Origin of the sequence: Pseudoalteromonas sp. MEBiC 03607, assembly GCF_004792295.1 — a bacterium.
Taxonomy (GTDB): Bacteria; Pseudomonadota; Gammaproteobacteria; order Enterobacterales; family Alteromonadaceae; genus Pseudoalteromonas; species Pseudoalteromonas lipolytica_C.
Genome location: NZ_SRRY01000001.1, coordinates 532,501 through 590,171, shown reverse-complemented (window position 1 = coordinate 590,171; position 57,671 = coordinate 532,501). Strand labels below are relative to the sequence as shown.

57 protein-coding genes (2 of these 57 only partly in view) are annotated in these 57,671 nt (G+C 41.4%); 33 read left to right on the top strand and 24 right to left on the bottom strand.

Annotated features, from left to right (window positions below):
- From E5N72_RS02600 to E5N72_RS20580, 3 genes are all read left to right on the top strand, one after another.
- Positions 1 to 150 carry the final stretch of a group II truncated hemoglobin gene (locus E5N72_RS02600; protein ID WP_054554758.1) on the top strand. It extends 282 nt beyond the left edge of the window, so the window shows 150 of its 432 coding nt (coding positions 283–432); the start codon falls outside the window, past its left edge; it ends in the stop codon at positions 148 to 150.
- 81 nt (positions 151 to 231) lie between these two features.
- Positions 232 to 1,827 (top strand): methyl-accepting chemotaxis protein, encoded by a 1,596-nt coding sequence (locus tag E5N72_RS02595; protein ID WP_135923109.1) that lies wholly within the window; start codon positions 232 to 234, stop codon positions 1,825 to 1,827.
- Between the two features lie 66 nt (positions 1,828 to 1,893).
- Positions 1,894 to 2,040, top strand: a complete 147-nt coding sequence (locus tag E5N72_RS20580) for a hypothetical protein (protein WP_168246702.1) — start codon at positions 1,894 to 1,896, stop codon at positions 2,038 to 2,040.
- 302 nt (positions 2,041 to 2,342) lie between these two features.
- Here E5N72_RS20580 and hemF read toward each other — a convergent pair whose 3' ends face one another.
- The 6 genes from hemF to E5N72_RS02565 all read right to left on the bottom strand — a co-directional run bounded on the left by hemF (position 2,343) and on the right by E5N72_RS02565 (position 7,250).
- Positions 2,343 to 3,293, bottom strand: a complete 951-nt coding sequence (hemF, locus tag E5N72_RS02590; protein WP_135923108.1) for an oxygen-dependent coproporphyrinogen oxidase — start codon at positions 3,291 to 3,293, stop codon at positions 2,343 to 2,345.
- Positions 3,294 to 3,295: 2 nt separating this feature from the next.
- Positions 3,296 to 3,862 (bottom strand): L-threonylcarbamoyladenylate synthase, encoded by a 567-nt coding sequence (locus E5N72_RS02585; RefSeq protein WP_135923107.1) that lies wholly within the window; start codon positions 3,860 to 3,862, stop codon positions 3,296 to 3,298.
- A gap of 34 nt (positions 3,863 to 3,896) precedes the next feature.
- Complete coding sequence (locus tag E5N72_RS02580) at positions 3,897 to 4,466, bottom strand: type I DNA topoisomerase (RefSeq protein ID WP_135923106.1); 570 nt, start codon at positions 4,464 to 4,466, stop codon at positions 3,897 to 3,899.
- Positions 4,467 to 4,537: 71 nt separating this feature from the next.
- Complete coding sequence (locus E5N72_RS02575; protein WP_130050108.1) at positions 4,538 to 5,011, bottom strand: DUF494 family protein; 474 nt, start codon at positions 5,009 to 5,011, stop codon at positions 4,538 to 4,540.
- A complete protein-coding gene (gene dprA / locus E5N72_RS02570) occupies positions 5,004 to 6,101 on the bottom strand; it encodes a DNA-processing protein DprA (protein ID WP_135923105.1) in 1,098 nt (365 codons plus the stop codon). The genes E5N72_RS02575 and dprA overlap by 8 nt, the downstream gene beginning before the upstream one ends.
- A 30-nt stretch (positions 6,102 to 6,131) precedes the next feature.
- Entirely contained in the window at positions 6,132 to 7,250 is a 1,119-nt protein-coding gene (locus E5N72_RS02565) for a LysM peptidoglycan-binding domain-containing protein (protein WP_135923104.1), read from the bottom strand.
- Between the two features lie 118 nt (positions 7,251 to 7,368).
- Here E5N72_RS02565 and def point away from each other — a divergent pair, with 118 nt between their 5' ends.
- Genes def through trkA form a run of 4 tightly spaced genes read left to right on the top strand, consistent with a single transcriptional unit; the run spans position 7,369 to position 11,521 of the window.
- Entirely contained in the window at positions 7,369 to 7,878 is a 510-nt protein-coding gene (def, locus tag E5N72_RS02560) for a peptide deformylase (RefSeq protein ID WP_135923103.1), read from the top strand.
- A 20-nt stretch (positions 7,879 to 7,898) separates the two neighbouring features.
- On the top strand, positions 7,899 to 8,852 hold the full coding sequence (gene fmt / locus E5N72_RS02555; protein WP_135923102.1) for a methionyl-tRNA formyltransferase: 954 nt from the start codon (positions 7,899 to 7,901) through the stop codon (positions 8,850 to 8,852).
- Positions 8,845 to 10,131, top strand: a complete 1,287-nt coding sequence (rsmB, locus tag E5N72_RS02550) for a 16S rRNA (cytosine(967)-C(5))-methyltransferase RsmB (RefSeq protein WP_135923101.1) — start codon at positions 8,845 to 8,847, stop codon at positions 10,129 to 10,131. The genes fmt and rsmB overlap by 8 nt, the downstream gene beginning before the upstream one ends.
- Before the next feature lie 13 nt (positions 10,132 to 10,144).
- Positions 10,145 to 11,521, top strand: coding sequence for a Trk system potassium transporter TrkA (gene trkA / locus E5N72_RS02545; protein ID WP_054563775.1), 1,377 nt, complete (start codon positions 10,145 to 10,147; stop codon positions 11,519 to 11,521).
- A gap of 84 nt (positions 11,522 to 11,605) precedes the next feature.
- Here trkA and E5N72_RS02540 read toward each other — a convergent pair whose 3' ends face one another.
- The 9 genes from E5N72_RS02540 to E5N72_RS02500 all read right to left on the bottom strand — a co-directional run bounded on the left by E5N72_RS02540 (position 11,606) and on the right by E5N72_RS02500 (position 19,438).
- Positions 11,606 to 11,824, bottom strand: a complete 219-nt coding sequence (locus tag E5N72_RS02540) for an EF-hand domain-containing protein (protein WP_135923100.1) — start codon at positions 11,822 to 11,824, stop codon at positions 11,606 to 11,608.
- Between the two features lie 87 nt (positions 11,825 to 11,911).
- Positions 11,912 to 12,127, bottom strand: coding sequence for a calmodulin (locus E5N72_RS02535; protein ID WP_135923099.1), 216 nt, complete (start codon positions 12,125 to 12,127; stop codon positions 11,912 to 11,914).
- A gap of 135 nt (positions 12,128 to 12,262) precedes the next feature.
- Positions 12,263 to 12,475 (bottom strand): calmodulin, encoded by a 213-nt coding sequence (locus E5N72_RS02530; RefSeq protein WP_135923098.1) that lies wholly within the window; start codon positions 12,473 to 12,475, stop codon positions 12,263 to 12,265.
- A gap of 67 nt (positions 12,476 to 12,542) precedes the next feature.
- Positions 12,543 to 12,752, bottom strand: coding sequence for a calmodulin (locus E5N72_RS02525; RefSeq protein WP_135923097.1), 210 nt, complete (start codon positions 12,750 to 12,752; stop codon positions 12,543 to 12,545).
- Positions 12,753 to 13,219: 467 nt separating this feature from the next.
- Entirely contained in the window at positions 13,220 to 13,876 is a 657-nt protein-coding gene (locus E5N72_RS02520; protein WP_135923096.1) for a flagellar brake protein, read from the bottom strand.
- 37 nt (positions 13,877 to 13,913) lie between these two features.
- The gene (locus E5N72_RS02515) at positions 13,914 to 15,365 is read right to left on the bottom strand and encodes a TrkH family potassium uptake protein (protein ID WP_135923095.1); all 1,452 of its coding nucleotides are present in this window, start codon (positions 15,363 to 15,365) and stop codon (positions 13,914 to 13,916) included.
- A gap of 97 nt (positions 15,366 to 15,462) precedes the next feature.
- Positions 15,463 to 16,080 carry a YigZ family protein gene (locus tag E5N72_RS02510; protein WP_135923094.1) on the bottom strand — a complete coding sequence of 206 codons (618 nt, stop codon included), beginning with the start codon at positions 16,078 to 16,080 and terminating at the stop codon, positions 15,463 to 15,465.
- A 58-nt stretch (positions 16,081 to 16,138) separates the two neighbouring features.
- The gene (pepQ, locus tag E5N72_RS02505; RefSeq protein WP_135923093.1) at positions 16,139 to 17,461 is read right to left on the bottom strand and encodes a Xaa-Pro dipeptidase; all 1,323 of its coding nucleotides are present in this window, start codon (positions 17,459 to 17,461) and stop codon (positions 16,139 to 16,141) included.
- A 90-nt stretch (positions 17,462 to 17,551) separates the two neighbouring features.
- Entirely contained in the window at positions 17,552 to 19,438 is a 1,887-nt protein-coding gene (locus tag E5N72_RS02500) for a transglycosylase SLT domain-containing protein (protein ID WP_135923092.1), read from the bottom strand.
- 195 nt (positions 19,439 to 19,633) lie between these two features.
- Here E5N72_RS02500 and fadB point away from each other — a divergent pair, with 195 nt between their 5' ends.
- The 3 genes from fadB (at position 19,634) to tusA (ending at position 23,358) form a co-directional block, all read left to right on the top strand.
- Positions 19,634 to 21,793, top strand: a complete 2,160-nt coding sequence (gene fadB / locus E5N72_RS02495) for a fatty acid oxidation complex subunit alpha FadB (RefSeq protein ID WP_135923091.1) — start codon at positions 19,634 to 19,636, stop codon at positions 21,791 to 21,793.
- A 5-nt stretch (positions 21,794 to 21,798) separates the two neighbouring features.
- Complete coding sequence (gene fadA, locus E5N72_RS02490; RefSeq protein ID WP_054554784.1) at positions 21,799 to 22,965, top strand: acetyl-CoA C-acyltransferase FadA; 1,167 nt, start codon at positions 21,799 to 21,801, stop codon at positions 22,963 to 22,965.
- 153 nt (positions 22,966 to 23,118) lie between these two features.
- Positions 23,119 to 23,358, top strand: a complete 240-nt coding sequence (gene tusA / locus E5N72_RS02485) for a sulfurtransferase TusA (RefSeq protein WP_054554785.1) — start codon at positions 23,119 to 23,121, stop codon at positions 23,356 to 23,358.
- Positions 23,359 to 23,459: 101 nt separating this feature from the next.
- On the opposite strand, the gene E5N72_RS02480 is transcribed toward tusA, so the two are convergent.
- The 7 genes from E5N72_RS02480 to dnaA all read right to left on the bottom strand — a co-directional run bounded on the left by E5N72_RS02480 (position 23,460) and on the right by dnaA (position 33,148).
- Positions 23,460 to 23,909, bottom strand: coding sequence for a hypothetical protein (locus tag E5N72_RS02480; protein WP_135923090.1), 450 nt, complete (start codon positions 23,907 to 23,909; stop codon positions 23,460 to 23,462).
- 61 nt (positions 23,910 to 23,970) lie between these two features.
- Positions 23,971 to 26,040 carry a glycine--tRNA ligase subunit beta gene (glyS, locus tag E5N72_RS02475; protein WP_135923089.1) on the bottom strand — a complete coding sequence of 690 codons (2,070 nt, stop codon included), beginning with the start codon at positions 26,038 to 26,040 and terminating at the stop codon, positions 23,971 to 23,973.
- An 8-nt stretch (positions 26,041 to 26,048) separates the two neighbouring features.
- Entirely contained in the window at positions 26,049 to 26,948 is a 900-nt protein-coding gene (gene glyQ, locus E5N72_RS02470; RefSeq protein WP_054554789.1) for a glycine--tRNA ligase subunit alpha, read from the bottom strand.
- 143 nt (positions 26,949 to 27,091) lie between these two features.
- Positions 27,092 to 29,518 carry a DNA topoisomerase (ATP-hydrolyzing) subunit B gene (gene gyrB, locus E5N72_RS02465; RefSeq protein WP_135923088.1) on the bottom strand — a complete coding sequence of 809 codons (2,427 nt, stop codon included), beginning with the start codon at positions 29,516 to 29,518 and terminating at the stop codon, positions 27,092 to 27,094.
- A gap of 12 nt (positions 29,519 to 29,530) precedes the next feature.
- Complete coding sequence (recF, locus tag E5N72_RS02460) at positions 29,531 to 30,625, bottom strand: DNA replication/repair protein RecF (protein ID WP_135923087.1); 1,095 nt, start codon at positions 30,623 to 30,625, stop codon at positions 29,531 to 29,533.
- 5 nt (positions 30,626 to 30,630) lie between these two features.
- The gene (gene dnaN / locus E5N72_RS02455; RefSeq protein ID WP_135923086.1) at positions 30,631 to 31,734 is read right to left on the bottom strand and encodes a DNA polymerase III subunit beta; all 1,104 of its coding nucleotides are present in this window, start codon (positions 31,732 to 31,734) and stop codon (positions 30,631 to 30,633) included.
- Between the two features lie 13 nt (positions 31,735 to 31,747).
- Positions 31,748 to 33,148 (bottom strand): chromosomal replication initiator protein DnaA, encoded by a 1,401-nt coding sequence (dnaA, locus tag E5N72_RS02450; protein WP_135923085.1) that lies wholly within the window; start codon positions 33,146 to 33,148, stop codon positions 31,748 to 31,750.
- Positions 33,149 to 33,654: 506 nt separating this feature from the next.
- On the opposite strand from dnaA, the gene rpmH reads away from it, so the two are divergent.
- The 4 genes from rpmH (at position 33,655) to yidC (ending at position 36,260) form a co-directional block, all read left to right on the top strand.
- Positions 33,655 to 33,789, top strand: a complete 135-nt coding sequence (gene rpmH / locus E5N72_RS02445) for a 50S ribosomal protein L34 (protein WP_008488847.1) — start codon at positions 33,655 to 33,657, stop codon at positions 33,787 to 33,789.
- Positions 33,790 to 33,796: 7 nt separating this feature from the next.
- A complete protein-coding gene (rnpA, locus tag E5N72_RS02440; protein ID WP_135923084.1) occupies positions 33,797 to 34,219 on the top strand; it encodes a ribonuclease P protein component in 423 nt (140 codons plus the stop codon).
- A 128-nt stretch (positions 34,220 to 34,347) separates the two neighbouring features.
- Complete coding sequence (gene yidD, locus E5N72_RS02435) at positions 34,348 to 34,620, top strand: membrane protein insertion efficiency factor YidD (protein WP_054563758.1); 273 nt, start codon at positions 34,348 to 34,350, stop codon at positions 34,618 to 34,620.
- A gap of 8 nt (positions 34,621 to 34,628) precedes the next feature.
- Positions 34,629 to 36,260 (top strand): membrane protein insertase YidC, encoded by a 1,632-nt coding sequence (yidC, locus tag E5N72_RS02430; protein ID WP_135923083.1) that lies wholly within the window; start codon positions 34,629 to 34,631, stop codon positions 36,258 to 36,260.
- 57 nt (positions 36,261 to 36,317) lie between these two features.
- Here yidC and E5N72_RS02425 read toward each other — a convergent pair whose 3' ends face one another.
- Together E5N72_RS02425 and E5N72_RS02420 are read right to left on the bottom strand one after the other, a co-directional pair.
- Positions 36,318 to 37,523 (bottom strand): PepSY-associated TM helix domain-containing protein, encoded by a 1,206-nt coding sequence (locus tag E5N72_RS02425; RefSeq protein ID WP_135923082.1) that lies wholly within the window; start codon positions 37,521 to 37,523, stop codon positions 36,318 to 36,320.
- A 9-nt stretch (positions 37,524 to 37,532) separates the two neighbouring features.
- On the bottom strand, positions 37,533 to 39,680 hold the full coding sequence (locus E5N72_RS02420) for a TonB-dependent siderophore receptor (RefSeq protein ID WP_135923081.1): 2,148 nt from the start codon (positions 39,678 to 39,680) through the stop codon (positions 37,533 to 37,535).
- 209 nt (positions 39,681 to 39,889) lie between these two features.
- Between E5N72_RS02420 and mnmE the strand changes: the two genes are divergently transcribed.
- The 19 genes from mnmE to E5N72_RS02330 form a co-directional block, all read left to right on the top strand.
- Positions 39,890 to 41,254: a tRNA uridine-5-carboxymethylaminomethyl(34) synthesis GTPase MnmE gene (gene mnmE / locus E5N72_RS02415; RefSeq protein ID WP_135926208.1), complete on the top strand. Its 1,365-nt coding sequence runs from the start codon at positions 39,890 to 39,892 to the stop codon at positions 41,252 to 41,254.
- A 144-nt stretch (positions 41,255 to 41,398) separates the two neighbouring features.
- Positions 41,399 to 41,509 (top strand): isocitrate lyase/phosphoenolpyruvate mutase family protein, encoded by a 111-nt coding sequence (locus E5N72_RS20685; protein WP_240704485.1) that lies wholly within the window; start codon positions 41,399 to 41,401, stop codon positions 41,507 to 41,509.
- On the top strand, positions 41,460 to 42,140 hold the full coding sequence (locus E5N72_RS02410; protein WP_135923080.1) for an isocitrate lyase/phosphoenolpyruvate mutase family protein: 681 nt from the start codon (positions 41,460 to 41,462) through the stop codon (positions 42,138 to 42,140). The genes E5N72_RS20685 and E5N72_RS02410 overlap by 50 nt, the downstream gene beginning before the upstream one ends.
- 586 nt (positions 42,141 to 42,726) lie before the next feature.
- Positions 42,727 to 43,176, top strand: coding sequence for an FMN-binding protein MioC (gene mioC / locus E5N72_RS02405; protein ID WP_135923079.1), 450 nt, complete (start codon positions 42,727 to 42,729; stop codon positions 43,174 to 43,176).
- Positions 43,177 to 43,604: 428 nt separating this feature from the next.
- The gene (gene mnmG / locus E5N72_RS02400) at positions 43,605 to 45,494 is read left to right on the top strand and encodes a tRNA uridine-5-carboxymethylaminomethyl(34) synthesis enzyme MnmG (protein ID WP_135923078.1); all 1,890 of its coding nucleotides are present in this window, start codon (positions 43,605 to 43,607) and stop codon (positions 45,492 to 45,494) included.
- Between the two features lie 15 nt (positions 45,495 to 45,509).
- Positions 45,510 to 46,130 carry a 16S rRNA (guanine(527)-N(7))-methyltransferase RsmG gene (gene rsmG / locus E5N72_RS02395; RefSeq protein WP_135923077.1) on the top strand — a complete coding sequence of 207 codons (621 nt, stop codon included), beginning with the start codon at positions 45,510 to 45,512 and terminating at the stop codon, positions 46,128 to 46,130.
- A 13-nt stretch (positions 46,131 to 46,143) separates the two neighbouring features.
- Positions 46,144 to 46,929: a ParA family protein gene (locus tag E5N72_RS02390; protein WP_063701404.1), complete on the top strand. Its 786-nt coding sequence runs from the start codon at positions 46,144 to 46,146 to the stop codon at positions 46,927 to 46,929.
- 20 nt (positions 46,930 to 46,949) lie between these two features.
- A complete protein-coding gene (locus tag E5N72_RS02385) occupies positions 46,950 to 47,861 on the top strand; it encodes a ParB/RepB/Spo0J family partition protein (protein WP_135923076.1) in 912 nt (303 codons plus the stop codon).
- A gap of 160 nt (positions 47,862 to 48,021) precedes the next feature.
- Entirely contained in the window at positions 48,022 to 48,402 is a 381-nt protein-coding gene (locus tag E5N72_RS02380) for an ATP synthase subunit I (protein ID WP_135923075.1), read from the top strand.
- A gap of 15 nt (positions 48,403 to 48,417) precedes the next feature.
- Positions 48,418 to 49,275 carry a F0F1 ATP synthase subunit A gene (gene atpB, locus E5N72_RS02375; RefSeq protein WP_054554806.1) on the top strand — a complete coding sequence of 286 codons (858 nt, stop codon included), beginning with the start codon at positions 48,418 to 48,420 and terminating at the stop codon, positions 49,273 to 49,275.
- Between the two features lie 56 nt (positions 49,276 to 49,331).
- The gene (atpE, locus tag E5N72_RS02370; RefSeq protein ID WP_004335261.1) at positions 49,332 to 49,565 is read left to right on the top strand and encodes a F0F1 ATP synthase subunit C; all 234 of its coding nucleotides are present in this window, start codon (positions 49,332 to 49,334) and stop codon (positions 49,563 to 49,565) included.
- A gap of 42 nt (positions 49,566 to 49,607) precedes the next feature.
- A complete protein-coding gene (gene atpF, locus E5N72_RS02365; protein WP_054554807.1) occupies positions 49,608 to 50,078 on the top strand; it encodes a F0F1 ATP synthase subunit B in 471 nt (156 codons plus the stop codon).
- Between the two features lie 16 nt (positions 50,079 to 50,094).
- Positions 50,095 to 50,628 carry a F0F1 ATP synthase subunit delta gene (gene atpH / locus E5N72_RS02360; RefSeq protein WP_135923074.1) on the top strand — a complete coding sequence of 178 codons (534 nt, stop codon included), beginning with the start codon at positions 50,095 to 50,097 and terminating at the stop codon, positions 50,626 to 50,628.
- Positions 50,629 to 50,642: 14 nt separating this feature from the next.
- On the top strand, positions 50,643 to 52,184 hold the full coding sequence (gene atpA / locus E5N72_RS02355; protein WP_054554809.1) for a F0F1 ATP synthase subunit alpha: 1,542 nt from the start codon (positions 50,643 to 50,645) through the stop codon (positions 52,182 to 52,184).
- 59 nt (positions 52,185 to 52,243) lie between these two features.
- Entirely contained in the window at positions 52,244 to 53,104 is an 861-nt protein-coding gene (atpG, locus tag E5N72_RS02350) for a F0F1 ATP synthase subunit gamma (protein ID WP_062568484.1), read from the top strand.
- 32 nt (positions 53,105 to 53,136) lie between these two features.
- Entirely contained in the window at positions 53,137 to 54,522 is a 1,386-nt protein-coding gene (gene atpD, locus E5N72_RS02345; protein ID WP_036973717.1) for a F0F1 ATP synthase subunit beta, read from the top strand.
- Between the two features lie 13 nt (positions 54,523 to 54,535).
- Positions 54,536 to 54,958 (top strand): F0F1 ATP synthase subunit epsilon, encoded by a 423-nt coding sequence (locus E5N72_RS02340; RefSeq protein ID WP_135923073.1) that lies wholly within the window; start codon positions 54,536 to 54,538, stop codon positions 54,956 to 54,958.
- 273 nt (positions 54,959 to 55,231) lie between these two features.
- On the top strand, positions 55,232 to 56,590 hold the full coding sequence (gene glmU, locus E5N72_RS02335; RefSeq protein WP_135923072.1) for a bifunctional UDP-N-acetylglucosamine diphosphorylase/glucosamine-1-phosphate N-acetyltransferase GlmU: 1,359 nt from the start codon (positions 55,232 to 55,234) through the stop codon (positions 56,588 to 56,590).
- Between the two features lie 141 nt (positions 56,591 to 56,731).
- A protein-coding gene (locus E5N72_RS02330) for a choice-of-anchor I family protein (protein WP_135923071.1) crosses the window boundary here: on the top strand, positions 56,732 to 57,671 show its 5' portion. It continues 845 nt past the right edge of the window; 940 of the gene's 1,785 nt are visible here — the first part of the coding sequence; the start codon lies at positions 56,732 to 56,734; the stop codon falls past the right edge of the window.

Below are 57,671 nucleotides of genomic sequence, written 5' to 3'. Positions count from 1 at the left end.
ATGCCTTTCCCTATTGATCAAGACTTACGTGATCAATGGATGCATTGCATGAATAAAACGCTCGATATCGAAATTGATAACCCACTACTTCGCGAAGGGTTAAGACAATCGTTATCGCAACTCGCCAGCCATATGATTAATCAAAATTAACTAAGCTTTGCGCTATATCAATGTACGCTTTTTCTAAATAAAGATAATAAAATTTCCTTAATTTAGAAAAAGCGTCGTTGAATGAAGTCTATCCAATTTAAAATTTATGCCTTGCTGGCTGTAACCGGGCTATTGGTTTTATTTGCCAGTATATTTAGTAGCGCCCAGCAACAACATGAATTAGCACAAGATACTGTTGAAAATAACATAAAGCTGCTTGCCGATAATTACTTTGACTCCATTAATACCATGATGCTGACTGGCACTATGGCTAACCGCGAAATTCTGAGTACTAAATTAAGAAGCCACCCTAATATTGAAGATGCCCATATCATACGTAGTCCGATCGTTAATAAAATTTATGGCCCCGGTAATGCAAACCAAGTAGCTGTGAATGATGCTGAGCGTCAAGCATTAACAGGCAATGAAGCACTTTTTATTGACCAAGATACAAGCACGATGACTTACCTTAAACCGATGTTTGCCAGAAGTGACTATAAAGGTACTAACTGTTTGGGGTGTCACCAAGCACAAGAAGGTGATGTATTAGGTGTAGTAAAAATTAGTTATTCGTTGGCTGATATTGAACAAGAAGTTTCAAAAAACACGTTAATGAACACGCTGCTATTAACGGCGATTTTCATTACTGCATTTACACTGCTGGCGGTGATGTTTAGAAAAATATTTATCAAACGCTTAAAAGTCATTAGCCATACCATGCATTTGGCAACGACCAATAAAGATCTAAGCCTAAAAATTGATGACAACAATAACGACGAGCTTAGTTCACTTGCCACCAGCTTTAATCACATGATTGGTGCATTTAAAGATAATATTGCCCAAGTTTCCCACTCTTCTAAGGTGTTGATCCACTCTGCCGAAAGCATTTATGCCTCCGCGGATGCAACAGAGCAGGCGATTTTAAAGCAAAAGCAAGGTACAGACTCAGTAGCAGCTGCCATTAATGAGCTCGAAAGCTCATCAAGCGAAGTTAAAAATACGACACATTTTGCGTCTGAGAAGTCTGAGCACAGTAATCAGCTTGCACAGCAAAGCTTACACGTTGCTGAGCATACAGAGCAAAGTATTAATCAACTTGCGGCTGATGTGAGAGCGGCAGCTGATCAAGTAACTCAACTACAAACCCAAACGCTAGACGTTGGCAAAGTACTTGAGGTGATCAGTAGTATTGCCGAACAAACTAACTTACTTGCACTTAATGCTGCGATTGAGGCGGCTCGTGCTGGTGAAGCTGGCCGTGGCTTTGCTGTGGTAGCTGACGAAGTGCGCACTCTTGCAACTCGCACTCATGACTCTACGGATGAAATTCGCCGCACTATCGACAAACTGCAAAGTGAAGCTGCGCAAACCGTTAATACGATGAATAACTCTTGTGAAGAAGCTGACGAGAGAGCAGTTCAAGTTAAGCAGGTTGCAAAAGCATTACGTGATATTTCTTCACAAATGAGCGAGATAAACCAACTTAACGTACAAATTGCTGATGCCACTGAACAGCAAAACCTTGCAGCTGAAGAAATTAACCAAAGCGTTATTGCAATCAGTGATAATGCCGAGCATTCATTGGTTGATGCGCATGAAAACCAAAAGGTCAGTGAAGAGCTGTTGTCGTTAGCACGCTCACTGGATGAACAAGTGAGACGCTTTAAATTAAGCTAAATTGCGAGTTTTTCATGCAACTGCTAGAGTTGTTATGAATATTTCATAGTAAATAAGGATGTTTAAATGAAATTTATAACAACTCTTTTAGTCTGCATTGGGGTTATTGCGGCACTACTGTTTACCTATCAGCACAGCGTAAACGATTCCTCAGTTCAAATAAGCACTATTGATGAATATATTTATCATGATGATATTCAACAGATTGCTTAATCACTGCTTAGCCAGGGTAAAACATCACTAAGTGATAAACATGAACAAAGCATTGTTGATGGTTTTGAAAAGCTTATTCAGCATCCTGAGTATTATGAAGTAAAACTCGACTTTTATGCCTGTGATATAAACCAATGTCTAACGCAAATCAGTGCTCCCATCAATACTCCTAAAGAAGAGTTAGAGATTTTAAAAGCTGAGGTGTTATTTAGCGTATTACCAGAGCTGCCGAGTAGCGAACGGGTCGTCACCCTCGTCGAAGGTGACAACACAATGTTGATTAGAGTGGTTTCAATATTTGATTAAAGCTGCCACTGACGTGCAACTAGGTCTGACTCTTGCGTATTTAACCAATCTTGTGGGCGTAAATAGTACTGATACAGCTTAGCCTCAGGGCTGTCTGCAGCTGGCACATAGTTATATTCCCAACGTGCCAATGGTGGCATCGACATTAAGATAGACTCAGTACGTCCACCTGTTTGTAAGCCAAATAATGTTCCGCGGTCCCAAACAAGGTTAAACTCAACATAACGACCACGACGATACAGTTGGAAGTCGCGTTGTTGCTCAGTTGTTGGTGTGTCTTTGCGGCGTTCAATAATGGGTAGGTAAGCATCTAAATAACCATTTCCTACCGCTTGCATAAAGGCAAAGCTTTGCTCAAAGCCAAGCTCATTTAAATCATCAAAGAATAAGCCACCAACACCACGAGTTTCACCACGGTGTTTTAAATAAAAGTAATCATCACACCACGTTTTATATTTGTCGTAAACCTCTGTACCAAATGGCTGACATAAATCGCTTGCCACCTGATGCCAGTGTTGTACATCTTCAAATACAGGGTAATAAGGGGTTAAATCAAAACCGCCACCAAACCACCAAATTGGCTCTTCGCCTTCTTTTTCGGCAATGAAGAATCGTACGTTAGCATGGCTAGTCGGAATATGAGGGTTATTAGGGTGGATCACTAATGACACACCACACGCATGAAAACTACGACCAGCGAGCTCAGGACGATGTGCTGTTGCAGAGGCTGGCATTGAAGCACCAAACACATGCGAATAGTTTACCCCGCCCTGTTCAATGACATTGCCACCTTGGATAACACGAGTACGGCCACCACCGCCTTCTGCACGTTGCCAATTATCTTCAACAAACTTTGCTTTGCCATCGGCACTTTCAAGGCCCTGACAAATTGTGTCTTGTAAGGCCATTAAATAGGTTTTAACTTGTTCGAGTAGCTCGCTTTGCATGTTTATCCTCTAAATACTTTGCCGGTCGCTGCGTCTTTGATCACGCTTGGTTGAGTGTTACCGCCGAGGGGCTCATCTACGTAGAAGTCAACCATATCAGTAAACTCTGCTTTTGCCTGTTCAATACTCATAACTGTAGGCTGGCCAGTTAAATTTGCACTTGTAGAAACAAGCGGTTTACCAAATTGTTGGCACAGGGCTTTTACTGTTGGATGATCAGTTACACGTACCGCAATAGTATCAAACTGACCTGTTAACCACTTTGGCGTTTCTTTTGCTGCTGGCATCACCCAGGTAATCGCACCTGGCCATTGCGAGAATATATCTGCACGCTTATCCATTGGGATTTTGGCATCATCAACATACTTTAATAACTGACCATAGTTATCAGCAATTAAAATTAAGCCTTTTTCAACTGGGCGCTGTTTAATAGCTAATAGCTTTTCAACCGCAGCTTGATCATCAGGATCGCAACCAAGACCAAATACAGCTTCGGTTGGATATACAATTACACCGCCTTGTTGTAAAGCATCAATAGCACTGGCAGGTTGTGCAACAGGTTCAGACAACGGAACTCTCCTCAATATGCGAATAACAAGTGTATTAAGATTCAACTAACTTATGCATACACGACTTCTGCGGGCATTGTAGCACAACACCTGAGGCAGTTTTCTTTTCAGTCATAATTGGCCATTGGCAAGCTGGGCAAGGCTTTGCAACGGGTTTATGATTTAATGTGTATTTACAGCGTGGATAGCAATCACAAGAATAAAAGGTTTTGCCAAACTTATTACTACGCGCAACGAGTTGGCCTTTTTTACACTTTGGGCATGCTGGCAATACTGGTGCATCATCGGGCTCTTCATCATGAGCAATATAATGACAATCTGGATAGCCTGTGCAGCCTATAAACATGCCATAGCGACCATTTTTAATTACCAATGGCTTACCACACTCAGGACAGGCACTGTCTTCAAGGACTTTTATCTGTTGGCTATCATGATGTGCTAATGGGCGAATGTAGTCACACTTTGGGTAACTGGCACAGCCTAAAAACGGTCCTGACTTTGAGTTGCGCATAACCAACTCAGAACCGCATTTAGGGCAAACCTCATACTCTTTTTCTAATGCATGTTTATCTGCAGAAAAAAGAGAATGGTCGATTTTACTCATAAGATTCCTGTGGGGTTGGCTAATTTTCGCCTAATATACCCAAACTCAACAAAGATACAAGCAAAGTCTACTCAGTGTAAGACGTCTGCTGGTTCGTCAAATATTAAGTCTTCCATTTGCGCATAAGCTTGCTCTGAACCTGGCACATTAAATAGCACCATTAACACTACCCACTTTAGATCTTCCAAAGAGATGTATGGCTTATCTAGAGCGCAAAGTCTATCAATGACCATTTCTCGAGTAACGGTGTTGATCACACCAATTTGCTCTATAAACATTAAAAATCCACGACACTCAACGCTCAGCATTTGACACTCACTATCAGTGTAAATACGCATTGCATGCTGCGGCTGTGCATTTAGATACGGATATATATCACTTTGTTGCAGATCAGCTAGCTGCTCTAACCAATCAAGTGCTTTGTAAATTTCGGGCTTATTAAAACCTGCACGAACTAACTCATCAGTAAGCTCGTTCTCTTCTGTAAAGATTTCAGCTTCGCTATGAATGTAGTTTTCAAAAAGATACATGAGGATGTCAAACATATTTATGTCCTCCAAGTCTTATATAACCGTCTAGCACTCGCTCAACTTTATCGGCAAGTTCTAGGTCAAGCAACCGAGCTTGTACTTCATCGACTGGTAATTGGCTACGCTGCGTTATTTGATCAACGCTTGTGACCTCATACCCGATACTGTTGAAGACAGGACAGTTAGGCTCATTTGCACTAGGCTGTTCTATACTATATAGACTGTTTTCACAGAAAAAGCTCACTTCATCAAGAATATCACTTATATTTTCTGTGAGTTTAGCTCCTTGCTTAATCAAAAAGTGGCTCGCTTCAGACAAAGGACTTTTAATTGATCCCGGTACTGCAAAGACTTCTTTATTTTGCTCTAACGCATAGCGTACGGTAACAAGTGAACCACTTTTTATCTGCGCCTCTACTATAAGTACACCTAAAGAAAGGCCGGAGATAATACGGTTTCGACGTGGAAAATTAGTAGCACTAGCTGCCGTGCCAGGTAAGAACTCCGACACTAATAAACCACGTTCAGCCACCTGTTTAATCAACAATTTATTTCGTTTGGGGTAGGCAATATCAATTCCTGTTCCAAGCACAGCAATTGTGTTGCCGGTACCAGCTAATGCACCTTTATGCGCCGCACTATCAATACCCATAGCCATTCCAGAGGTAATTGTCATGCCAGCCAGTGAAAGTTGATGAGCAAACTCTGCGGCTATTTCAAGGCCTATTGGTGTAGCATTACGGCTACCAACAATAGCTATTTGCGGTGACAGCAGTAGATCCGTGTTACCTAAGCAAAACAGTAATAAAGGTGCACTCGCTATTTGTTTAAGTAACGGCGGATAATCGTCATCAAAGTAACTCACAACCTTAATTTGCAACTGCTCAATTTGTGTTTCATGGTGAGCCACTAACTGCCAGTCAGTATTTACTAAATTATCAGCTTGCGCCTGCGATAAACCAAGCTGCTGTAACTGTAGGCTAGTGAGTGAAAATAACTCACCAAGCGGATGCTTTTGACTTAATGCTATAAGGCTTTTGATCCCTAGGCCTTTACATAAATAAAAGGCAAGCCAATGGGATAGCTTGCCTGAAACCTGTACCATGCTCCCTCCTTAGAGCCTCCAGATTGTGAGTTAGTTTAGAACTGCATAATCCCCAACTCGAATTGGATGCTGGTTTTTTACTATTAATGCGTAGCTAACGTTGTCATATACTTTAAACACCATTAACTCACCCACTTTTTCCTTTGGCATATGCCATACATTACTGTCTTCATCGCTTTCAATACCAAAAAACTCATTTGTATCTGAAATTAGTTTTTCAAGACTACTAGAGTCTTCGCGATAACGTGGCCCCTCTCGACCATCAAAAACTTCTGGTGATTGGCGCTGAATATCTAGCACAAAACCCGGTTCAACTTTATCGGCGCCCAAGTTTAGAACCACAATATCCATGGTACTAAATTCACGCAACTCATTGGCTGACGCGATAATCGTGCCATTCATTGTGGTATCTGGGCGTTTCATAGTGAAGTATGCAGGTAACATTTGCCCTTCCATTGCGGGCATCAAGAAATCGTGTGGTTTTATTTCTTGTTTAACTAACTCAACTTTAACTGAGGCAGGCACCCCATTAGCAACATCTCCACTTCTGAATGCGCGTACAATAGCAACTAACTCAGCTTTGTGTGCCAAAACGTCTTTAGATTCAGGATCAACCAACTTATCACCTTGGCGGTACACACCATATGCCTCGTTAAGATGCAGATCGCCTTTAACATATAAAACATGCCCCATGGTGTTCATTTTTGTATTGACGCTAGCACCAAGCACATATGGCTGTTCGGCGATACCATCTGTACTAATAGCTTGCTGATAAGTGAGGTATGGACGCAACAACTCAAGCGGTAATGTAGGGACGGCTTGCTTACCTTTCGGCGTAATTCGCCCTTCAGGAGACAGCTTTTTATAGCGTGCATTTTTAACCAAACGAGGATTACCATCTTTATCGTAAATTAAAGAAAGCGCATCTCCCGGATAAATAAGGTGAGGATTCGCGATTTGCGGATTCATTTGCCACAAATCAGGCCATTGCCATGGCTGGTCAAGATACACACCTGAAATATCCCAAAGTGTATCACCTTTCTTTACAATATATTGTTTTGGAGCGTCTTTTTTGATCGTTAACACATCAGCAGCTGCTGGAAAAGCACAGCTAATGGCTAGCAAAGCCGCAACTAGTGAGTATCTCATTTGGCTTCCTTGAGTTGTTTTTTGATTATTATCAACCAAAACCTGTTAAAGGTGAACACGAATGGCTAAAATAAGAGCATACAATACCCTAAATGAATCACAAGTGTAAAAGGTAACTATGGCTAGGTTAGAAGTTTTGAGATTTCCGGATGAGCGTTTACGTACAATCGCGAAAGAAGTACCAGAAGTAAACGATGAAGTTCGTCAAATTGTCAAAGACATGCTTGAAACAATGTATGACGAAAACGGTATCGGCTTAGCTGCAACGCAAGTAGATATCCACCAGCGAATTGTGGTGATCGATGTATCAGAAGAGCGCGACCAACCGTTAGTATTAATTAACCCAGAAATCACCAAGAAAGATGGCTCAACGGTAAGTGAAGAAGGCTGTTTGTCAGTGCCTTATTCATATGCAAAAGTTGACCGCGCAGAAACAGTAACTGTAAAAGCGCTAAATGAAAATGGTGAAGAGTTCAGCCTAGATGCTGACGAGCTATTAGCTATTTGTATTCAGCACGAGCTTGATCACCTTAAAGGCACCCTATTTATTGATTATCTATCGCCTTTAAAGCGCCAACGTATCCGTAAAAAGCTTGAAAAAGAAGCAAAGCTGGCTGCAAAACAATAAGTTAATCAATAGGAATTTCTGTGACACAACCATTACGCATTATTTTTGCTGGTACGCCAGATTTTGCTGCGCGCCATTTACAAGCATTGATCGACTCAGAGCACGACGTTGTTGGTGTTTATAGCCAACCTGATCGCCCTGCAGGCCGCGGTAAAAAGCTTAAAGCCAGTGAAGTTAAAGAGCTAGCACTTGCTCATAACTTACCTGTATTTCAACCGCAATCGTTAAAATCAGCTGAAGCGCTTGCAGAGCTTACAAGCCTAAACGCAGACATCATGATTGTGGTGGCATACGGCTTATTATTACCAAAAGCAATTTTAGACGCGCCACGCTTAGGCTGTTTAAATGTGCATGGTTCTATTTTACCGCGCTGGCGTGGTGCAGCACCGATTCAACGTGCTATTTGGGCTGGCGATAATGAAACCGGTGTAACAATAATGCAAATGGATGAAGGCTTAGATACCGGTGACATGCTGCACATCAGCCGCTGCCCGATTGATAGCACAGAAACCAGTAGCTCTTTATACGATAAGCTGGCTGCGCTTGGTCCAGATGCACTGATCAGCACGATTAATCGTCTTGCTGCGGGTGAAATCACAGCAGAAAAGCAAGATGACGCACAGGCAAATTACGCCAAGAAGCTTTCAAAAGACGAAGCTAATATTGATTGGTCAATGGATGCTGCGCAAATTGAGCGTAATATCCGTGCCTTTAACCCTTGGCCAGTTTGCTTTACCGAAATGGCAGGGCAAACAGTTAAGATTTGGCAAGCTGAAGTGGTAACACAAACTGCACAGGCAGGTAAAATCATTGCTGCTGATAAGCAAGGTATTACCGTTGGCTGTGGGCAAGATGCACTTAAAATCACCCTCCTTCAACCGCAAGGTAAAAAGCCAATGGCAGTGAGCGATTTCTTAAATGGCCGCAGTGATTGGGTTGAACCGGGTACAACATTAGGCCAAAACAATGAGTAATGTAAGAGCACTCGCTGCTGAGACTCTCTATAACGTAGTTGATAAAGGTGCATCATTAAATCAAGAGCTACCTTTTGCCAGCCAAGGTTTATCGCCTAAAGACAAGGCCCTTTTACAACAAATTTGCTACGGAGTGCTGCGCTATTTACCTAGTTTAGAGAATTATTGCCAGCAACTTTTAGATCAACCCTTAAAAGGTAAACGCCGTATTTTCCAGTTCTTGTTGTATGTGGGTATTTACCAACTTCAACATATGCGTGTGCCGCCTCATGCGGCTATTAGCGAAACAGTAAATGCACTTCAGCAAATGCGCGCACTGGGTTTAAAAGGCCTGATCAACGCGATTTTACGTAGTTTCCAACGTGAACAAGCAGAGCTTGAAGAAAAAGCGCAGCAAATTCCTGTTTGCAAATTTAACCACCCAGGTTGGTTTATCAAACAACTAACTGCGGCTTACCCTGACAACTGGCAAGAGATCCTTGAAGCCAACCAACAACAAGCACCTATGTGGTTACGTGTAAACCAAGCGCAATACAGCACTCAAGAATACAGCGAGATGCTTAAAGCCAATGATATTGAGCACACCTTAAATCCTGACTTTCCTGATGGAATTAAACTCGCAAAACCGTGTGATGTATACGCACTGCCAGAATTTGATACCGGTGCCTGCTCAGTGCAAGATGCGGCAGCTCAGTTAGCGGCACGTTTTCTTGAGCCACAAAATGATGATGTTATTTTAGATGCGTGCGCGGCCCCTGGTGGCAAAACCTGCCATATTCTAGAGCTTGCCGATGCCGACGTATTAGCACTTGATAGCGATAGCGAACGTCTTGAACGCGTTAAACAAAATCTAGTACGCATTGGTTTAACTGCCGATCTACAATGTGCTGATGCTTCACAACCACATATTTGGTGGGATGAGCAGCAATTCGATCGTATATTACTTGATGTGCCTTGCTCAGCAACAGGTGTTATTCGTCGTCATCCTGATATTAAGTGGTTACGACGCGCATCTGATATTGAAGATCTGGCAAATTTACAAGGCGATATCCTCAATAGCATCTGGCCACTACTTAAGCCTGGTGGTACGTTAGTTTACGCGACCTGCTCTGTATTACCGCAAGAGAACCAGCAACAAGTTGCTAAGTTCCTTGCTAATAATCAAAGTGCTGAACATGTACCTCTGCATGAAAACGACACCCCTACTTTACCTGGTCTGCAATTATTGCCTGGTGAAAGTGACGGTTTCTACTATGCAAAGCTAGTTAAAAAACACTAATTAAGAACACGCTATGAAAATAATCATACTCGGTGCCGGACAAGTTGGTGGCACATTGGCAGAAAACCTCGTTGGTGAGCAAAATGAGATCACCGTTGTCGATATCGACGGTAACCGTTTGCGAGAGTTACAAGATAAGTACGACTTACAAGGTGTTACTGGCCACAGTGCGCATCCCGATGTATTGCGCCGTGCAGGTGCAGAAGACGCCGATATGATTATTGCCGTAACCAGTTCTGACGAAGTGAACATGGTCGCTTGCCAAGTCGCTTATAGTATTTTTAACACCCCAACCAAAATAGCCCGAATTCGCTCAGAGCAATACTTAAAGTATCGCGAAAAGCTATTCCATAACGATGACTTACCTGTTGATCACTATATTGCGCCTGAAGCGTTGGTTACTAAGTATATTCGTCGCTTAATCGATTATCCGGGCGCTTTACAGGTATTACAATTTGCCGATGGCATGTTATCGCTAGTTGCGGTGAAAGCGTATTACGGCGGTTTACTGGTTGGTTATGCTCTTTCAGCCTTGAAAGAACACATTCCGAATGTCGAAACTCGCGTAGCGGCTATTTATCGTCAAGGTAAAGCAATTAAACCGCTTGGCACAACCGTTATCGAAGCGGACGATGAAGTGTTCTTTATCGCTGCAACCAAGCATATTCGAGCGGTAATGAATGAGCTGCAAAAGCTCGAACGTTCATACAAAAAGATCATGATTGCCGGTGGTGGTAACATCGGTGCAGGACTTGCTCGTTCACTCGAGAAAAATCACAGTGTTAAATTACTTGAGCGCAATAAAGAGCGAGCTGCGCAGTTATCCGAAATGCTTGATAACACCGTGGTGTTTTGTGGCGATGCCTCTGATCAAGAGCTGTTATCAGAAGAACATATCGAGCAGGTTGATGTGTTCATTGCGGTAACTAACGACGATGAAGCAAATATTATGTCTGCGATGCTGGCAAAGCGTATGGGCGCACAAAAGACCATGGTGCTTATTCAGCGTGGTGCTTATGTCGACTTAGTACAAGGTGGTGAAATTGATATTGCTATTTCGCCTCAGCAAGCAACCATCTCGGCGCTGCTAACACACGTTCGTCGTGGTGACATCGTTAATGTTTATTCGTTACGTAAAGGCGCAGCAGAAGCCATTGAAGCGGTTGCTCATGGTGATGAGCATACTTCTAAAGTTGTTGGCCGAGCAATTGCTGATATCAAACTACCCGCAGGTACGACTATTGGCGCAATAGTACGTAACGACGACGTACTGATTGCTCATGACGATACGGTTATTCAGTCTGGTGACCACGTAATCATGTTCTTGATTGATAAAAAGCACATTACGGTTGTTGAAAAGCTGTTCCAAGTAAGTGCTATCTTCTTGTAAGTAAAAGCTTATAAACGAAAAAAGCAGCCATCACAGCTGCTTTACGACTCTTGAAGTGAAAGTACCTAACTTTTCTAAAAGATTCTATTGGATTTGAGCGAACTCTTCTTTTGATAGTTCGCCATTACCATCGCTGTCTAGCTCTGGGAATAACTTTTCAAGCTGTGTATTTGCAGATGCTTCTTCTTTACTGATCACACCATCGCCGTCAGTATCAAATGTTGCAAAGCTTACGCCCTGTGCAAAAGCTGCTGATGATGTTGCTAATGCTAAAATTGCGATTGTTGTGCTTAACTGTTTCATAATAACTACCTCAAAATTTGAAAAGAGTGAAATCCGTTTCTGAGATCCCTGTTTAGTGGAAACTGGTATAACTGCGTATTAGTTCAGTTATTCGGCTTTAGAAAACTCTGCTTCAGTAAGAACGCCGTCGCCATCAACATCTAATGTTTTGAACTGCGACATGATGTTTGCATCAACGGCCGCTTCGCTTTTGCTGATCACGCCGTTACCGTCTACATCTAAGGTATCAAAGTCTGTTGCTGCAAATGCTGCCGATGAAGATACAAGTGCAATAAGTGCTAAGGTTTTATTAACTGTTTTCATAATCATATTCCTTCAATATTAAGTGTTAGCTGATCGCACTTCCGGTATTGTCCTTTTTCATGGATTCCCTTATCCATTTAGGCTGTCTTTGGCAGCACAGAACTGATCAGCTAAGTAAACTGTTATTTAATTGCATTAAGCTTTTGAGAACTCTTGTTTCGATAACTCGCCGTTACCGTCAGTGTCTAGTTCACTGAATTTGCTCATTAACTCTGCATCAACAGACGCTTCGCTTTGGCTGATTACACCATCGCCATCAACGTCTAGGGTATCGAAATCACTCATCGCAAATGCTGCTGATGAAGATACTAGTGCCATAAGTGCAAGTGTTTTATTTACTGTGTTCATAATGTCATTCCTTCAAAGTGTGTTGTCTGAGTTAGAAAGTCCTTTTCAGTGTGTCCTTACAATGAAATTAAGCTTTTGAATACTCTTCTTTAGAAAGCTCACCGTTACCATCTGTATCTAGCTCTTTAAATTGACTCATTAGTGCTTCGCTTACAGATGCTTCACTTTTGCTAATAGCGCCATCACCATTAACATCTAATGTGTCAAAATCTGCAGCAAACGCTGCTGAAGATGTTGCTAGAGCTACCAGTGCTAAAGTTTTATGTAATGTTTTCATAATCACTATTCCTTCAATGTTGTCTCAACTTTGATAAAGGATATATTCCTGAATCAGTTTTTCTCTGTGTTCGCTAGGACTATTTCAACTTCGATGCCAATGTTTAAAAAGCCATAAAAATCAACAACTTTCACGTTAAAGCATGGTTTTTAATAAAAATTAGTCGATTTTTTTGTTGCTATTTTGCAACAGAGTGAATTGTAGTTTTTTTACATCATTTAAAATCAATAACTTACAAGATTTAAAATGGAGACAGTGGGTGTAATACAGGATCAGAAAAGCAAATTTTTCTGAGTTTGAATATAAACTCAATCTGAACGAAGAAATTAAAATAAAAAAACGAAAATAAAAACCACATTCAAAATATTGATTTTTAATGTAAATTTAAATTTATTATGAATTAATTTAGGTGTTGGCAGGATAAAAACATGAAAAGTCGCCACTTTGTTGCAAAATGGCGACTTCTGCTATTTTTCAAGTACAGACAAGTCGATTAAATGTTCTTTCATAAAGCCTTTCATTTCATCTTTACTCGAATCTAACTGAATACCTAAAATAAAACCTGCCGCTCTTTTACGTACTCGACATACAGTGCCATTAAACTCCCGTTTACTTAGCACAACCTTACACTCTTGCCCTTTGAGCTGGCTCAAGTCTTCTTTACTGTCGATATCAAACTGCACGCCAGTGAGAGAAATATCTTTAATGAGGCCTTCGAGTGTTTGCTCTTTGATCAGTAAGTTTGCAGAAAATAGTGTGGGAATTCGCGTTTCACTTCTTAAACTATAAAGCTGCACTTGCTGTGGAAAGTTTAGAAAAATTAAGCGATGAGGATGCGATGAAATTGCACTAACCTGCTGACGAAACGCAATGACTTGACCACCACCCGTCTCAAGTACAGCACGTATTATAATCATTACAGCATCTTTAATGTATTCATGTGCATTCGCTATCCGCTTTATAGATGGGTAATTTAAGATTATATATTGATCATTTAACAAACCAATAAACTCTGTTTTTACGCGTTTACTATCAGTTGGTGTGGTGATTTCAATATCAACCAAACTACCAGCAGGAATGCAGCCCAGTTTTTCAAGATTAATTTGTTTTTGTGTCTTCGGCATTGTTTCGCCTCCACTAACAGAAAATCACATACTCGTTTTATCCACGCCAGAAGGTTGGAGTAAATAACACTAACAAGGTAAATATTTCTAGACGACCAAACACCATAGCTATCGTTAATAGCCATTTGGCTGAATCTGAAATGGCACCATAATGCGCAGCAACTTCACCTAACCCAGGGCCTAAGTTATTTAGACACGCGGCCGTTGCAGAGAATGCACTTATGTTGTCCATCCCCGTCCCCATCAATGCCAGCATGATGATCACAAACACCAAAGCATAGGCAGAAAAGAACCCCCAAACGGCTTCGACTACTTTATCGGGCAACGCTTTTCGGCCCAGTTTAATAGAGTAAATAGCCCTAGGATGCACAAGTCGATTTAGCTCGCGAATACCTTGTAAATAAAGTAAGAACACACGTACTACTTTCATGCCGCCGCCAGTAGAACCTGCACAGCCACCAATAAAGCTTGAAAAGATAAGTAGAATAGGTAAAAACAAAGGCCATGCCGAAAAATTATCGGTAGCAAAGCCCGCGGTGGTACTCATTGATACCGCTTGGAACATAGCTTGGTCGAGAGTCTCATCACCATCGGCATAAATGTTATTCGATGACAATACCGTAAAACAGACAATCACCAACGCTAATTGAATGAGTAAGAACACTTTAAATTCAGGGTCACGTAAATAAACACGAATACTGCGTGATGATACCGCCGCATAGTGAAGTGAGAAGTTAATTGCTGCAATAAGCAAAAACACCACACAAATAAAATTAATGACAGGGCTATCAAACTGCCCCATTGACGCGTCATAAGTAGAAAAGCCACCAATCGCAATAGTAGAGAACGCATGACAAATCGCATCAAACCAATCCATACCCGCAGCCCAGTACGCTAAAGTACAGGCAATTGTTAGCGATACATAAATATACCAAAGATGCTTTGCTGTATCGGCAATACGCGGCGTCATTTTAGAGTCTTTAACAGGTCCTGGGGTTTCTGCACGATATAACTGCATACCACCGACCCCTAGCATAGGCAGTACCGCGACCGCGAGTACGATGATCCCCATACCACCTAACCACTGCAATTGTTGGCGATAAAAGAGTACAGACTTAGGCAGGTATTCAATTCCGGTTAGTACCGTAGCACCTGTGGTTGTTAGCCCTGAAAAGGCTTCAAATACGGAATCAGCCAAGGAGAGGTTGGGCTCTTGTAAGAACACTAAAGGCACTGCTGCGAAGGTACCTAGTACCAGCCAGAACAAAACCACAATCAAGAAGCCTTCTCGGGCTTTTAGATCACCATGCTCATGACGGTTCGGATAGTAAGCCGCTAAACCAATCACAACACTAAAGATGAAAGCAAGAACGAATGGCACACCACCACCGTCTTTATAAATTAAAGACACCAGTGCCGGAGGCACCATGGTGATACTAAATAGTGCCACAAGTTGGCCGAGAATTTTAATTATGGTACGAAATTGCATCGAGGCGTATCGCTTTCTTATTTAATTGATTTAGCTAATACAGTTTATTGTCTTATAGGCTTAATTGTAAGTAAACGGAATGTATTATTTTTACATTTCAAACTTTTCTGAGTTTTAGCACCACTGCTCCATGAGTAAGCTCATGCACATCATTAATGGCTTGCTCAGCTTGCCGACTATCAATCTCTATTTGCCAAGTAATGTTTTCAGCAAATTGCTTATCAATATTAAGCACTTGATATTTACTTTTTAGTAACTGCTCTATTGCCCCTTGTGCGCTGTAGTCGCTGTGGCCAATTAACTCAATACTCGGAACTTTCGTGATGGTTTTAAGCTCACGCATAGCATTATTTAAACTACCGCCATAAGCACGTACTAGACCGCCTGTACCAAGCTTAATACCACCAAAATAACGTGTTACTACCGCCGTTATTTCACCGATACCCGATCCAGTTAACACATTAAGCATGGGCTTACCGGCAGTGCCATTTGGCTCTCCATCATCCGAAAAACCATAAACGTGACTACCACCTGGGTTGCCTGCAACATGCGCCCAACAATTATGTCGTGCATCACTGTATTTATCTTGGATTTCTTTAATAAAGGCTTTTGCAGCCGCTAGATCTGGGGTGTGAGCAATATGCACAATAAAGGTGCTTTTTTTAATTTCTTCTTGGTAAAAAACCGGCTCAGCCGGATATTGATATTCAGACATAATTGTTTATCTAAAAAAATGGGGCCAAGCGGCCCCGACATTCACTAACATGTAACGATTAATCTAAGTGTAGATCACGGGTCATGTTTTCTAAGCTATCTTCATGAACGATAATGTTATCTTCAATACGGATACCGCCAAATGGCTTGAACTCTTCAACTTTTTCCCAGTTAATAAATTGCTTGTTATCAGTTTGCGCAAGGTCACCAAGTAATGATTCGATGAAGTATAAACCTGGTTCAATTGTAAACACTTGGTTCTTCTCGATTAAACGAGTACAACGAAGGAAAGGATGGCCCTCTGGCGGTGCCTGATGCGTCCCCTTATCATCGGCCATAAAGCCGCCCATATCATGAACTTGCAAGCCTAAATGATGACCAAGACCATGTGGGAAGAAGGTTGAAGTAATACCACGCTCAACAATCTCAGCAGCTGGTAACTTCACAATATTAAAGTCGCTCAGTACTTGTGCTACACGTTGATGACAATCTAAATGCAGTTCGCCATATAACAAACCTGGCTTTAAAGACTTACCTAAAGCAATTTGATGTTCAGTCATTACCTTGATTAAGTCACTAAATTCGCCTGACTTTTTAAAATCATAGGTACGCGTGATGTCTGCCGCATAACCATTAAAGTTAGCACCCGCATCAATTAAGAAAGAACGATGGCTTTGCGGTGCTTGAGGCTCAAAATGGGTGTAATGCAAAATCGCACAGTTTTCATTAAGCGCAACAATATTGCCGTATGGCATTTCGTTTTCACTCTGACGCGTTGCCATGAGATAAGCTTGCTGAATATCAAACTCTGAACCACCAGCAAAGAAAGTATCGCGTGCTGCTTTGTGACCCTCTACTGCGATACGGTTGGCTTGACGCAAACACTCAAGTTCGTATTGCGTTTTATAAGCACGATTGTAATGCAAGTAGTTCATTACTGGCTCAGGGTTCATAATACTAAAGCCCAGCGCCTGAGCAACCTCTAAATATTCACCGATATAGGCAAATTTAGCCTTGTCGTAAGGAAGCAGTTTCTCTACCTGATCTGGCTGAACTAACAATTCAATATCAAAATACTCAGCCCAAAAATCACGAGGCTCATCGGGTACCTTGTGCCAAAAATCAACAGGACGATAAAAGATTAATTTAGGTTTTGCTGTACCATCCACCACAATCCAGCAGTGTGGATTATCAATCACCGGTAACCAGGCTTTAAATTGTGGATTCACTTTAAACGGATAATACATGTCATCTAAAAACTGGCGCTTAGCTTGACCTGAGTGAATCACCAACCCTTCTAAACCTTCACGCTCTGTAATAGTTCGAGTACGCTGTTGTAAGGTTGCAATGTGTTCGGCGTATAACACCGCTAATTTATCCATAGTAAACCCATTTTAGTAAATTTAACTTGTTGTCAGTCTATCATAGTCGGCTATATCCCCCAACAGAGGCAATTTAGCAACATATATAAACTAACCACCCATAGTCATATCAAGAATTGGCGCCAATACATTACCATCTCGACCAAGACGCGTATGGTATACCTGCCTATACGCAAAAACATTTTTTACATAGTTGCGCGTTTCTGTGTAAGGAATTAACTCTATCCATAACTCTGCTGGCATTGCTTGCTCAGGTATCCAGCGCTTAATTCTATGATAACCCGCATTATAAGAAGCCGTAGCTAAGATCTCATTGCCATGATTTTTCTTTTTCAAATACTGTAGATATTGACTGCCTAAACGAATATTTGTTCGCGGTTGATATAACTGTTTTCGAGATACAGCGCTTTTATTCATATATTTCGCTGTACTTGGTAACAATTGCATCAAACCGTAAGCATTGGCATGAGAGCGAGCATCAGGAGCAAACGAACTTTCACGTCGTGAAATTGCAATACTCCACGCAACATCTATATGACTGCGATTACTGTAGTTTTCAAAAATATTTTTAAAGGCAAATGGAAAGCGCAGCTCGACATAATCCCATTCTTTTATTTGTGCCAAGGTATAAATAGTGCTGTCATACCAGTCAAGCTCTGCCGCGAGCATAGAAGCCGCGAGCTTTTCTTCTTTGGTTGATGTATCTGTTAAATAATTCCACTCACGACGCGCAGATGTGAAACGTTCAAGCTCATAAAGCGCTCGAGCCCGTTTAAAACCAGGTGCATTTGCAACCTCAAGCTTGAGTTGATCACTTACTTGTAATCCTTTGTTATTTAAGCTTACAGGGATACCTAACCGAGCAGATGCTAAAAACCCATAATAATCACGCTCTTTTGCCACTGTTTGCCAAATGGCACGAGCTCGTTCGACTTCGCCACGCTGATTTAAGCTATATGCCAACCAATATTGCTGCCCTAAACTTAAATTTTCTTTACCGGTAAAAAAGGCAGCGATCCCTGACCAATCTTGTCTTTCAAGCATGTTAGCGAGCTGCCATTGCATAAGTTTACTTGTTTGCCGCTCTTTCGGTACTTTGTTAAGCCAAAAACGCGCTTGATTATGACCACTTGAAGCGAGCGATAAAGCAAAGCTGTAATACACATCCGCTTTTTGTTCATCCGTATAGGTGAACATTTTATCGAGTTTTTCCCACGCCCTTAGTGCTAAATCTTTATCTCGCCAAACTAAACGCTTCACACCATAAAGTGCTATTTGTCCCTCTTTGGCTGTTTTATTTTTAAATCGATATAAGCCAGCTGATGCACTTGGGTCTCTTCGCACTGTTAAATATAAATCAGCTAAATATTGTTCATTGCGAGGAAGCAAGGTTTTTAAATAAGGAATTAAACTTGCTGATCCACCTTCAGCCGCTAATGTAATGCGTTGCCAAACTCGTTGCTGAGTTTGGTAGCCTTTTTTCTTCCATAAGGAAAAAAGCTGATCACATTCTTTCGGTTGTGAATCTCCCACCACCCATAAATCAGTCACCTGATTCATAATAGCTTTTTCGGGTGCACCCAACTCTAATTGAAAACTCAAGTATGGGCAGGTCAGTTCGTTATTACTGGTTTCTCGATAATTACGAATATACGCTGCTTTTTTATTATTCAGTCTTAAGTACTCAAGCCACGTTTTTCGCACAGGCCATTCTAAAGGCGTATTTTGATAAACGTTTAAAAAGTTTTCGATTTCAGTTTGATGCTTAAGGCTTGGGTTACGCTGCCAATAAGCCATTTCAACATAAGGCTTTAATGGGTGATTAAGCCCATTTGCCGCCTCTTTCATGTCTTGATAATCACCGTAACGGGCCTTTTTTTCTGCTTTTAAGAAAGCGTCATGTTTATCGTTGGCGTCGGCTGCAAAAAAAGGAAAAAGTAATGCGGCAGCCGTCCAACCAAGGAGTTGTTTTTTCATGATGACCTTTAACAAAAATTAAAGAATAACTAACAATAAAGTTCCACTACACCTTAGCATCAAACCAGCTATATTTTAATCAATCGCGATAAAGCGTAGTAATTTTTTCGTTGCATTTTCATTTTAAAGCAAGCACACTGATTGAAATGCAAACTCATCGTACCAGTCTTAGTTAATAAACTAGGGAGAATAATAATGTTATATAAAAGCGATTCATTTGAAGTTGCTTTCATCAAGGACAACATCGCCGAGTTTAAGTTCTGTGCTGACGGCTCAGTAAACAAACTTTCGCAGCAAACCTTGCAAGATTGCGCTTTAGCATTAAAAGAATTGGCAACAAACTCAGATATCAAAGGCATGGTGTTCACCAGCGATAAAGATCATTTCATTATCGGCGCCGACATTTTCGAATTTTTACCTACTTTCACTAAACCTCAAGAAGAACTTGTTGCATGGATCAAAAATGCAACTGACGTTTTTGACGCTATTGAAGATTTACCTTTCCCAACGTTAAGTGCTGTAAACGGCATGGCACTTGGTGGTGGATGTGAGTGGGCACTTGCTACCGATTATCGCGTTGCTAGCTCTAACGCTAAAATCGGCCTACCTGAAGTGAAATTAGGCATTATGCCTGGTTTTGGTGGTACAGTTCGCCTTCCGCGCCTTATTGGTGCTGATAATGCGATGACGTGGATCACCACAGGCAAAGAAAACCGTGCTGAAGATGCCTTAAAAGTAGGTGCATTTGACGCGGTAGTTAGTGCTGACAAACTTTTAGAGTCAAGTATTGCAACACTTGAGCAAGCCATCGCAGGTAAGCTAGATTGGCAAGCAAAACGACAAGTAAAATTACAGCCACTTAAAATGAACCGTGTTGAGCAAGGTATGAGCTTTGCGATGGCTGAAGGCATGGTAATGGGTCAGACAAAAGGTCATTACCCAGCACCTGTTATGGCTGTAAAAACAATCAAAGCTGCTGCAAACTGTGAACGCGCTGAAGCAATGGCTATTGAAAACGCTAACTTTGCTAAACTTGCAGCAACAAGCGAAGCTGCCGCGCAAACCGGTATTTTCTTAGCTGACCAATACATTAAAGGTAAAGCGAAGAAGCAAGCTAAGCACAGTGAGCTTGAAATTAAACAAGCTGCTGTATTAGGTGCAGGTATTATGGGCGGCGGTATTGCATATCAGTCTGCTTATAAAGGCACACCTATTATCATGAAAGACATCAACCAAGATGCTCTTGATTTAGGTATGGGCGAAGCATCTAAGCTACTTGGTAAAAAAGTACAACGTGGCCACATGACGATGGATAAGATGGTTGCTACTTTAGGTAAAATCAAACCAACGCTAAACGATGCAGACCTACAAAGTGCTGATATCGTTGTTGAAGCGGTTGTTGAAAACCCTAAAGTTAAGCAAGCCGTTCTTGCTGGTCTTGAAAAAGACTTACCTGCGGGCACTATCCTAACTTCAAACACATCAACTATTCGTATTGATGAGTTAGCGTCTGCTCTTGAAAAACCAGAAAACTTCTGCGGTATGCACTTCTTTAACCCAGTGCCAAAAATGCCATTAGTAGAAATCATTCGTGGTGAAAAAACATTAGAAGCAACAATTAATGCCGTTGTTGATTACGCATTAAAACTTGGTAAATCACCAATTGTTGTAAACGACTGCCCTGGTTTCTTTGTAAACCGCGTGCTATTCCCTTACTTTGCAGGCTTCAGCAAACTAGTTGTTGAAGGTGCTGACTTCGCAAAAGTTGATAAAGTGATGGAAAACGTATTTGGCTGGCCTATGGGTCCTGCTTATCTGCTTGATGTTGTGGGTATCGATACAGCTTACCACTGCACTGGCGTAATGGCTGACGGCTTCCCTGAGCGTATGGCTCGTCAAGACAAAGACCCAGTAACTGTATTTGCAAACGAAAAACGTTTTGGTCAGAAAAATGGCGCTGGTTTCTACCAATATGCACCTGACCGTCGCGGTCGTCTTAAAAAATCGCAAGATGCAACAGCAACTGAGCTACTAAGTGCTATCACTGATGCACCTAAAGATTTTGATAAACAAGAAATCATCGACCGTTGTATGGTACCTATGATCAACGAAGTGCTACTTTGTTTACAAGAAGGTATCGTAGCGTCACCACAAGAAGCTGATATGGCGCTAATTTACGGCATTGGTTTCCCTCCATTTAGAGGCGGTGCATTCCGTTACTTAGATCAAACTGGTTTAGCGAACTTTGTTGCAACAGCAGACAAGTACGCTCACTTAGGTGCGATTTACCAAGTATCAGATGAAACTCGCAAGTGGGCCGAAGAAGGCCGTGTATTCTATAAGGTGGAAGGATAAGAAACATGAATAATCCAGTAATCGTAGATTGTATCCGCACACCAATGGGTCGTTCAAAGAACGGCGTATTCAAAAACAAGCGTGCGGAAGATTTAAGTGCTCACTTAATGAAAGGTTTGTTAGACCGTAACCCAGCCGTTGATCCAGCATCAATTGATGATATTTACTGGGGCTGTGTACAACAAACTTTAGAGCAAGGCTTTAACATTGCTCGTAACGCAGCACTACTAGCCGGTATCCCACACTCAGTACCAGCAGTAACAGTTAACCGTTTATGTGGTTCATCAATGCAAGCATTACACGATGCGGCACGTGCAATTATGACTGGCGCTGGTGATACCTACATCATTGGTGGGGTTGAGCACATGGGTCACGTACCTATGACTCACGGTAATGATTTTCACCCAGGTTTATCAACGTCTGTAGCACAAGCTGCTGGCGTAATGGGTTTAACTGCCGAATACCTTGCTACGCTGCACGGCATTAGCCGCGAGCAACAAGACGAATTTGCTTACCGTTCACACCAACGTGCACACGCAGCAACTGTTGAAGGTCGTTTCCGTCGTGAAATCCTGCCAATGGAAGGTCACGATGCAGATGGTTCTTTAATCTTAGTTGAAGACGATGAAGTAATCCGCCCAGAGACAACTGTTGAAGGCTTATCGCAACTACGCCCTGTATTCAATCCAGCATCAGGCAGCGTAACGGCAGGTACTTCTTCTGCACTTTCTGACGGCGCGTCAGCAATGCTTGTAATGAGCGAAGAGAAAGCAAAAGAACTTGGTTTACCTATTCGTGCGCGTATTAAATCAATGGCTGTTGCAGGTTGCGATCCATCAATCATGGGTTACGGCCCAGTTCCTGCATCGCAAAAAGCACTTCAACAAGCAGGTATCACTATTGACGATATCGATGTTGCAGAGCTTAACGAAGCATTCGCAGCACAATCTCTACCAGTGTTAAAAGACCTAGGTCTGATGGATGTGGTAGATGAAAAAGTTAACCTAAATGGTGGTGCAATTGCACTTGGTCACCCACTTGGTTGTTCTGGTTCACGTATTAGCACAACGCTTGTTCACCTAATGGAAGACAAGAACGCTAAATACGGTCTAGCAACTATGTGTATTGGTTTAGGCCAAGGTATTGCAACTGTATTTGAGCGCGTAGAATAACGAGCTCACACCAAACATCTTGGTGATAAAAAGGCGCACTGATTTGCTCAGTGCGCCTTTTTTATTTGCTTTGCTTTCGCTTATTGAAACTGGCGGCAATAGAAAGTTAAAATAGCCGCTTAATAATCGTCTCTTTCACCTAAAAGGTCAGCCATGAGTTTTGATAATCCCGATCACCAATTAGATGCACTTGGCCTACGTTGTCCAGAACCTGTGATGATGGTGCGTGGCGCAGTACGAAAAATGAAAGATGGCGAAACTTTACTTATTATCGCCGACGACCCATCAACCACCCGCGATATCCCAAGTTTTTGTACTTTTATGGATCACACACTTGTGGCAAAAGATGTAGAGCAAGCACCGTATCGATACTTAGTGAAGAAAGGGTTGTAACAACGAGTTTCGAGTTAATCAATTAAAATTAAAAGTGAGCATTTATCAATATTAAACGCTCACTCGATCGGCTTAAAACTGACAGCTGAAAGCACATAGCTTTACTTTCGAGTTACTGTCACTTTTGGTTGATTACTATTGCGGTAATCAAAGCTCACTACATACACACCTTTTGCAGCGGGTTTAAAGCTGAAATAATTGTAGATGGTATTACAGTCAGCATTTGCAGCTTGGCCTAAAACCAATGATTGCCCTGCTGGGTCCATATCACTGTAACCACAGTTGTAGCCTTCACTAAAGTCAGCATCCGCTACTTTGAATTCATACACCTTACCAGGTGTTGAAAACTTTACTTCGGTTTGAAATATGCCCGGTGCAACTTGCTCTAATTGATACTGCGGCTCCGCATCCCACAAGGTAAAATCACCACGTAAGTACATAGTACGGTCAAGCTCTTTACTTGGCAGAATATCGTCAATGCTTGGCATTTGCATTTGGCTAGAACAGGCTGTTAATAAGCCCGCTAATGCTAAAGTAATTACACGTTTCATTACTGTTCCTTTTGCTACAAAAAAGCCAGCACTGAGCTGGCTTTTATTAATTAACTACTGCTTACTTCTGAAGTACAGAAATATCAGCAATATCTAAAAACAGACGGCTTAGTTGGCTTAACAATGCTAAACGGTTTTGCTTAACCGCTTCGTCATCGGCCATTACCATAACGTTATCGAAGAAGTTATCAACACTCTCACGGATACCCGCAAGTTGTGACAATGCTTCTTGGTAATCGCCATTTGCATATAAAGGTGCAAGCTCAGTTGCAAACTTAGCAACGTGTGACGCTAATACTTTTTCTGCATCATCGCTTAATAGGCTCTCATTCACATCACCCTGTGTTGTGATGTCATTTTTAGCCAAGATGTTGCTTACTCGTTTATTTGCTGCTGCAAGCGCTTCTGCTGCGTCTAATGTACGGAAGTGACTTACCGCTTTAACACGGCGGTCGAAATCAACTGGTTTAGTTGGGCGACGTGCTAGCACTGCTTGAATGACATCAACTTCGATACCTTCATCTTGATACCATGCGCGGAAACGACCTAGCATAAACTCAAACACATCTGTTGATACGTTTAGGTTCGTTAGCTTTTCACCGAATAGCGTTTGTGATTTAGCAACAAGGTCTAAGATATCTAGCGGTAATGATTTTTCAACCATGATGCGTAATGCACCAATTGCTGCACGGCGAAGTGCAAATGGGTCTTTGTCGCCTTTTGGTGCTTGACCAATACCAAAAATACCCACCAGCGTATCAAACTTATCAGCAATAGCTACCGCACAGCTGATCACATTTGTTGGTAAGTTATCACCCGCGAAGCGAGGCATATATTGTTCGTTTTGCGCGAGTGCAACTTCTTCAGCTTCACCGTCGTGACGAGCGTAATGCATACCCATTACACCTTGTACGTCGGTAAACTCCATAACCATTTCAGTCATTAAGTCTGTCTTACTTAATAAACCTGCTCGCTTAGCCAGCTCGGCATCAGCACCTAATTGCTCAGCAATGTAACCTGCAAGTTCACTAATACGCTCAGATTTGTCTTTCAGCGTACCAAGTTGCTTTTGGAATAAAACAGTATCTAGAGACTCTAAGCGACTCTCTAGCGTTTTCTTCTTATCTGTTTCGTAGAAGAACTGCGCATCCGCTAAACGAGGACGAACAACTTTTTCGTTACCCGCAATTACTACGCTTGGATCTTTACTTTCGATATTAGAAACAAATAGGAACTTGTTAAGTAAGTTGCCATCTTGGTCTAATAACGGGAAGTACTTTTGATCGTCCTTCATAGTATAAATAAGCGCTTCAGAAGGAACGTCTAAGAATGCTTCTTCGAATGTTGCTGTTAGTGTTACAGGCCATTCAACCAACGATGTTACTTCTTCAAGTAAGTCTTCATCCATCGCTACTTTTGCATTTACAGCTGCAGCTGCTGCTTCAATCTGTTCACGAATTTGTGCTTTACGCGCTTCGAAGTCAGCAACAACATACGCAGATTTCAGAACATCAAACACATCATCAGCGTGGTTGATTGTTACTTTTTCTGGATGATGGAAACGGTGCCCTTGTAATTGGTTACCAACTTGCTTACCAAGGATCTCACCTTCGATTAGCGTGCTACCAAATAAAATAGTCGCTGTGTGTACAGGACGAATGAATTGCGTTTTACTCGCACCCCAACGCATTGGTTTAGGGATAGGTAATTTTGCAAGTGCCTTGTTTACAGCATCGCTCATAAGCGAAGTTGTTGCTTGACCTTCAACCTGTGCTTTATGTAATAACCAAGCACCTTTATCTGTTTCAATCGTTTCTGCATCGCTTACATCGATACCACAACCACGTGCCCAACCCATTGCTGCTTTAGTTGGGTTTCCATCGGCATCAAAAGCGGCAGCTACTGCAGGACCACGCTTTTCAACTACTTTGTCACTTTGCTTTGCTTCAAGTGCTGTTACACGTAAACCTAAACGACGTGGAGATGCGTACCAGTTAACACCTTGATGTGCTAATTCTAAGCTTGCAAGTTCTGCTGTTAAGTTCTCAGCAAATGACTCAGCAAGTTTACGAAGTGCTTTCGGTGGCAACTCTTCAGTGCCAATTTCTACTAATAAATTTTCTGCTGACATGCTAATTCTTAATCCTTACAAAGCGGGAAACCAAGTGCTTCACGGGCATCATAGTAACTTTGTGCACACGCTTTAGATAAAGCACGAACACGTAAGATATAACGTTGACGTTCTGTTACTGAGATAGCGTGACGAGCGTCTAATAAGTTAAACGCATGTGATGCTTTCATTACTTGCTCATAAGCTGGTAATGGTAAGCCTGCTTCGATTAGCTTTTCACTTTCTTTCTCACAGTGATCAAACTGTGCAAATAAGAACTCAACATCCGCTTGTTCGAAGTTATAAGCTGACTGCTCTACTTCGTTTTGATGGAACACATCACCGTATGTTACACGTCCCATAGGGCCGTCTGCCCATACTAGATCATAGATGCTATCTACGCCCTGTATATACATTGCTAAACGCTCTAGACCATATGTGATTTCACCCGTAACCGGTGAGCACTCTAAGCCACCTACTTGTTGGAAATAAGTGAATTGAGTTACTTCCATACCGTTTAGCCAGATTTCCCAACCTAGACCCCAAGCACCTAATGTAGGTGATTCCCAGTTGTCTTCTACAAAGCGAACTTCGTCAGTTAGCGTATCAATACCTACAGCAGCTAAAGAGCCTAAATAAAGCTCCTGGATGTTCTCTGGTGATGGTTTTAATACTACTTGAAATTGGTAGTAGTGTTGTAATCGGTTCGGGTTTTCACCATAACGACCATCAGTTGGACGGCGGCATGGTTGAACATACGCGCTCGACATTGGCTCTGGGCCAATCGACTTTAAGAACGTTAACGGATGAAATGTCCCTGCTCCCACTTCCATATCCAGTGGTTGAGCAATCACACAGCCTTGCTGTGCCCAATAGTCCTGTAAAGCCAGGATCAAACCTTGAAAGGTTTTAACGTCATATTTTTGCATATTTGGCTTATAGTATCTGGTGCGTTTAGTCTGAAAATTGCTCTCAGTATACCTTGTGTGCAGTAAGGTTTTAAGCAGTTTGTGCTTTTTCAGTAATAAAAAAAGGAGCCATGAGGCTCCTTCTTATGATTATCATTATTTGCTTATACGTCTAGGTTAACTACACGTAGCGCGTTCGTTTCGATGAAATCACGACGAGGCTCAACTTGGTCACCCATTAGTGTCGCAAACAATTGGTCAGCGGCAACAGCATCTTCGATTGTTACTTTCAACATGCGTCGTGCAGCTGGATCCATAGTTGTTTCCCAAAGCTGATCAGGGTTCATTTCACCCAATCCTTTATAGCGTTGGATATAAAGGCCACGCTTCGATTCATTGATTAACCACTCTAATGCATCCACAAAGTTATCAACAGCTAATGTTTTTTCACCACGTTGTATGTAAGCACCTTCTTCAAGTATGTTAGCAATGTTTACGCCCGTTGCTGCAATGCGTTTATAGTCACGCGATGTAATGAAGTCATGGTTTAGTACATGAGCTTTATCCACACCATGCTGACGAATATTCACAACAGGATAATATATGTTGCGCTCAGTATCGTGCTCAGTGCCGGCATGGAAGATAGTTGCATCTTCATCACGTGCAATTAAGTCGTCAACAAGGATTTTAGTCCACTCTTTAACTTTTGCTTCATCAGCTAAATCAGCTTCGGTAATTTCGCTTTGATAGATTAAACGTTCCATAACCGAATTTGGATATTTACGTTTTAAGCGCTCAATAACTTTAACTGTATTTTGATAATCGTGAACGATTCTTTCTAAATCTTCGCCTTCAAGTGCAGATGCACCTTCGCTTGTATAAAGAGCAGCATTATTTAGAGCTAATGACGTTAAGTAATCAACAAGTGCTGGATCATCTTTAATGTAGCGTTCTTGCTTACCTTTTTTCACTTTATAAAGTGGTGGTTGCGCAATATAGATAAAGCCTTTTTCTACAATCTCTGGCATTTGACGATAGAAGAAAGTTAGCAATAATGTACGAATGTGAGAACCATCCACGTCCGCATCGGTCATGATAATGATACGATGATAACGAAGTTTTTCTGGGTCATATTCATCACGACCAATACCACAACCTAGCGCTGTGATTAATGTTGCTACTTCTTGAGAAGAAAGCATCTTATCAAAGCGTGCTTTTTCAACGTTAAGAATCTTACCTTTTAGTGGCAAGATAGCTTGGTTTTTACGGTTACGACCCTGCTTAGCTGAACCACCTGCAGAGTCACCCTCCACTATGTATAGTTCTGATAAAGCTGGATCTTTTTCTTGGCAGTCTGCCAGTTTACCTGGTAAACCCGCTAAATCCATTGCACCTTTACGGCGTGTCATTTCACGTGCTTTACGCGCTGCTTCACGAGCACGTGCTGCATCAATGATTTTACCTACAACCGTTTTAGCATCAACAGGGTTTTCTAATAAGAACTCTGTTAGTTTTTCTGCCATCGCTTGTTCTACAGCAGACTTAACTTCACTTGATACTAGTTTATCTTTGGTTTGTGAGGAGAACTTAGGATCAGGAACTTTAACACTTACAACGGCAGTTAAGCCTTCACGAGCATCATCACCCGTTGCGTTGCTGGTTGTTTTCGCTTTTTTGTTAAAGCCTTCTTTTTCCATGTAGTTATTTAGCGTACGCGTTAATGCCGCTCTAAAGCCAGCTAAGTGCGTACCACCATCACGTTGTGGAATGTTGTTTGTGAAACAGTAAATGCTTTCTTGGAAACCATCGTTCCATTGCATTGAAACTTCTACACTAATACCGTCTTCTTCACGCTCATGGGTAAAGTGGAAAACACTTTTATGTACTGGTGTTTTATTACGGTTTAGATATTCTACGAACGCTTGAATACCACCTTCGTATTTAAAGTGATCTGTTTTAGTTTCTTCACGCTCATCAGTAAGAATGATACTTACACCTGAGTTTAAGAATGAAAGCTCACGTAAGCGCTTAGCTAAAATGTCGTAGTGGAAATTCAAGTCAGTAAACGTTTCACCACTTGGCCAAAAGCGTAACTCAGTACCTGTGTCATTTGCTTCACCAATCACAGCTAATGGTGCATCTGGCACACCCATAGTGTAAGTTTGTTGGTGAATTTTTCCTTCACGACGAATAGTTAGTTGTAGTTTTTCAGAAAGTGCATTTACTACTGATACACCTACACCGTGTAAGCCACCAGATACTTTATATGAGTTATCATCGAACTTACCACCAGCGTGAAGTACCGTCATAATAACTTCGGCAGCTGATACACCTTCTTCTTCATGAATTGACGTAGGAATACCACGACCGTTATCTCTTACAGAGACAGAACCGTCTAAGTGAATCGTTACAAAAATATCATCACAATGACCAGCTAAGGCTTCATCGATAGAGTTATCAACAACCTCAAACACCATATGGTGTAAGCCTGTACCGTCATCGGTGTCCCCTATATACATTCCTGGACGCTTTCTTACTGCGTCTAATCCTTTTAGTACTTTAATACTCGACGAATCGTAATTCTCAGACATGGTTAATCCCACTTATCTTGTTATTAGGTTGCCATGTTTCACGTGGAACATTTTTAGTTCTCGTTGCATGGGTTCCACCACAGCAGAAATACTTTCAGATAAAATCGATGAGATAAAAAGTTGTGAATCGCAGTGTGTCAAAAGTTGACCCACTTTTTCTTTTGTATCTTCACCTAACTCTGAAGGTAAGTCATCTATTAGCAATATAGATTGCTTATTAGTTTCTGACTCAATTAAGCTATTTTGCGTCACTTTTAACGCATAAAGCAATAGCTTCAATTGACCGCGCGAAAATGTATTTTCTACGCTATTACCAGAAACGCTAAAACTAAAATCAGCTTTATGCGGGCCTTTACTTGTGAAACCTTGCTTGGCATCACGCTCAAAGCTTTGCTCAAGAGCTTCTGAGAGCATTTCACTCTCTTTCCAACCCGCATTGAAGTTAATTTGTAAATCGCTTACTAGCGTTAATTCTGCACACATTTTATCAAAAAATTGCTGCTTAAACCTACTTATATACGCGATTCTTAGATTATTTATTTGTTCAGCTAGTCTAACAAATTCTTTATCCCAAAACTTGATCTGTTGAAAATAATCTCGTGGCTTACTCTTTAGTAATGCATTGCGTTGCTTTAGTACTTTGTTAAAAGATTGCCACAAATAAAAGAAGTCATGTTCCACGTGGAACAATCCCAAATCGAGAAATTTTCTACGCTCTTTTGGGCCACCAAAAAACAACGAATAGCTTTCTGGAGTAATAACTTGCACCGGCACTAGTTGAGCTAATTCAGAGATTTTACGGCTCGTTTTTCCCTGAATCTTTAAAGACGTTTCACCCGCTTGGTTTTTGCTTATACCAATGGGAATAGACAAATCATGTAATGCTTTACGACCGTGGATCACAAACTTGTCTTGTTGATGCTGAATGATATTTTTATGTTTGGCGGTACGAAATGATTTACCGTGAGAAAGGAAATATATCGCCTCAAGGAGACTGGTTTTTCCGCTGCCATTCTCGCCGTAAATAATATTAATCCCATTTACTGGCTCGAGTGTCAGCGCCTCAATATTCCGAAAATTATTGAGGCTTAAATGACTTAAACTCATAAAGTCTATAAACGCATCGGCATAACAACATACATTGCTTCTTCGTCACCAGCACCTTCTATTAATGCACTACTATTTGAATCAGCAAGCGTGAAAACAACATCTTCTGTTTTTAGGGTATTTAAGACATCAAGAACATATGAAACGTTAAAACCAATTTCTAGCTCACCGCCTTGATACATTACTTCAACTACTTCCTCAGCTTGTTCTTGCTCAGGGTTGTTTGCCGTAATCTTTAATAAACCTTCAGACAAATTTAAACGTACACCACGAAATTTTTCATTTGATAAAATAGACACACGTTGGAAAGCACTGCGTAACCACTCACGATTAGCAGTAATCACTTTGTCACCACCACGCGGCAATACACGACGATAGTCAGGAAAACGACCATCAACAAGTTTACTGGTAAATGTGAACTCTGTATCAATAATACGAATATGGTTAGCACCAAATTGAATGGTTACTAACTCATCATCAGCTACCATTAGGCGCATAATTTCTTGCACACCCTTTCGTGGAATAATTAGCTGACGTTGTGTATTCAAAGATTGCGGTAATTGCTTTTGTGCAATCGCTAAACGGTGGCCATCTGTAGCAACCGTTTTTATGTCAGTGTTATCAACTTCAAATGACATACCATTTAAGTAATAACGTACGTCTTGATTCGCCATAGAAAAATGTGTGCTTTCAAGAAGCTTACGTAATTCTAAGCGAGTCAGTTGAAACTCAACTTCACCATCCCACTGCTCAAGATTAGGAAAGTCTTCTGCGGCAAGAGTTGTTAAAGAAAAGCGGCTTTTACCACTGGTTAGTAGCAATTGGTGATCTTGACTACTTAAAGTAAGGTCAGAGCCATCAGGTAAACTTTTACAAATATCGAGTAACTTTTTAGCCGGCAAGGTTAATTTTGTATCAGATGTGTCTTCACCGACAAACACACTCGCCACTAACTCAATTTCAAGATCGGTACCCGTCATCGAAAGTTGCCCGTTTTCTACAACTAACAGTACGTTCGATAAAATCGGTAAGGTGTGCTTACGCTCAATCGCACCAGACACTTGAACTAAAGGTTTTAAAAATTGCTCTCTTGATATTGTTATTTGCATAATAAAGTCGGCCTTAAGATGACAAGGTTCTTATTAAGTTTTGATAATCTTCTTTCACTTCGTGGCTTTCATCACGTAGTGATTTAACTTTACGACAAGCGTGTAATACAGTTGTGTGATCGCGACCACCAAAGGCGTCGCCAATCTCAGGTAAACTGTGATTTGTAAGTTCTTTTGATAATGCCATTGCTACTTGGCGTGGCCTTGCTACTGAACGACTACGGCGTTTCGATAGTAAATCTGACACACGAATACGATAATACTCAGCAACAGTGCGTTGAATATTATCTATCGTTACCAGTTTATCTTGCAGCGCAAGTAAGTCACGTAGCGCTTCTTTTACAAAGTCGATCGAAATTGGACGACCAGTAAAGTTTGCATTAGCAATAACGCGGTTTAACGCTCCTTCTAATTCACGCACATTTGAACGCAATTTCTTAGCGATGAAAAAAGCAACTTCATGGGGTAAGTTAATTTTACTTTGTTGGGCTTTTTTCATCAAAATGGCAACCCGCGTTTCAAGTTCTGGCGGCTCAATTGCAATGGTTAAGCCCCAGCCAAAACGTGATTTAAGGCGGTCTTCAACCCCTTCTATCTCTTTTGGATAGCGGTCTGAAGTTAATATAATCTGTTGATTTCCTTCAAGTAAAGCATTGAAGGTATGGAAGAACTCTTCTTGTGAGCGCTCTTTATTAGCGAAAAATTGAATGTCATCGATCATCAATGCATCAACACTTCGGTAATAACGTTTAAACTCTTCGATGGCATTATTTTGCAGCGCTTTAACCATGTCTTGCACAAATCGCTCTGAGTGCATGTAGACAATTTTCGCGTCTGGCTTATTAGCCATAATACCATTACCAACAGCGTGTAATAAGTGAGTTTTACCTAAGCCCGTACCACCATATATAAATACAGGGTTAAATGCCGAACCTGGGTTATCTGCTACTTGAGTCGCTGCGGCTTTTGCTAATTGGTTTGATTTACCTTCAACAAAGCTATCAAAGGTGTAATTTTCTTTAATGTTTGATTTATAACCTGATTTTGGCGCAGGCTCTACCGCTGCTTTTTCAGGTTTTGGTTGGAGTTTTTCGGCAGTGTGCTGTGCACTCACTGGTGCGCTTGCTTCTGATGCAGCCGGTGCTGATGCCGCTTGGGCATTTAAAATTGGTTTACTACCTACATCAAAACGAAGTTCAGGCGCTTCATCACCACAAATTTCAACGAGTAGTTCATTAATACGGTTTAAGTACTTTTCTCTCACCCAATCTAAAACAAAACGGTTAGGTGCATATATAGTCAACGTATCTTCGGTACTTTCTGCTTGAAGTGGTCTTACCCACATACTGAACTGCTGTGAAGGCAATTCATCTTGCAATACATATAAACAACTTTGCCAAACCGACAGATACACTATTAAACTCCCAGAGATTTAATTATTATTCCCGTTCATCTTTAATGATGGAAAATCAAACATTTATTGCTAATATTTGACCAATATTTCTGGCCAAGACCGACTATTATGAAGGTACTTTATCCACAAGTACAAGATTGATTTTTATTTAAAATATGATCTCGCACAAAGAAAATGCTAAACCATTGATTATTATAAAAAATATTTTTTAACTCCGAATAGTGATCATAGCAAATTAAGGGGCAGATCGCGATCAAATTCTACGATCGAATTCGTTTTTCCCAAGCTTTTATTCACTTTTTATACAGAGGCTGTGGAAAACTTCTTATTTATGATGATCCTATATGATCACGAAATAAGATCCTTTATAATTACGGCCTCTGCAGCGTTTTAATGATTGACTTTTGTTGTCTTCATCTATAATATCTCGCGCTCGCAATGGCACCTGTGCCAGGATCGCGACCTGCATAGGATGTTTTAACCTTAACCGATCGGATGGAATTGTTATGAAAAGAACTTTTCAACCTAGCGTTTTAAAACGCAAACGTACACACGGTTTCCGTGCTCGTATGGCAACAGCAAATGGCCGTAAAGTATTAGCTCGTCGTCGTGCTAAAGGCCGTAAAGTTCTTTCTGCTTAATATATAAGTGGAAGACTTTAGCTTCAGCAGGGAGTTACGTCTGTTAACTCCCTCGCATTACTCTCGAATCTTTAATGAACCAGCACGCGCTGCGACTCCTTTCTTTACCCTATTAGCTAAACGCAATGACCAAATTAATCCTCGATTAGGTCTTACGGTCGCCAAAAAACGCGTTAAAAAAGCCTGTCAACGTAATCGAATTAAACGACTTGCTCGCGAAAGTTTCCGTTTAAATCAACATAAACTCGATAACATTGATATTGTGCTTATGGTTAAAAGTGGTATAGATGAACAGTCAAACGAAGAGCTGACAAAACAACTGAATAAATTGTGGCGAAAAATAAATGAGCGCTGCAAGCCAGGTGCGCCAAAACCACCACCATTCAAAAAACGCCCCAAGAAATCAGCTAATTCTAATAATCAAGCTTGATAGCAATAGAATTACAGGCTTAATTAAGGTATCTTTAGCTCACCTTTTAATCATGCATTTAAAATTCTTCGCTAGGAATTTAAATTCATGGTATCCATTGACTAAATTAACGCAGGGGCTGACACATCATGAGGTTACTTAAACCACTTGTTGCTATTCCAAAGCGCTGTTTAGTCATGTTAATTCGAGGCTATCAAAAATGGATAAGCCCGTTATTAGGCCCGCATTGTCGTTTTAATCCAACTTGCTCTAGTTACGCAATTCAAGCAATTAATTTGCACGGAAGTGTAAAAGGCAGTTGGTTAGCTGTTAAACGCATATTAAAATGCCATCCTTTACATGCTGGTGGGGATGATCCCGTACCGGCAAAAAATCATATTAACCACCAACACGAGAAATAAGAGCTGTTATGGAATCGCAACGCACGTTTTTATTAATCGGCTTGATGCTTGTGTCGTTTTTATTATTCCAAGAATGGAATAACGACTACAATGCACCAAAAGCTGATCCAAGTGCCACAACACAAACACTAGGCGCAACTACACCAGAATCTGATGACTTTATTCCAGCATCATCTGACGGTGAAGTACCAGCTGCTACAACAGCAAAGCGCTCAGTTATCGATGTAACAACTGATGTATACACTGTTAAAATTGACACCCGTGGTGGTGACATTATTGAAGCAGACCTACTTCAGTACGAAGAGACAAAAGGCAGTGATACCCCTTTCATGCTACTTGGTGAGTTTGATGGCAACCAATACTTCTCACAAAGTGGCTTAATTGGTTTAAATGGCCCAGATGCAACTGTTGCTGGTCGCCCTGTTTATAAAACCACTCAAAAAACGTTCACTTTAAATGGTGATGAACTGCGTGTACCACTTGAGTTTACCGACAGCAAAGGTGTGACGTTTACTAAAACCTATATCTTCAGAAAAGGCGACTACGCTGTAGGTTTAGAGTACACAGTAAACAACGTAACAGCTGACCCAATTCAAGTTCAGTTATACACGCAAGTAAAACGCACAGTACAAGAAAAAGGTAGCTTAGTAGATCAAAACTACTTAGGTGCAGCATACGGTACTGAAGAAGAGCCATACGAAAAGTATAGCTTCTCAGATATGGCTGATAAAAACCTTAACATCACCACAGCTGGTGGCTACATTGCATTTATTCAACACTACTTTGTAAGTGCATGGGTACCTAAGCAAGATCAACAAAATACCCTCTACAGCAAGTTAGTAGCTGGTAATGCGGCAATTATTGGTACTAAGGGTGAAGCAGTTAACGTACAAGCAGGTACGCAAGCGACACTTACTTCTACTTACTACATGGGCCCGAAAGAGTCTGATGTACTAGAAGCGATTCACCCAGACTTAGACCTAACTGTAGACTATGGTTGGTTGTGGTTTATCTCACAACCATTATTCGTACTACTTAAGTGGTTACACAGCATCCTAGGTAACTGGGGTCTAGCTATCATTGCAATCACGGTTATCGTTAAAACAGCAATGTACCCGCTTACTAAAGCACAATACACGTCAATGGCGAAGATGCGTGCCTTACAGCCTAAAATGGCTGCACTAAAAGAGAAGTATGGTGATGACCGTCAAAAATTCGGTCAAGCGATGATGGAAATGTACCGCAAAGAAAAAGTGAACCCTATGGGTGGCTGTTTCCCACTGTTACTACAAATGCCAATCTTCTTAGCATTATTCTACGTATTCTTAGAATCAACTGAGCTACGTCATGCTGAATTCATTTTATGGTTAAATGACTTATCAGCAATGGACCCATACTACGTATTACCGGTTTTATTTGGTTTAAGTATGTTCATCACTCAAAAGCTGCAACCTATGACAGTTACTGATCCTATGCAGCAAAAAATGATGACCTTTATGCCAGTAGTATTCTCAATTTTCTTCTTATGGTTCCCATCTGGCCTAGTACTTTACTGGTTAGTATCGAACCTTATCTCAATCGCACAGATGCTCATCATCTACCGCGGTATGGAGAAAAAAGGTATTAAGGTAAGAGGCTAAACTCTTAACCCAACAAAAAAGGCGCTAATTAGCGCCTTTTTTAATACCTGAAAAAATTTAACCGAGGATAGGAGAATATACCTGATTAGGCACACTGCGCTCAGTAAAGCTCAAACTTGTTGTTAGTAGCGAAGCAACCACCAAACCAATTGCAATCCCTCCAGATACTCCAAGCCACTTTACAGCTGTTGTTTTACGCTTAACCCTAAGCCAACTCATATAAATGCCAGCAGCACTTATAAAGCTCATCAATGCACCAAATAACCCCCAAATAAGTTTAGTACCAACTCCTGCAAAGTTACCAAAGTGCAGCGGATCAGCGGTATCTGAAATTCGGGCTACAATAGGTAATTGTTCGCCTATTTGTATACCTAGTAACTCACCCGAGCTTGGTTTTAAATAAACACGGTTAGCACGCAGACGCAGTAAAATATCATCGTTATAACCACGCACTTCAATAGGCTGATCCGCTTTATTTGGATAACGAATATAGCGAATATCAAGGCTCGGAAACGCCTGTTGAGCGGCTTCATAAGCTGCAGTTAAGCTAATTGGCGATATATCTTTACGAGGGCTTTGTTTTTTAAACTCACTTACCGCTTGTGGCGCAGAAACAGTATGCGACACTTTAGCTGTTTGCAGCCCATGCTCTACCAGATACCAAACACCTGTAATGGCCATCACTGCGATAAACCATAAACTCCAAAGCCCTAACAGTTTGTGCCAATCAGCCCAACTACTGCGTTTATCAAGACTAAGCGCAGCAGGCTTTTTCATAAAACCTTGCCACCAGCGCCGATACACATAAAAACTCGAAACCAATAAAATAACGAGTAACATACTCAAACTGGTAACGATTAATTTACCCGTCCAGCCCATCGACAAATTCATATGCCAGTTACGTAAAAACCGCGATATCCGCGCCCACTCTCCTTCACCAAGTAAGCGGCCCGTTGCAGCATCTAAATAAACAAAACGGAATGAATCACCGACTTTAAGAGCCGCTTCAGTGGCAAGGTAATCTTGTTTATGACGTTGGATATAAAGTAATTGACCCTGTGGATAATGCTTATTTAGGGTGTTTTCGATAGCCTGATAGTTAGTCGAGGCTGAAGAAGATAAAGCACGATACTTAGCGTCTGTTAAGTATTCGAGTTCATGACTTAACGTAGCGAGTGTCCCCGATACGCAGGTAACAAAAAGCAGGACTCCAACAAAGAGTCCTGCCCAGGAATGTAAATTAAACCAACTTTTAGCGTTCACACGCCACCATTAAAAGCTGTATTTAGCACTTAAATAGACACGGCGTGGTTCACCAGGAAAGTGCCCTGTTCGCTCAATAAAGCCACTGCTTGCGTATTCTTTATCAAACAGGTTTTTAACTGATAATTGCCATTGCCAGTTATCAACGGTTGTTTGCCACGCCATGTTGTAAATCGTATAAGGTTTAACACGTTGACCGCCTAAACTAAGCTGTTCATCAACATAATCTAAGCCAGCAGAAATAGATGACGATAAGCTAGGTAACTCATAGCGTGTCCAGATACCTAGGGTATTTTGCGGCGCGTTGGCAAATTTATCGCTATCAGGAATTTGGTTACGAATGCTGTCGTTTGCTTTAGTAATACGGGTATCATTATAGGCATAGCTTGCAGTAACCACCCAACGCTCAGTGATGTCACCCACTACTTCGAGTTCAAAACCTTTACTTTGTACTTCACCAACGGCAACTAAGTCATCAACACCATCACCCGCAACATCACCTAATAAACTAGGTTGCAGGATATTTTCACGGACAATATCGTATGCAGCCATATTAACAGCAAGCGTGTCATCTAATAATTTGGTTCTTAAACCTAACTCATTAATACGGCTAGTCTCTGGCGAGAAAGGGCCACCCTTCGCAGTTTCTTGATCACTGGCACTTTGCGGCACAAAGCCAGTGCCATGCAGTGCATAAGGGAAGAACATATTGTTAATGTTATAGCTGGTACCAATACGGTAAGTTAAATCGCTATCAGAAAACTCGGTTTGATTTAACAGATCTTTATCTTCAAAACGGTCATATCTTAAGCCAGCTGTGACGCTCCAATTAGCGGTGATATCAAGTTGGTCTTGCAAGTACGCACCAAAGCGGGTGCTATTCGTTTTCCCAAGCCTTGGTGTAATACTATCAAGATCATAATCATCGGCAGAGGTTAAACCATATTCAGGATCGTTAAGATCAAGACCAGGAACTGGACCACCTTTACTTTGCTGCGTAGCTGTACGGTAAACACTTTCAAAATCATGTTCATACCAGTCACTACCAAACAGTACTTGATGCTGCATGTTGGCAAATGCAAACTCCGCAATCGCATTGGCAGTTAAACTAAAGCCGTTGTTTTCACGTACTTGATCACGAAACTCGCGATGACTCCAATCAACAATACCGTCGTCGTTAGTATCTACTAGACCTCTTGGCTCATGGTAGTTTTGCACTTCTTTGTTATCAAAATATCGTGCCGTGACATCTGTACGCCAAACATCATTAAAATCGTGTTTTAAAGTCGCCTGATAAACATGCGCTTCAACATTTTGAAAGTCTGTTGCCTCGTTATGGTTCCAGCTAATATCAGTTAGAAAATTGCCATTATCATCAGCAGGTACACCACGTAAACGTGCCCCACCCAATTCCTGCTCTATATAGGTATACTGCGTGGTTAATTCAGTTGCACTATTTATAAGCCACGTATATCCAAGATCAACAATGGTATTATCGCTGCTAGTATTTGCACGGAATGGTTTTTCAGTATCTCGGTAGATACCAACACGATAAGCATGGTTATCAAGTGATTCACTCAGCGTTCCAGTGCTTTCTAATGCACCACTGAAGAAATCATCATTACCCACTTCAACTTCAATACTGTGCTCACTAGTGAATTTAGGCTTCTTAGTTACATAGTTAATAATACCGCCCGGATTACCGCTACCATAAATGGCGCCAGCAGGGCCTTTTAAAACCGCAACTTGTTCGATATTAAATAACTGCGGCACAGCAAAACCATTGAAAGGGTCGCCCTTTACGCCATCATATAAAATCTCATCTTGGCGAAAACCACGAAATGTCACGCCGGAATAACTAAAGGCATTAACACCAGCAATATTGCTATAAAGGTCGGTAATTTGGCGAGCAGCCTGATCATTAATCAGCTCCTGCGGCAAAATTTGAATTGACTGAGGTATTTTTTCTAACGGTGTATTAGTACGAGTTGCAAAACTTGACTCAGTTGGTCGATATAAAGAAAACGCACGGCCAACAACTTCTATTTTTTCGAGTTCTTTAGAATCATTTTGATCAGAAGTAGTCACTTCAGTTTGAGCATGGGCAACGCCCGAAAAACCAGCAGCAAGTGCAATAAAAACAGCAGAAAGACGCATAATAAAAAACGATAAGATTTAGAATGCGCAATATGGTAATGAATATAATTATCATTTGCAATGGCGATTTATTATTAATTAAAGCTAAATAAAGTATTACTTACATCAAACTTTTGCTATTTCATTACTCAAACAGCTATTCGCATGAAATTAAGCCATAGGTTACAATAGAGCCAGCATTCATTCTTTTAGTGGCATTATTTCATCGCATGATTAATCAAGACACAATTGCAGCACAAGCGACCGCACCAGGACGTGGTGGGGTTGGTATTATTCGCGTCTCTGGCAGCTTAGCTAAAACAGTGGCAGAGCACATTATTGGCCGTTGTCCTAAAACACGTTACGCAGACTATGTGCCATTTAAAAGCTTGAGCGGTGAACAGCTTGACCAAGGTATTGCTATTTACTTCCAAGGGCCAAATTCATTTACCGGTGAAGACGTACTTGAACTACAAGGTCATGGCGGCCCTGTTGTACTTGATATGCTATTAAAAGAAATTAGCCAAATTGACGGTGTACGTTTAGCAAAACCGGGTGAGTTCTCTGAGCGCGCATTTATGAATGACAAGCTTGATTTAACTCAGGCAGAGGCAATTGCTGACCTTATCAATGCAACCAGTGAACAGGCAGCAAAAAGCGCCCTACAATCACTGCAAGGTGAATTTTCTAAACATATCGAAACGCTGGTGGAAAAAGTCATTCACCTACGTATGTATGTAGAAGCCGCGATTGATTTTCCTGATGAAGAAATCGACTTTTTATCAGACGGTAAAGTTTCAGCAGATCTTGATGCCATTATTGATCAACTCGATAATGTAACTCAGCAAGCTAAACAAGGTAGCATCATGCGTGAAGGTATGCGTGTTGTTATTGCGGGTCGCCCTAACGCTGGTAAATCAAGTCTACTCAATGCATTAGCTGGCCGTGATGCAGCCATCGTTACCGAAATAGCAGGTACAACACGTGACGTATTACGTGAACATATCCACATTGATGGTATGCCACTGCATATTATTGATACCGCAGGCCTACGTGAAAGCCCAGATAAAGTAGAGCAAATTGGTATTGAGCGCGCATGGGACGAAATTAACCAAGCCGATCGCGTACTATTTATGTTAGACGGCACAGATACATCAGCCACTGATCCCCATGATATTTGGCCAGAGTTTATGGCCAAGTTACCAGAGGGAATGGGTGTTACTGTGATCCGTAATAAAGCCGATATTTCCGGCGAAAGTGTCGGTATGGATGAGCATGATCAATATCCTGTGATCCGTTTAAGTGCTAAAAATGCTGAAGGTATAGAGTTAGTTCGTACTCACTTAAAGGCATGTATAGGTTTTCAAGGGGCAACTGAAGGTGGATTCATGGCACGCCGTCGTCACTTAGACGCACTGGACCACGCAGCCTATCATTTAAACACAGGTAAAGAGCAACTAGAGATGCATATTGCTGGTGAGATCTTGGCTGAAGAGTTACGCCTAACTCAACAGTTCTTAAATGAGATAACGGGTGAATTTACTTCTGATGACTTGCTAGGGAAAATCTTTAGTTCGTTCTGTATCGGTAAATAAATTCCGGTCATCAATATTATAAAAAGAGTCGCAAGGCTCTTTTTTATTTTTAATCCAGCAATCAATTATCGGTTCAGGGCCGAAACCAGCCAGTATTAAACTCAGTTTCAATTAGTCTAGTGATGTCATTAAACGGAGGACATCATGAACAAATATCAACAATTTCACCAACTACACCACCAGCCAACAGGCTTTGTACTTGCTAATGCGTGGGATCTTAGTTCTGCACAATTCATTCAAGCTGCGGGGGGCTAAAGCCCTAGCAACAACCAGCTGGGGCATTGCTGCCAGCTTGGGTTTAGCGGATGGTGAAAACATCTCTTTTCAAACTCAATTAGCGCTGGTTAAAAGCTTGACTAAACACATACACATTCCACTCACTGTCGATATAGAGTCAGGCTACAGTAACGATCCGCTGCAAATTAGCCAAAACGTTTTAGCGTTAGCAAGATTAGGGATTGTAGGTATCAACATTGAAGACTCAAACAAAGACACTAATGCACTGAGATCTATCGAACAGCAATGCACCATTATTAGTGAGATAAAGAAAGTACTTAACGAAAATGGCTTCGGTAGTTTATTTATCAACGCCAGAACCGATACCTTCTTTGTTAGTGATCGCCCTTTTCAAGCAACATTAGAACGCGCAAAAGCCTATCAAAATGCTGGTGCAGATGGTCTATTTGTACCTGGCCTTACAAACATAGAGCAAATAACCAGCTTAACAAACGCGATAGATATGCCACTAAATGTGATGGCAATGAGCAATTTTAACTCAGCAAAAGCGGCTTTCGCTGGTGGCGCTAAACGTTTTTCATTGGGTAATTCGCTCTATGATCTAGTGGTTAATACAATTAAAAGCACCTTAATTCAGCTCGAAAGTTAACTTGGTAAACAAAAAAATCAGATCAAAACAGCTTTTAAGATCGAGTTTGGCTAAAAATGTTATCCACATTTGGGATATTTTTAGATCTGAAAGCTGATTTGATCATAAAAAATCGCTGATATTTGAGCTCGCTGATGATCAACAGCCATTTTTTATAATTAATTTTCTTAAAAACGGCCTTTATATGTGCTGTTTTAAGTTTTTTTCGATCTATTTTATTGATCACAATTTACAAACCGATCGTTATCAACAAGCGATCTATCCACAAAACGATCACACTCAGCACGACTTACAGATCTAACCAATCTTTCTCTTTGCGACGACTAAAGATCAATAACTTAGCAAAGTTATACAGTTTACAAAATCAAACTTGATCAGAACTTTCCCCAAAATTATTAACAGCTTGATCAAAGGGTTAAATTCGCTAAAAATTTAAAAAAACTATTAAAAACAGCAAATTGTAAAAACAAATAAGTTTAAGCACGTATTTTAACCATAAAAACTTATTCAGATCGTAATTCAACGCTTTACTCACATCCTAAGTTCGTTATCATGTGGCCACTTATTTCTATACATGATCAAACACATGCAATCAGTAAATATCATCGTTGGCAGCCAAATGGGATCGGCAGAGTACGTGGCAGAACAGCTCGCTGAAGCCCTTGAACAACAAGGGATCCAAGTTAAGCTGCATGAGCAGCCGGTATTTGATGATATTGATCAGCAAGACACAATCTGGTTGTTATGCACTTCAACTTATGGCGCCGGAGACTATCCAGATAATTTATTGCCATTTATTGAATCAGTTAACCAACAAGTTGATCTAAAAGAATTAAACTACAGTGTGATCGGTTTGGGTGACACCAGTTACGACACTTATAACTATGCTGCTCGTAACCTAGATGAGTTATTAGCAAGTAAAGGTGCAACACGGGTGGCAACGCGCTTAGAGCTTAATATTCTAGATGAAGAACTACCCGAGGACACAGCATTGGCTTGGTTGCCAAGCTGGATCGAAGCGGTGGGACTTAATTAAGCCGATCGATGATGATCGTGTTTTAAAAGTTATCAACAATTTACTGATAATTTAGATCGAATTGTGGATAAACACTGATCTAACTGCGATTTTAAGGTAGTTTATCCCTTGGATAAGATCCACTCGATATTGCCCTGTGTATAAATAGCCCTTTTGATCAAAGCTTGTTCCCCGTAAGATCCGATCATATTAACACCTTTAGATCTGCGTTAAGATCATGTTTTAAATAGTAAAGCAAACATTATCAACAGATCTAGCCGTTACTAGTAGTAAAAATAATAAAAGATCTCTTTAAAAGATCCTTTATATTATTAGAGATCACCCACTTAGATCTTGAGTACTGTTTAATCATTTATCTTCTCTAAATTTCTAGGTAGAATACGCTCCCTTTACAAAGTTTTGCTGGTCGATTAAGTAGGATCCCATAAATGATTTTTCACGAACGTTTTGATGTTATTGTTGTAGGTGGTGGACATGCAGGTACTGAAGCTGCATTAGCATCTGCTCGCATGGGCATGAATACCCTATTGCTAACTCATAATATGGATACCCTTGGTCAAATGTCTTGTAACCCGGCAATTGGCGGTATTGGTAAAGGCCATTTAGTAAAAGAGATCGATGCTCTAGGTGGTGCTATGGCACAAGCAATCGATAAAGGCGGTATTCAATTTCGTACTTTAAACTCATCTAAAGGCCCTGCTGTTCGTGCTACACGTGCGCAAGCTGACCGTGCTTTGTATAAAGCCGCTATCCAACACACTTTACAACATCAAGAAAATTTAAAGATCTTCCAGCAATCATGTGACGATCTGATTGTTGAAGGCGATCGTGTAATGGGTGTGGTAACACAAATGGGTCTTCGTTTTAGTGCCCCATCAGTTGTACTTACTGTAGGTACTTTCTTAGGTGGTCAGATCCATATTGGTTTAGAGAATTTCAAAGGGGGTCGTGCTGGTGATCCACCTTCAATTGCACTTGCAGAGCGCTTACGTGAACTACCATTTCGTGTTGACCGCTTAAAAACAGGCACGCCTCCTCGTATCGATGCACGCACTGTTGATTTTAGCAAGATGCAAGAACAGCCAGGTGATACTCCAACGCCGGTATTCTCGTTTATGGGTAAACAGTCAGATCACCCACAGCAGATCCCGTGCTACATTACCTATACAAATGAAAAAACTCATGATGTGATCCGCAACAACCTACATCGTTCACCTATGTATTCAGGTGTTATTGAAGGTATTGGTCCTCGTTACTGCCCTTCAATTGAAGATAAGATCGTACGTTTTGCTGATAAAGACAAACATCAAATCTTTGTTGAACCAGAAGGTTTAACATCATACGAATTATATCCAAATGGTATCTCTACGAGTTTACCGTTTGATGTACAACTTGAAATTGTGCAATCAATCACTGGTTTTGAAAATGCACATATTTGTCGTCCTGGTTACGCAATTGAATATGATTTCTTTGATCCGCGCGACTTAAAACAGTCATTAGAAACTAAGTTTATTAATGGTTTATTCTTCGCAGGCCAAATCAATGGTACAACGGGTTATGAAGAAGCTGGCGCGCAAGGCTTAATTGCTGGTATGAACGCGGCATTACAAGTACAAGGAAAAGAGTCTTGGACACCACGCCGTGATGAAGCATACACAGGCGTACTAATTGATGACCTAGCAACATTAGGTACTAAAGAACCGTACCGTATGTTTACTAGCCGTGCTGAATACCGTTTATTACTTCGTGAAGACAATGCTGATATTCGTTTAACTGCAAAAGGTCGTGAACTTGGTTTAGTTGATGATGCTCGTTGGGCTGCCTTTAACGAAAAAATGGAAATCATCGAAAAAGAAACTCAACGTTTAAAAGAAACGTGGATCCACAAAGATCACGTTGCTGTCGATCAAGTAAATGCGTTATTAAAAACGCCACTGACTCGTGAAGCGAGCCTTGAAGATCTGATCCGCCGTCCTGAAATTCGTTATACCGATTTAATGGAGATCGATGGCTTAGGTTCTGAGTTTGATAACCAAGCTGCACTTGAGCAAGTTGAAATTCATACTAAATACGCAGGTTACATTGCTCGCCAACAAGACGAGATCAATAAGCAATTGCGTCATGAACAAACTGTATTACCAAAAGACTTTGATTATTCAACTGTTTCTGGTTTATCAAATGAGGTTATTGCGAAGCTTACTGATAGTCGTCCAGATACAATTGGCCAAGCATCGCGTATTTCAGGTATCACCCCTGCTGCTATTTCGCTATTATTAGTCTATCTGAAAAAGCAAGGCTTACTGCGCAAGACTGCGTAGTTGGTGAGGAATACAGTGTTACAACAACAATTAACTTCACTGTTAGCGCAAACTGAAATTGCGCTAACAGAAAAACAGCAACAACAACTTGTGCAATATGTTGAATTATTAGACAAGTGGAACAAAGCGTATAATTTAACCTCTGTTCGTTTACCTGAAGAGATGATGGTTAAGCATATTATGGATAGCTTAGTTGTTGCACCACACCTTAAAGGCAAACATTACATCGATGTTGGTACGGGTCCTGGTTTACCGGGTATCGTATTAGCCATCGCCCTACCTGATACGCAATTTATTTTGTTAGATAGTTTAGGTAAGCGCGTACGCTTTTTGATGCAGGTAAAACATGCACTTGGCCTTGAAAATGTAACCCCAGTGCAGTCTAGAGTTGAAGAATATCAACCAAGTGTTAAATTAGATGGTGTATTAAGTCGTGCATTCGCCTCTTTACAAGATATGGTTGACTGGTGTGCGCACTTGATTGATCATTCAGGCAAATTTATCGCTTTAAAAGGCGTATTTCCGAGCGAAGAACTAGACTCATTACCTAAAGGTATTAAGTTTGACGAAAAAATCAGCTTGGAAGTACCTGAGTTAGATGCGCAAAGACATCTAATCATTCTATCTAAAGACTAGGGATCAGAGCACTGTGGCAAAAGTCATCGCATTAGCAAACCAAAAAGGTGGTGTTGGTAAAACAACCACCGCTGTGAATCTCGCGGCATCGATGGCCGCGACGAAGCGTAAAGTGTTATTAATCGATCTTGATCCGCAAGGTAACGCAACCATGGGGAGCGGTGTCGATAAATATGGTGATGTTGCGACTATTTACGATTTATTGATTGAAGAGACACCAATCGAAGAAGTCATCAATAAGGAAACCTCTGGTGAGTACCACTTAATTGCTGCTAATGGTGATGTGACTGCCGCTGAAGTTAAATTAATGGAATTGTTTGCTCGCGAAGTACGTTTACGTAATGCGTTAGAAAAAATTCAAGATCAATACGACTTCATTTTTATTGACTGCCCGCCTTCACTAAATATGCTGACTGTTAATGCAATGGCTGCCGCAGATTCAATTTTAGTTCCAATGCAATGTGAGTACTATGCCCTTGAAGGTTTAACGGCGTTAATGGATACCATTACGCAACTTTCTAAGTTAGTAAATCCAGCGTTAACAATTGAAGGGATTTTGCGCACCATGTATGATCCGCGCAATCGCCTTGCAAATGACGTATCTGAACAACTAAAACAACATTTTGGCGATAAAGTATATCGTACCGTTATCCCACGTAATGTCCGTTTAGCAGAAGCGCCGAGCTTTGGTGCCCCTGCCATGTATTATGACCGTGCATCAAGTGGCGCTAAAGCATACTTAGCCCTAGCCGGCGAAATGTTACGTAGAAAAGAGAAAACATCTTCAGCAGTAGCCTAACTTCGAGGTAAAAAAATAACATGTCTGCTAAAAAACGCGGTTTAGGCCGAGGACTCGACGCTTTATTAAGTTCATCAAAACCAGCCCAAAGTGCAAATAATCAGCAACAAGCGACAACCACACCAGAGCAAGTCTCTGAGGTAGTTGCTGAGCAAAAAAATGGTGAACTGCAAAAGCTAGCGATAGAGTTTTTACAATCGGGTAAATATCAACCACGTAAAGACATGTCTGAAGAAGCACTTGAAGAGTTAGCCAGCTCAATTCGTGCCCAAGGTATTATTCAGCCAATCGTTGTGCGCCAAATTGGTGCAGATAAATACGAAATTATTGCAGGTGAGCGTCGTTGGCGTGCTGCACAATTAGCAAAATTAGACACCGTACCGTGTATCATCAAGGATGTACCCGATGAAGCTGCGGTAGCTATTGCACTTATTGAAAATATTCAACGTGAAGACTTAAATGCGATGGAAGAAGCGATTGCATTAAATCGTTTGCTAAATGAGTTTGAACTTACCCATCAACAGGTCGCCGAAGCGGTTGGCAAGTCTCGTACAACAGTAACAAATTTGCTTCGCTTAAATAATTTAAATGAAGATGTAAAAATATTGTTAGAACATGGTGATATTGAAATGGGCCATGCACGCTGTTTATTAGGCCTTGAAGGTGAAGCGCAATCAGATGCAGCACGACTAGCAGTAGCTAAAGCGTTAACTGTTCGCGAAACCGAAAAGCTAGTGCGTTCTATTTTAGAACCAGCGCCAAAAAAAGAAGTGCAAGAAAAAGATCCTGATGTCAAACAGTTAGAACAAAAACTTGCTGAAAATTTAGGCGCAAAAGTAGAAATAAACTACAATAAAAAAGGCAAGGGAAAGCTGGTTATTTCGTATACAACACTTGATGAGCTAGATGGCATTTTAAGCCGTATAAATTAAGACTATTCCCGTCATTAATTAATAACATGTCCAAAAAGAGACATTTGTGGTGTTTTTGCACTACAAAGGGTCGACTCAAGTTGCAAAACTGGTAGGAATCAGTATAATTTCGCCAGTTTTCATACCCTGACAATTTGAACGTTTACAAGGTTAATAAAACGTGACTAATAAGTTAGCAAAGCCTTATAGGCTTGCCGCATTTAAATTAATTTGTCTTCAGGGTATCGTAGCGCTCATCGCTGCAGTAGTTGTTTTTATAGGTTGGGGAGTCAATGCCGGCCAGTCAGCAGTTGCTGGCGGGGCTGTAGCAATACTCCCTAATTTTGTATTTGCCGTCTATGCATTCAGATATGTGGGTGCAAGTCGAGTAAATCAAGTGTATGCCTCGCTAAAGCGCGGCAACGGATTAAAATTTATGCTGACAATCGTGTTGTTCGCACTGATACTGAAGTCTTACACGGTCATTTTGTTACCGTTTTTCTGTGTTTATGTATTGGTGTTATTTTGCGGATTGTTTGCGCCCGTTTTTTTTAATCATTAACTTTTGGGATATAACATGGCTGCAGAAGAAGTAACTCTATCAAGCCATATTCAGCACCACTTAACTAACGCTAAGATGTGCTCGACCGATGCTGGTCTTGCCTTCAACAAAGCGTGTGCAGACAGTGGTTTCTGGACATGGAATATAGATACCCTCGCATGGTCAATCGGTTTAGGTCTTGTATTTTTATGGATCTTCCGTAGTGCCGCTAAAAAAGCAAATACCGGTGTACCTGGTAAATTTCAGTGTTTCATTGAAATGATCGTTGAGTTCGTTGGCGACAACGTACGCGATACTTACCACGGTAAAAGTGCCCTAATCGCTCCATTAGCTCTAACGATTTTCGTTTGGGTGTTCTTAATGAACTTAATGGACTTAATTCCGGTTGATTTCCTACCTGCATTCGCTGGCTTCGTTGGTGAACAAGCATTTGGTATGGATTCTCACGACGTTTACATGAAGATTGTACCAACAACAGACATCAACATGACTGCTGCACTTGCTATTGGTGTATTCATTCTGATGATCGGTTACGCAATCAAAATTAAAGGGATTGGCGGTTTCTTAGCAGAACTTACGCTTCACCCATTTAGCTCAAATAACAAGCTAGCGATGGTGTTTTTAATCCCGTGTAACTTATTACTAGAAACAATCGCTTTAGTAGCTAAGCCGTTCTCGTTAGCGCTGCGTTTATTCGGTAACTTATATGCTGGTGAGTTGATTTTCATCTTGATCGGCGCAGTTGGTTTAATGCAACTACCGTTGCACTTTATTTGGGCTGTATTCCACATCTTAGTAATCGTACTGCAAGCATTCGTATTCATGATGCTAACAATCGTTTACCTAAGCATGGCAAGCTCAGATAATCACTAATTTTATACACTTTTAAATTTTAACTTTAATTTACAATTGAAACTTTGGAGAAAAAAATGGAACTAGTATTAGGTCTTAAGTATATCGCTGTTGCTCTACTTATCGGCTTCGGTGCAATCGGTACTGCTATCGGCTTCGGTAACATGGGTGGTAAATTCCTAGAAGCTTGTGCTCGTCAACCTGAACTTGCACCTTCATTACAAGTTAAGATGTTCATCCTTGCTGGTCTAATCGATGCTGTAGCTATGATCGGTGTTGGTATCGCAATGGTATTGTTGTTCGTACTTTAATATTATTTTTTGAACAGCTTACTATTTTAAGGAGGAGCGGTCGTGAACTTAACAGCCACTCTTATCGGTGAATTAATTGCATTTACGGTTTTCGTACTTTTCTGTATGAAATACGTATGGCCACCACTAAATGGTGCAATTGAAGCTCGCCAGAAGAAAATCGAAGATGGTTTAGCTGCCTCTGATAGAGCCGAAAAAGACTTAGAACTTGCGCAAAAGAAAGCTGCTGAGCAGCTTAAAGAGGCAAAAGCTCAAGCGGCTGATATCATTGAACAAGCTAAAAAGCGTGCCACGCTTATCGTTGACGAAGAAACTGTTCGTGGTCAACAAGAGCGTGAAAAAATTATTGCTCAAGGGCACTCTGAAATCGAAGCAGAGCGTAACCGTGTAACAGAAGAACTACGTAAACAAGTAGCGACGCTGGCCGTGGTTGGTGCTGAGAAGATTTTAGAGCGCGAAATCAATCAAGCCGCACACAGTGACATCGTTGAAAAACTTGTCGCTGAGCTGTAATTAGGAGGGTATGAGCATGTCTGAATTGGCTACTATCGCTCGCCCATACGCTAAAGCGGCTTTTGAACTTGCCGTTGAAAAAGGCACTGTTGAAAGTTGGAACGACATGCTGTTCTTTGCTGGCCAAGTTGCCAGCAATGAGCAAGCCGCTGCCGCGCTAGCTGGATTGCCTACTGCTACTGAAAAAGCAGATCTGTTTATCAAGATCTGTGCAGAGCAGCTCAACGAACAAGGTCAGAACCTAATCAAGGTGATGGCTGAAAATGGACGTTTAGTTGCACTGCCAGCTGTTGCAGAGTTATTCGCTGAATTAAAAGCGGACTACGACAAAGAAATCGACGTTGATGTGGTTTCTGCAACACCGCTTGCTGCTGAGCAGCAAGTATCATTGGTAGCGGCACTTGAAAAACGTTTCGCACGCAAAGTTAAGCTGAATTGTAGTGAAGATACTACAGTGGTTGGCGGCCTTATTATCAAGGCGGGTGACACTGTAATCGACGGCTCAGTACGTGGCAAATTAGCCCGCTTAGCTACATCACTACAATCGTAATTGGGAAAAAGAGCATGCAACTTAATTCCACTGAAATTTCAGATCTGATCAAACAACGTATTGAGCAGTTCGAAGTTGTAAGTGAAGCTCGTAACGAAGGTACTATCGTATCTGTTACTGACGGTATCATCCGCATCCACGGTCTTGCTGACTGTATGCAAGGTGAAATGATCGAGCTTCCTGGCAACCGTTATGCTATCGCACTAAACCTTGAGCGTGACTCAGTAGGTGCAGTAGTAATGGGTCCTTACGCTGACCTTAAAGAAGGCGTAAAAGTTAAATCAACTGGTCGTATCCTAGAGGTTCCTGTTGGTCGTGGTCTACTTGGTCGTGTTGTTAACACACTAGGTGCACCTATCGATGGTAAAGGCGCTTTAGATAACGACGGTTTTGAACCTGTTGAGAAAATCGCACCAGGCGTTATCGAACGTCAATCAGTAGATGAGCCAGTACAAACTGGTTATAAATCTATCGATGCGATGATCCCAGTAGGTCGTGGTCAACGTGAGCTTGTGATCGGTGACCGCCAAACTGGTAAAACTGCATTAGCAATCGATGCTATCATCAACCAAAAAGGTACAGGCGTTAAGTGTGTGTACGTTGCAGTTGGTCAAAAAGCATCTACTATCGCTAACGTAGTACGTAAATTAGAAGAGCACGGTGCATTAGAAAACACTATCGTTGTTGTTGCATCTGCTTCTGAATCTGCGGCACTTCAGTACTTAGCACCATTCTCTGGTTGTACTATGGGTGAATACTTCCGTGACCGTGGTGAAGACGCGCTAATCGTATATGATGATTTATCTAAGCAAGCTGTTGCTTACCGTCAAATCTCATTACTACTTAAGCGTCCACCAGGTCGTGAAGCATACCCAGGTGACGTATTCTACCTTCACTCACGTCTTCTAGAGCGTGCATCACGTGTAAACGCTGATTACGTTGAGAAGTTCACTAACGGTGAAGTGAAAGGTAAAACAGGTTCATTGACGGCATTGCCAATCATTGAAACTCAAGGCGGCGACGTTTCTGCGTTCGTACCGACAAACGTTATCTCTATCACCGATGGTCAGATCTTCTTAGAAACTGACTTATTCAACTCAGGTATCCGTCCAGCTGTTAACGCTGGTATCTCGGTATCTCGTGTTGGTGGTGCAGCGCAAACTAAAATCGTTAAGAAACTAGGTGGTGGTATCCGTCTAGCGTTAGCTCAGTACCGTGAATTAGCTGCGTTCTCGCAGTTCGCGTCTGACCTTGACGATGCAACACGTGCTCAATTAGAGCATGGTGAGCGCGTAACAGAGTTAATGAAGCAGAAACAGTACGCACCAATGTCTGTTGCTGAAATGTCTCTGTCGCTATTTGCTGCTGAAAAAGGCTACCTAAAAGACATCGAAATCGCGAAAATCATGGATTTCGAAGCTGGCCTAATTTCTTATGCAAACAGCACATACGCAGAGCTAATGGCTCAAATCAATGAAACTGGTAACTACAACGCTGAGATTGAAGCTCAACTTAAAGAACTTCTAGAGAAGTTCAAGTCGACGCAAACTTGGTAATTTAGTTATGAATGGTGAGCTTTAGGCAACTAAAGCCCACCAGATTCGGAGAGAGAGTCATGGCCAGCGGAAAAGAGATTAAAAGCAAGATCGGGAGTATCAAGAATACTCAAAAGATCACCAGCGCAATGGAAATGGTTGCTGCGTCTAAAATGAAAAAAGCGCAGGAACGTGTGGCGTCAAGCCGTCCATACGCTGAAAACTTACGCCAAGTGATTGGTCGTGTTGCTCAAGCAAATCTTGATTTTACTCACCCTTTCTTAGAAGAGCGTGAAGTAAAACGAGTTGGTTATATTGTTATCTCTACTGACCGTGGTCTATGTGGTGGCTTGAACTCAAACGAGTTCAAAAAAGTTGCCCTAGATGTTAAAGCGTGGAAAGAAAAAGGCGTTGAAGCTGAATTTACTACTTTAGGTAGCAAAGCAGCTGGCTTTTTCCAACGTTTTGGCGGTAAGTTAGTCGCTAAAAAAGCGAACTTAGGAGATACACCTTCACTACAAGACGTTATTGGTCCTGTAAAGACAATGCTAGATGCATACTCTGAAGGTAAAATTGACCGCTTATACGTAGTATTTAACAAGTTCGTTAATACTATGAAGCAAGAGCCAACAATCGATCAGTTACTCCCTTTGCCAAAAGCTGAAGAAGAAGTATCTCAACATTCTTGGGATTACTTATATGAGCCAAACCCAGATGCGATTTTAGAAGCTCTGTTAGTACGCTTTATTGAGTCTCAAGTATACCAAGGTGTAGTTGAGAACGCTGCCTCTGAACAGGCTGCCCGTATGGTTGCAATGAAAGCTGCAACTGATAACGCAGGCGACCTTATGGATGAGTTACAGCTTGTTTATAACAAGGCTCGTCAAGCTGCAATCACACAAGAAATTAGTGAGATTGTTGGCGGTTCGGCAGCAGTTTAACGCTTCGGCAAAGTTTAATGAGAGGAATAGACATGAGTTTAGGTAAGGTCGTCCAAATTATCGGCGCCGTTGTGGATATCGAATTTCCACAAGACAACGTGCCAGCCGTATATGACGCACTAAAAGTAACAGATGGCGACTTAGCGGGTTTAACTTTAGAAGTTCAACAACAGCTAGGTGGCGGTGTGGTACGTGGTATCGCACTTGGTACTACTGACGGTTTACGTCGTGGTACTTCAGTAGAAGGTACAGGTCAGCCAATCCACGTTCCAGTAGGTACGAAGACACTAGGTCGTATCATGGACGTTTTAGGTAACCCTATTGATGAAGCTGGTCCAATTGGTGAAGAAGAGCGTATGTCTATTCACCGTGCAGCACCTTCTTACGAAGAACAATCAAGTTCAGTAGAACTTTTAGAGACTGGTATCAAGGTAATCGACCTTGTATGTCCATTCGCTAAAGGTGGTAAAGTTGGTCTATTCGGTGGTGCCGGTGTTGGTAAAACCGTAAACATGATGGAACTTATCCGTAACATCGCAATCGAGCACAGCGGTTACTCAGTATTCGCAGGTGTTGGTGAGCGTACTCGTGAGGGTAATGACTTCTACCATGAGATGAACGACTCAAACGTACTAGACAAAGTATCTCTAGTATACGGTCAAATGAATGAGCCACCGGGTAACCGTTTACGCGTAGCGTTAACAGGTCTTACTATGGCTGAGAAGTTCCGTGACGAAGGTCGTGACGTACTTTTCTTCGTTGATAACATCTACCGTTATACTCTAGCGGGTACAGAGGTATCAGCACTTCTAGGTCGTATGCCTTCAGCAGTAGGTTACCAACCAACTCTTGCTGAAGAAATGGGTGTACTTCAAGAGCGTATCGCATCTACTAAGACGGGTTCAATCACTTCAATCCAAGCGGTATACGTACCTGCGGATGACTTAACTGACCCATCTCCAGCAACAACGTTTGCTCACTTAGATGCAACAGTAGTACTTTCTCGTGATATCGCTTCACTTGGTATCTACCCTGCGGTAGACCCACTTGATTCATCTTCACGTCAACTTGACCCACTAGTAATCGGTCAAGAGCACTATGATACAGCGCGTGGCGTTCAAACAGTTCTTCAACGTTATAAAGAACTTAAAGACATCATCGCAATCCTAGGTATGGACGAGCTTTCTGACGAAGATAAGCAAGTTGTATCTCGTGCACGTAAAATCCAGCGTTTCCTATCTCAGCCGTTCTTCGTTGCTGAGGTATTCACAGGCGCGCCTGGTAAATACGTGTCACTTAAAGACACAATTGCTGGCTTCAAAGGTATCTTAAACGGTGAGTTTGATGATATGCCAGAGCAAGCGTTCTACATGGTTGGCTCTATTGAAGAAGCTCAAGAAAAAGCCAAAAGCATGTAATTAGGAGGGTAGTATGGCGGCTATGACTGTACATCTTGACGTAGTAAGCGCAGAAGAGAGCTTGTTCTCTGGTCTGGTTGAATCGATTCAAGTGAGTGGTAGTGAAGGTGACCTTGGTGTTAACTATGGCCACGCTCCATTATTAACTGCCCTAAAACCTGGTATGGTACGTTTAGTTAAGCAATTTGGTCACGAAGACGTGATGTATATTGCTGGCGGCACGCTAGAAGTTCAACCGGATCGCATCACAATTCTTGCAGATACTGCAGTACGTGGTGAAGATCTAGATGAACAAGCGGCTGAAAAAGCGAAACGTGATGCTGAAGAGCAAATGGCGAACACGTCAGCTGCTGAGTTAGATTACCAACAAGCTGCAGTACAGCTTGCTGAAGCAATCGCTCAACTTCGCGTAATTCAACAATTACGCAAAAAGTAAGCCTACTCGGTTTTCGAAAAGCCCACTTAACGTGGGCTTTTTTGTGCCTGAAATGTGATGCTTTGCACCCTATTCTATTTTTATACTTATATCCTTCATCAAAGCTCGCTACAATAGTGTGAATTAATAGTGAATAGCTGTTTCATTCAAGGTTCAGTCCTACACATTAGGATTGCGTATTTACACATGATGTGACTTACATAACTTTGTTTGTTTTTTCAGATCTCACAACATCATGCACACCTAAAACAAAGAAAGAAGGATATTGTTTTAATGTCTCTGACTACTGTAATTCTAGCAGCGGGTAAAGGTACCCGAATGCGCTCTGCTCTACCAAAGGTACTTCACAAAGTTGCGGGTAAACCTATGGTGCAGCACGTTATTGATAATGCCACTGCACTTGGTGCTCGCGAAACAAACCTTGTTTATGGTCATGGTCGTGAACAGCTACAAGCTGCCCTGTCGCACAATCAAGTAAATTGGGTATTACAAGAAGAGCAACTTGGTACCGGCCATGCAGTCGCTGTTGCCAAAGAACATATTGCCAATGACGATACCGTATTGATTCTCTACGGTGATGTGCCACTAACAAAACGCGCCACTTTAGAAAAGCTACTTGCTGTGACACCTAAAAAAGGCCTAGCTGTATTAACCGTGACTTTAGATGACCCATCAGGTTATGGTCGTATGCTTCGTGAAAATGGCAAGCTGGTAGGTATCATTGAGCAAAAAGATGCCTCACCTGAGCAACTTGAAATTAAAGAAATCAACACCGGCATTATGGCTGCTAATGGTGAGTTACTAAAACGTTGGTTAGGTAACTTATCTAACAACAATGCCCAAGGTGAGTACTACCTGACAGATATCGTTGCGATGGCACACAGTGAAGGTGTTGAAATCACCTCGGCACAGCCTGAGCATCCGATGGAAGTTGAAGGCGCTAATAATCGCGTACAACTTTCAGCTCTTGAACGTGCATATCAAGCATGGCAAGCAGAAGAGTTAATGCTAAACGGCGCAACACTTGCTGATCCGGCTCGTATCGATGTACGTGGTGAAGTAACGACTGGTGAAGATGTACTAATCGACGTTAATGTTATCTTCGAAGGCAAAGTAACAATCGGCAATAATGTTCAGATTGGTCCTAACTGCGTACTTAAAGACTGTACTATTGGCGATAACGTTGTTATCAAAGCTAACTCACTTGTTGAAGAAGCCAGTGTTGCGGCTAAATGTACTTTAGGGCCTTACGCTCGTCTTCGCCCTGGTGCGATTATGGAAGAAGACTCGCATATCGGTAACTTCGTTGAGATGAAAAAAACTCGCTTAGGTAAAGGTTCAAAAGCAAATCATCTAACCTACTTAGGCGACACTGAAGTTGGTGAAAAAGTAAATATTGGCGCAGGGACTATTACCTGTAACTATGATGGCGTAAATAAATCAAAAACCATTATCGGTGATAACGCCTTTATCGGTTCAAACTCATCACTAGTCGCACCTGTAAATATTGGCTCAATGGCAACGATTGGCGCTGGTTCTGTTATCACTAATACAGTTGAAGACGAACAGCTTGCAGTCGCTCGTGGTAAACAACGTAATTTAACTGGTTGGAAACGTCCAACTAAAAAATAGTGAGCTACCCTACTAATTTTATATAGAAAGCGAGTTTATACTCGCTTTTTTTATGGCTCAATTTAGTGCTCATCAAAGTGCCATATAGTTGTAATGCCTGCGTGTTGTAATTGCGTTAATACAATACGAAGGAAAATAATAATGTTAAAAAGATCAATTATTGCGCTATCACTTTTAACCATTCTTACAGGTTGCTCATTAGACGGTGACGACGGCAAAGATGGTATGCAAGGTGAGCAAGGTCCTGCAGGGCAAGATGGAGCGAGTGGTGAAGACGCAAATTCAGCGTTAAGTATAAATCTTATCGGCCGTGCGGTGCTCAACGCAGAAAGCCCAGAAGGTGCAGCAGAGATTGTTGCCTATCAACCATCAAAAAAAAGAATTTTCGCTATTAATAGTTCGGGTGATTCGGCCGTTGTGAATATCATAAAAGCCAATAGTTTTGACCGTGCAGCTTTAGTTAAAGATAACGAAGGAGTAATAAACGGCACTAACTTAGATTCAGACATTACCCTTGCACTTAATGAGCACACTGCAGGCGATGCAAACAGTATCGCTATTGATATTAATAATGAACTTTTAGCTGTAGCAATGGCAGCTAGTAATACGGGTGATAAAGGATTAATCGCATTTTATGATATTAGTGGCGAAGAGCCTCAGTTTATTAAGAATGTTACTGTAGGTGCCCTACCCGATATGGTTACCTTTAGCCATGATGGTAATAAAGTACTTGTTGCTAATGAAGGTGAACCTAATGGGGATTACAGTATTGACCCTGAAGGCTCAATTAGCATCATAAACATCAATGATGGTGTGATTGCTGATACCGCGATTAGCATCACCTTTTCTGCCTACAACGATAAACAAGCAGAGCTTGAAGAGCGAGGGATTATATTTGCTAATCCGGCTGGCCGTACAATCAACGGTAATTTAATTAATACAACCGTAGCTATGGATTTAGAGCCTGAATACATCAGTATTTCTAAAGACAATAAGTTTGCCTACGTGTCACTACAAGAAAATAACGCCCTTGCTATCGTCAATCTTGAAGATAATAGTCTAGAGCTTAAAGGCTTAGGTT

Coding starts and splice junctions, on each gene's coding strand:
- E5N72_RS02595 (WP_135923109.1), top strand. CDS start 232: ATGAAGTCTATCCAATTTAAAATTTATGCCTTGCTGGCTGTAACCGGG.
- E5N72_RS20580 (WP_168246702.1), top strand. CDS start 1,894: ATGAAATTTATAACAACTCTTTTAGTCTGCATTGGGGTTATTGCGGCA.
- hemF (WP_135923108.1), bottom strand. CDS start 3,293: ATGCAAAGCGAGCTACTCGAACAAGTTAAAACCTATTTAATGGCCTTA.
- E5N72_RS02580 (WP_135923106.1), bottom strand. CDS start 4,466: ATGAGTAAAATCGACCATTCTCTTTTTTCTGCAGATAAACATGCATTA.
- E5N72_RS02575 (WP_130050108.1), bottom strand. CDS start 5,011: ATGTTTGACATCCTCATGTATCTTTTTGAAAACTACATTCATAGCGAA.
- dprA (WP_135923105.1), bottom strand. CDS start 6,101: ATGGTACAGGTTTCAGGCAAGCTATCCCATTGGCTTGCCTTTTATTTA.
- E5N72_RS02565 (WP_135923104.1), bottom strand. CDS start 7,250: ATGAGATACTCACTAGTTGCGGCTTTGCTAGCCATTAGCTGTGCTTTT.
- def (WP_135923103.1), top strand. CDS start 7,369: ATGGCTAGGTTAGAAGTTTTGAGATTTCCGGATGAGCGTTTACGTACA.
- rsmB (WP_135923101.1), top strand. CDS start 8,845: ATGAGTAATGTAAGAGCACTCGCTGCTGAGACTCTCTATAACGTAGTT.
- trkA (WP_054563775.1), top strand. CDS start 10,145: ATGAAAATAATCATACTCGGTGCCGGACAAGTTGGTGGCACATTGGCA.
- E5N72_RS02540 (WP_135923100.1), bottom strand. CDS start 11,824: ATGAAACAGTTAAGCACAACAATCGCAATTTTAGCATTAGCAACATCA.
- E5N72_RS02535 (WP_135923099.1), bottom strand. CDS start 12,127: ATGAAAACAGTTAATAAAACCTTAGCACTTATTGCACTTGTATCTTCA.
- E5N72_RS02530 (WP_135923098.1), bottom strand. CDS start 12,475: ATGAACACAGTAAATAAAACACTTGCACTTATGGCACTAGTATCTTCA.
- E5N72_RS02525 (WP_135923097.1), bottom strand. CDS start 12,752: ATGAAAACATTACATAAAACTTTAGCACTGGTAGCTCTAGCAACATCT.
- E5N72_RS02520 (WP_135923096.1), bottom strand. CDS start 13,876: ATGCCGAAGACACAAAAACAAATTAATCTTGAAAAACTGGGCTGCATT.
- E5N72_RS02515 (WP_135923095.1), bottom strand. CDS start 15,365: ATGCAATTTCGTACCATAATTAAAATTCTCGGCCAACTTGTGGCACTA.
- E5N72_RS02510 (WP_135923094.1), bottom strand. CDS start 16,080: ATGTCTGAATATCAATATCCGGCTGAGCCGGTTTTTTACCAAGAAGAA.
- pepQ (WP_135923093.1), bottom strand. CDS start 17,461: ATGGATAAATTAGCGGTGTTATACGCCGAACACATTGCAACCTTACAA.
- E5N72_RS02500 (WP_135923092.1), bottom strand. CDS start 19,438: ATGAAAAAACAACTCCTTGGTTGGACGGCTGCCGCATTACTTTTTCCT.
- fadB (WP_135923091.1), top strand. CDS start 19,634: ATGTTATATAAAAGCGATTCATTTGAAGTTGCTTTCATCAAGGACAAC.
- fadA (WP_054554784.1), top strand. CDS start 21,799: ATGAATAATCCAGTAATCGTAGATTGTATCCGCACACCAATGGGTCGT.
- tusA (WP_054554785.1), top strand. CDS start 23,119: ATGAGTTTTGATAATCCCGATCACCAATTAGATGCACTTGGCCTACGT.
- E5N72_RS02480 (WP_135923090.1), bottom strand. CDS start 23,909: ATGAAACGTGTAATTACTTTAGCATTAGCGGGCTTATTAACAGCCTGT.
- glyS (WP_135923089.1), bottom strand. CDS start 26,040: ATGTCAGCAGAAAATTTATTAGTAGAAATTGGCACTGAAGAGTTGCCA.
- glyQ (WP_054554789.1), bottom strand. CDS start 26,948: ATGCAAAAATATGACGTTAAAACCTTTCAAGGTTTGATCCTGGCTTTA.
- gyrB (WP_135923088.1), bottom strand. CDS start 29,518: ATGTCTGAGAATTACGATTCGTCGAGTATTAAAGTACTAAAAGGATTA.
- recF (WP_135923087.1), bottom strand. CDS start 30,625: ATGAGTTTAAGTCATTTAAGCCTCAATAATTTTCGGAATATTGAGGCG.
- dnaN (WP_135923086.1), bottom strand. CDS start 31,734: ATGCAAATAACAATATCAAGAGAGCAATTTTTAAAACCTTTAGTTCAA.
- rpmH (WP_008488847.1), top strand. CDS start 33,655: ATGAAAAGAACTTTTCAACCTAGCGTTTTAAAACGCAAACGTACACAC.
- yidD (WP_054563758.1), top strand. CDS start 34,348: ATGAGGTTACTTAAACCACTTGTTGCTATTCCAAAGCGCTGTTTAGTC.
- yidC (WP_135923083.1), top strand. CDS start 34,629: ATGGAATCGCAACGCACGTTTTTATTAATCGGCTTGATGCTTGTGTCG.
- E5N72_RS02420 (WP_135923081.1), bottom strand. CDS start 39,680: ATGCGTCTTTCTGCTGTTTTTATTGCACTTGCTGCTGGTTTTTCGGGC.
- mnmE (WP_135926208.1), top strand. CDS start 39,890: ATGATTAATCAAGACACAATTGCAGCACAAGCGACCGCACCAGGACGT.
- E5N72_RS20685 (WP_240704485.1), top strand. CDS start 41,399: ATGAACAAATATCAACAATTTCACCAACTACACCACCAGCCAACAGGC.
- E5N72_RS02410 (WP_135923080.1), top strand. CDS start 41,460: ATGCGTGGGATCTTAGTTCTGCACAATTCATTCAAGCTGCGGGGGGCT.
- mioC (WP_135923079.1), top strand. CDS start 42,727: ATGCAATCAGTAAATATCATCGTTGGCAGCCAAATGGGATCGGCAGAG.
- mnmG (WP_135923078.1), top strand. CDS start 43,605: ATGATTTTTCACGAACGTTTTGATGTTATTGTTGTAGGTGGTGGACAT.
- E5N72_RS02385 (WP_135923076.1), top strand. CDS start 46,950: ATGTCTGCTAAAAAACGCGGTTTAGGCCGAGGACTCGACGCTTTATTA.
- atpB (WP_054554806.1), top strand. CDS start 48,418: ATGGCTGCAGAAGAAGTAACTCTATCAAGCCATATTCAGCACCACTTA.
- atpE (WP_004335261.1), top strand. CDS start 49,332: ATGGAACTAGTATTAGGTCTTAAGTATATCGCTGTTGCTCTACTTATC.
- atpH (WP_135923074.1), top strand. CDS start 50,095: ATGTCTGAATTGGCTACTATCGCTCGCCCATACGCTAAAGCGGCTTTT.
- atpA (WP_054554809.1), top strand. CDS start 50,643: ATGCAACTTAATTCCACTGAAATTTCAGATCTGATCAAACAACGTATT.
- atpG (WP_062568484.1), top strand. CDS start 52,244: ATGGCCAGCGGAAAAGAGATTAAAAGCAAGATCGGGAGTATCAAGAAT.
- atpD (WP_036973717.1), top strand. CDS start 53,137: ATGAGTTTAGGTAAGGTCGTCCAAATTATCGGCGCCGTTGTGGATATC.
- E5N72_RS02340 (WP_135923073.1), top strand. CDS start 54,536: ATGGCGGCTATGACTGTACATCTTGACGTAGTAAGCGCAGAAGAGAGC.
- glmU (WP_135923072.1), top strand. CDS start 55,232: ATGTCTCTGACTACTGTAATTCTAGCAGCGGGTAAAGGTACCCGAATG.